The organism is Actinomadura meyerae, assembly GCF_900188445.1.
GTDB lineage: Bacteria > Actinomycetota > Actinomycetes > Streptosporangiales > Streptosporangiaceae > Spirillospora > Spirillospora meyerae.
Map to the genome: position 1 here is coordinate 1 of NZ_FZOR01000028.1, position 55,961 is coordinate 55,961.

General features: G+C 72.5%; 52 protein-coding genes and 1 pseudogene (1 of these 53 running past the window's edge). 24 read left to right on the forward strand and 29 right to left on the reverse strand.

Going from position 1 to position 55,961, the window contains the following annotated elements:
• Positions 1-221: 221 nt before the first annotated feature.
• On the forward strand, positions 222-488 hold the full coding sequence (locus tag CHF16_RS25505) for a GntR family transcriptional regulator (RefSeq protein WP_089328671.1): 267 nt from the start codon (positions 222-224) through the stop codon (positions 486-488).
• Positions 489-892: 404 nt separating this feature from the next.
• On the opposite strand, the gene CHF16_RS25510 is transcribed toward CHF16_RS25505, so the two are convergent.
• Together CHF16_RS25510 and CHF16_RS25515 are read right to left on the reverse strand one after the other, a co-directional pair.
• The gene (locus CHF16_RS25510; protein WP_089328672.1) at positions 893-1,072 is read right to left on the reverse strand and encodes a hypothetical protein; all 180 of its coding nucleotides are present in this window, start codon (positions 1,070-1,072) and stop codon (positions 893-895) included.
• A complete protein-coding gene (locus tag CHF16_RS25515) occupies positions 1,069-1,557 on the reverse strand; it encodes a hypothetical protein (protein ID WP_089328673.1) in 489 nt (162 codons plus the stop codon). The genes CHF16_RS25510 and CHF16_RS25515 overlap by 4 nt, the downstream gene beginning before the upstream one ends.
• Before the next feature lie 180 nt (positions 1,558-1,737).
• On the opposite strand from CHF16_RS25515, the gene CHF16_RS40450 reads away from it, so the two are divergent.
• Positions 1,738-1,908 carry a hypothetical protein gene (locus CHF16_RS40450; protein WP_179271696.1) on the forward strand — a complete coding sequence of 57 codons (171 nt, stop codon included), beginning with the start codon at positions 1,738-1,740 and terminating at the stop codon, positions 1,906-1,908.
• 263 nt (positions 1,909-2,171) lie between these two features.
• Here CHF16_RS40450 and CHF16_RS25520 read toward each other — a convergent pair whose 3' ends face one another.
• From CHF16_RS25520 to CHF16_RS25535, 4 genes are all read right to left on the reverse strand, one after another.
• A complete protein-coding gene (locus CHF16_RS25520; RefSeq protein ID WP_245869207.1) occupies positions 2,172-2,912 on the reverse strand; it encodes a tyrosine-type recombinase/integrase in 741 nt (246 codons plus the stop codon).
• A 209-nt stretch (positions 2,913-3,121) separates the two neighbouring features.
• A complete protein-coding gene (locus CHF16_RS25525) occupies positions 3,122-3,355 on the reverse strand; it encodes a hypothetical protein (protein WP_089328675.1) in 234 nt (77 codons plus the stop codon).
• Positions 3,356-3,539: 184 nt separating this feature from the next.
• Entirely contained in the window at positions 3,540-3,782 is a 243-nt protein-coding gene (locus tag CHF16_RS25530; protein ID WP_218826830.1) for a dihydrofolate reductase, read from the reverse strand.
• 528 nt (positions 3,783-4,310) lie between these two features.
• Entirely contained in the window at positions 4,311-4,706 is a 396-nt protein-coding gene (locus tag CHF16_RS25535; protein WP_089328677.1) for a hypothetical protein, read from the reverse strand.
• A 304-nt stretch (positions 4,707-5,010) separates the two neighbouring features.
• Between CHF16_RS25535 and CHF16_RS25540 the strand changes: the two genes are divergently transcribed.
• Positions 5,011-5,406: a DUF3592 domain-containing protein gene (locus CHF16_RS25540; protein WP_089328678.1), complete on the forward strand. Its 396-nt coding sequence runs from the start codon at positions 5,011-5,013 to the stop codon at positions 5,404-5,406.
• Between the two features lie 178 nt (positions 5,407-5,584).
• Here CHF16_RS25540 and CHF16_RS25545 read toward each other — a convergent pair whose 3' ends face one another.
• From CHF16_RS25545 to CHF16_RS25580, 8 genes are all read right to left on the reverse strand, one after another.
• The gene (locus CHF16_RS25545; RefSeq protein WP_089328679.1) at positions 5,585-7,222 is read right to left on the reverse strand and encodes an NAD(P)/FAD-dependent oxidoreductase; all 1,638 of its coding nucleotides are present in this window, start codon (positions 7,220-7,222) and stop codon (positions 5,585-5,587) included.
• 110 nt (positions 7,223-7,332) lie between these two features.
• A complete protein-coding gene (locus CHF16_RS25550; RefSeq protein ID WP_089328680.1) occupies positions 7,333-7,968 on the reverse strand; it encodes an acetate uptake transporter in 636 nt (211 codons plus the stop codon).
• A gap of 429 nt (positions 7,969-8,397) precedes the next feature.
• Entirely contained in the window at positions 8,398-9,255 is an 858-nt protein-coding gene (locus CHF16_RS25555; protein ID WP_089328681.1) for an SDR family NAD(P)-dependent oxidoreductase, read from the reverse strand.
• Positions 9,246-10,229, reverse strand: coding sequence for an alpha/beta hydrolase (locus CHF16_RS25560; RefSeq protein ID WP_089328682.1), 984 nt, complete (start codon positions 10,227-10,229; stop codon positions 9,246-9,248). The genes CHF16_RS25555 and CHF16_RS25560 overlap by 10 nt, the downstream gene beginning before the upstream one ends.
• Before the next feature lie 104 nt (positions 10,230-10,333).
• Positions 10,334-11,686 carry a sensor histidine kinase gene (locus CHF16_RS25565; protein WP_089328683.1) on the reverse strand — a complete coding sequence of 451 codons (1,353 nt, stop codon included), beginning with the start codon at positions 11,684-11,686 and terminating at the stop codon, positions 10,334-10,336.
• Positions 11,683-12,375, reverse strand: a complete 693-nt coding sequence (locus CHF16_RS25570) for a response regulator transcription factor (RefSeq protein ID WP_089328684.1) — start codon at positions 12,373-12,375, stop codon at positions 11,683-11,685. Before CHF16_RS25570 ends, CHF16_RS25565 begins: the two co-directional genes overlap by 4 nt.
• Before the next feature lie 67 nt (positions 12,376-12,442).
• Positions 12,443-12,934: a DUF5666 domain-containing protein gene (locus tag CHF16_RS25575; RefSeq protein WP_143228114.1), complete on the reverse strand. Its 492-nt coding sequence runs from the start codon at positions 12,932-12,934 to the stop codon at positions 12,443-12,445.
• 64 nt (positions 12,935-12,998) lie between these two features.
• A complete protein-coding gene (locus tag CHF16_RS25580; protein ID WP_089328686.1) occupies positions 12,999-13,592 on the reverse strand; it encodes a TetR/AcrR family transcriptional regulator in 594 nt (197 codons plus the stop codon).
• Positions 13,593-13,649: 57 nt separating this feature from the next.
• Between CHF16_RS25580 and CHF16_RS25585 the strand changes: the two genes are divergently transcribed.
• Positions 13,650-14,984 (forward strand): flavin monoamine oxidase family protein, encoded by a 1,335-nt coding sequence (locus CHF16_RS25585; protein ID WP_089328687.1) that lies wholly within the window; start codon positions 13,650-13,652, stop codon positions 14,982-14,984.
• A 68-nt stretch (positions 14,985-15,052) separates the two neighbouring features.
• Here CHF16_RS25585 and recQ read toward each other — a convergent pair whose 3' ends face one another.
• Both recQ and CHF16_RS25595 read right to left on the reverse strand, forming a co-directional pair.
• Positions 15,053-16,882: a DNA helicase RecQ gene (gene recQ / locus CHF16_RS25590; RefSeq protein WP_089328688.1), complete on the reverse strand. Its 1,830-nt coding sequence runs from the start codon at positions 16,880-16,882 to the stop codon at positions 15,053-15,055.
• A 61-nt stretch (positions 16,883-16,943) separates the two neighbouring features.
• The gene (locus tag CHF16_RS25595) at positions 16,944-17,603 is read right to left on the reverse strand and encodes an HAD family hydrolase (RefSeq protein WP_089328689.1); all 660 of its coding nucleotides are present in this window, start codon (positions 17,601-17,603) and stop codon (positions 16,944-16,946) included.
• 184 nt (positions 17,604-17,787) lie between these two features.
• On the opposite strand from CHF16_RS25595, the gene CHF16_RS40455 reads away from it, so the two are divergent.
• Together CHF16_RS40455 and CHF16_RS25605 are read left to right on the forward strand one after the other, a co-directional pair.
• Positions 17,788-18,282 (forward strand): hypothetical protein, encoded by a 495-nt coding sequence (locus CHF16_RS40455; protein WP_179271697.1) that lies wholly within the window; start codon positions 17,788-17,790, stop codon positions 18,280-18,282.
• Positions 18,283-18,375: 93 nt separating this feature from the next.
• Positions 18,376-18,753 carry a phage holin family protein gene (locus CHF16_RS25605; RefSeq protein ID WP_089328690.1) on the forward strand — a complete coding sequence of 126 codons (378 nt, stop codon included), beginning with the start codon at positions 18,376-18,378 and terminating at the stop codon, positions 18,751-18,753.
• Here the strand turns inward: CHF16_RS25605 and CHF16_RS25610 are convergent.
• The 4 genes from CHF16_RS25610 to CHF16_RS25625 all read right to left on the reverse strand — a co-directional run bounded on the left by CHF16_RS25610 (position 18,750) and on the right by CHF16_RS25625 (position 25,311).
• Entirely contained in the window at positions 18,750-21,725 is a 2,976-nt protein-coding gene (locus CHF16_RS25610) for a hypothetical protein (RefSeq protein ID WP_143228115.1), read from the reverse strand. The genes CHF16_RS25605 and CHF16_RS25610 overlap by 4 nt on opposite strands.
• A gap of 79 nt (positions 21,726-21,804) precedes the next feature.
• On the reverse strand, positions 21,805-22,707 hold the full coding sequence (locus tag CHF16_RS25615) for a cation diffusion facilitator family transporter (RefSeq protein WP_245869211.1): 903 nt from the start codon (positions 22,705-22,707) through the stop codon (positions 21,805-21,807).
• 274 nt (positions 22,708-22,981) lie between these two features.
• Positions 22,982-23,998: a hemolysin family protein gene (locus CHF16_RS25620; RefSeq protein WP_089328693.1), complete on the reverse strand. Its 1,017-nt coding sequence runs from the start codon at positions 23,996-23,998 to the stop codon at positions 22,982-22,984.
• The gene (locus tag CHF16_RS25625) at positions 23,995-25,311 is read right to left on the reverse strand and encodes a hemolysin family protein (protein ID WP_245869214.1); all 1,317 of its coding nucleotides are present in this window, start codon (positions 25,309-25,311) and stop codon (positions 23,995-23,997) included. The genes CHF16_RS25620 and CHF16_RS25625 overlap by 4 nt, the downstream gene beginning before the upstream one ends.
• A 374-nt stretch (positions 25,312-25,685) precedes the next feature.
• Between CHF16_RS25625 and CHF16_RS25630 the strand changes: the two genes are divergently transcribed.
• The 7 genes from CHF16_RS25630 (at position 25,686) to CHF16_RS25660 (ending at position 34,997) form a co-directional block, all read left to right on the forward strand.
• The gene (locus CHF16_RS25630) at positions 25,686-26,900 is read left to right on the forward strand and encodes a hypothetical protein (RefSeq protein ID WP_089328762.1); all 1,215 of its coding nucleotides are present in this window, start codon (positions 25,686-25,688) and stop codon (positions 26,898-26,900) included.
• Positions 26,897-29,392: a serine/threonine-protein kinase gene (locus CHF16_RS25635; protein WP_218826831.1), complete on the forward strand. Its 2,496-nt coding sequence runs from the start codon at positions 26,897-26,899 to the stop codon at positions 29,390-29,392. The genes CHF16_RS25630 and CHF16_RS25635 overlap by 4 nt, the downstream gene beginning before the upstream one ends.
• A 377-nt stretch (positions 29,393-29,769) precedes the next feature.
• Positions 29,770-30,567, forward strand: a complete 798-nt coding sequence (locus CHF16_RS25640; RefSeq protein ID WP_218826832.1) for a PP2C family protein-serine/threonine phosphatase — start codon at positions 29,770-29,772, stop codon at positions 30,565-30,567.
• The gene (locus CHF16_RS25645) at positions 30,564-31,868 is read left to right on the forward strand and encodes a VWA domain-containing protein (protein ID WP_089328696.1); all 1,305 of its coding nucleotides are present in this window, start codon (positions 30,564-30,566) and stop codon (positions 31,866-31,868) included. Before CHF16_RS25640 ends, CHF16_RS25645 begins: the two co-directional genes overlap by 4 nt.
• A 5-nt stretch (positions 31,869-31,873) precedes the next feature.
• Positions 31,874-32,659, forward strand: coding sequence for an FHA domain-containing protein (locus CHF16_RS25650; protein WP_089328697.1), 786 nt, complete (start codon positions 31,874-31,876; stop codon positions 32,657-32,659).
• Positions 32,656-34,149 (forward strand): hypothetical protein, encoded by a 1,494-nt coding sequence (locus CHF16_RS25655; protein ID WP_089328698.1) that lies wholly within the window; start codon positions 32,656-32,658, stop codon positions 34,147-34,149. Before CHF16_RS25650 ends, CHF16_RS25655 begins: the two co-directional genes overlap by 4 nt.
• 20 nt (positions 34,150-34,169) lie before the next feature.
• Positions 34,170-34,997 carry a glutamate ABC transporter substrate-binding protein gene (locus tag CHF16_RS25660; protein WP_089328699.1) on the forward strand — a complete coding sequence of 276 codons (828 nt, stop codon included), beginning with the start codon at positions 34,170-34,172 and terminating at the stop codon, positions 34,995-34,997.
• A gap of 33 nt (positions 34,998-35,030) precedes the next feature.
• Here the strand turns inward: CHF16_RS25660 and CHF16_RS25665 are convergent, their stop codons facing one another.
• A complete protein-coding gene (locus CHF16_RS25665) occupies positions 35,031-35,384 on the reverse strand; it encodes an STAS domain-containing protein (RefSeq protein ID WP_089328700.1) in 354 nt (117 codons plus the stop codon).
• A gap of 411 nt (positions 35,385-35,795) precedes the next feature.
• Here CHF16_RS25665 and CHF16_RS25670 point away from each other — a divergent pair, with 411 nt between their 5' ends.
• The 9 genes from CHF16_RS25670 (at position 35,796) to CHF16_RS25710 (ending at position 42,842) form a co-directional block, all read left to right on the forward strand.
• Positions 35,796-36,467, forward strand: coding sequence for a lysophospholipid acyltransferase family protein (locus tag CHF16_RS25670; RefSeq protein WP_089328701.1), 672 nt, complete (start codon positions 35,796-35,798; stop codon positions 36,465-36,467).
• A gap of 78 nt (positions 36,468-36,545) precedes the next feature.
• Positions 36,546-37,241: a hypothetical protein gene (locus CHF16_RS25675; protein ID WP_089328702.1), complete on the forward strand. Its 696-nt coding sequence runs from the start codon at positions 36,546-36,548 to the stop codon at positions 37,239-37,241.
• Between the two features lie 90 nt (positions 37,242-37,331).
• Positions 37,332-37,535: a hypothetical protein gene (locus tag CHF16_RS25680; RefSeq protein ID WP_089328703.1), complete on the forward strand. Its 204-nt coding sequence runs from the start codon at positions 37,332-37,334 to the stop codon at positions 37,533-37,535.
• Positions 37,536-37,681: 146 nt separating this feature from the next.
• Positions 37,682-39,019: an SPFH domain-containing protein gene (locus CHF16_RS25685; protein WP_089328704.1), complete on the forward strand. Its 1,338-nt coding sequence runs from the start codon at positions 37,682-37,684 to the stop codon at positions 39,017-39,019.
• A gap of 107 nt (positions 39,020-39,126) precedes the next feature.
• The gene (locus CHF16_RS25690; RefSeq protein WP_089328705.1) at positions 39,127-39,801 is read left to right on the forward strand and encodes an NUDIX hydrolase; all 675 of its coding nucleotides are present in this window, start codon (positions 39,127-39,129) and stop codon (positions 39,799-39,801) included.
• A gap of 50 nt (positions 39,802-39,851) precedes the next feature.
• Positions 39,852-40,127, forward strand: a complete 276-nt coding sequence (locus CHF16_RS25695) for a DUF6401 family natural product biosynthesis protein (protein ID WP_089328706.1) — start codon at positions 39,852-39,854, stop codon at positions 40,125-40,127.
• 39 nt (positions 40,128-40,166) lie between these two features.
• Positions 40,167-41,246 carry a histidinol-phosphate transaminase gene (gene hisC, locus CHF16_RS25700; protein WP_089328707.1) on the forward strand — a complete coding sequence of 360 codons (1,080 nt, stop codon included), beginning with the start codon at positions 40,167-40,169 and terminating at the stop codon, positions 41,244-41,246.
• 115 nt (positions 41,247-41,361) lie between these two features.
• Positions 41,362-41,841 (forward strand): MarR family winged helix-turn-helix transcriptional regulator, encoded by a 480-nt coding sequence (locus CHF16_RS25705; RefSeq protein WP_179271699.1) that lies wholly within the window; start codon positions 41,362-41,364, stop codon positions 41,839-41,841.
• A gap of 86 nt (positions 41,842-41,927) precedes the next feature.
• On the forward strand, positions 41,928-42,842 hold the full coding sequence (locus tag CHF16_RS25710; RefSeq protein WP_089328708.1) for an LLM class flavin-dependent oxidoreductase: 915 nt from the start codon (positions 41,928-41,930) through the stop codon (positions 42,840-42,842).
• 59 nt (positions 42,843-42,901) lie between these two features.
• On the opposite strand, the pseudogene CHF16_RS25715 reads toward CHF16_RS25710, so the two are convergent.
• Together CHF16_RS25715 and murA are read right to left on the reverse strand one after the other, a co-directional pair.
• A pseudogene (locus CHF16_RS25715) lies at positions 42,902-44,150 on the reverse strand (transcriptional regulator).
• Between the two features lie 856 nt (positions 44,151-45,006).
• A complete protein-coding gene (gene murA, locus CHF16_RS25720) occupies positions 45,007-46,293 on the reverse strand; it encodes a UDP-N-acetylglucosamine 1-carboxyvinyltransferase (protein WP_089328765.1) in 1,287 nt (428 codons plus the stop codon).
• Between the two features lie 276 nt (positions 46,294-46,569).
• Between murA and CHF16_RS25725 the strand changes: the two genes are divergently transcribed.
• Positions 46,570-47,613 (forward strand): suppressor of fused domain protein, encoded by a 1,044-nt coding sequence (locus CHF16_RS25725; RefSeq protein WP_089328709.1) that lies wholly within the window; start codon positions 46,570-46,572, stop codon positions 47,611-47,613.
• 49 nt (positions 47,614-47,662) lie between these two features.
• Here CHF16_RS25725 and CHF16_RS25730 read toward each other — a convergent pair whose 3' ends face one another.
• The 3 genes from CHF16_RS25730 to purD are packed head-to-tail and all read right to left on the reverse strand — an operon-like array spanning position 47,663 to position 51,047.
• On the reverse strand, positions 47,663-48,445 hold the full coding sequence (locus CHF16_RS25730; protein ID WP_089328710.1) for an MOSC domain-containing protein: 783 nt from the start codon (positions 48,443-48,445) through the stop codon (positions 47,663-47,665).
• A gap of 16 nt (positions 48,446-48,461) precedes the next feature.
• A complete protein-coding gene (purB, locus tag CHF16_RS25735) occupies positions 48,462-49,772 on the reverse strand; it encodes an adenylosuccinate lyase (protein WP_089328711.1) in 1,311 nt (436 codons plus the stop codon).
• A 15-nt stretch (positions 49,773-49,787) separates the two neighbouring features.
• Positions 49,788-51,047, reverse strand: a complete 1,260-nt coding sequence (gene purD / locus CHF16_RS25740) for a phosphoribosylamine--glycine ligase (protein ID WP_089328712.1) — start codon at positions 51,045-51,047, stop codon at positions 49,788-49,790.
• A 391-nt stretch (positions 51,048-51,438) separates the two neighbouring features.
• On the opposite strand from purD, the gene CHF16_RS25745 reads away from it, so the two are divergent.
• Positions 51,439-52,524, forward strand: a complete 1,086-nt coding sequence (locus CHF16_RS25745; RefSeq protein WP_089328713.1) for a magnesium and cobalt transport protein CorA — start codon at positions 51,439-51,441, stop codon at positions 52,522-52,524.
• Between the two features lie 48 nt (positions 52,525-52,572).
• Here the strand turns inward: CHF16_RS25745 and CHF16_RS25750 are convergent, their stop codons facing one another.
• From CHF16_RS25750 to CHF16_RS25760, 3 genes are all read right to left on the reverse strand, one after another.
• Entirely contained in the window at positions 52,573-53,397 is an 825-nt protein-coding gene (locus CHF16_RS25750; protein ID WP_089328714.1) for a glycerophosphodiester phosphodiesterase family protein, read from the reverse strand.
• 80 nt (positions 53,398-53,477) lie between these two features.
• Entirely contained in the window at positions 53,478-54,761 is a 1,284-nt protein-coding gene (locus tag CHF16_RS25755) for an adenylosuccinate synthase (RefSeq protein WP_089328715.1), read from the reverse strand.
• A gap of 119 nt (positions 54,762-54,880) precedes the next feature.
• Positions 54,881-55,961, reverse strand: partial view of a helix-turn-helix transcriptional regulator gene (locus tag CHF16_RS25760; RefSeq protein WP_218826834.1) — the 3' portion only. The gene runs 17 nt beyond the window's last position; the window shows 1,081 of its 1,098 coding nt (coding positions 18-1,098); its start codon lies beyond the right edge, outside the window; the stop codon is at positions 54,881-54,883.

Consider the following 55,961-nt stretch of genomic DNA (forward strand, 5'->3'; position numbering starts at 1 on the left):
GTCAGGCCGCCGCGCCGGTCCGCCGTCCAGGTGGGCGCCGTGTCGTGCCGCCGCACGGTCCAGCCGTCGAGCTGTGGTGTGTCCATCGGGGGTCCCTCCCGAAGTTGGTGATGTGGCGGTCACGCTACGCGGCCTCGCCACACCTGTACACCTCTTAGGACATCCTGCCACTCCGGGCCACCCCTAATGAGCATTAGCGCACGTCAAATACCGTTTACGGCATGGCGTACGAGTTCCTGGGGCCGGAACCGATCTACCGACAGATCGCCGGCATCCTGCGCTCCCGCATCGCTGATGGCACCTACCGGCCCGGCTACGCCATCCCGTCCACGTCGGCACTGTGCGAGGAGTTCGGCGTCACCCACCGGACCGTGCGCGCCGCTACCGCCATCCTGGTTGACGAGGGTCTCCTCGTCGGCGCTGTCGGCCGCGGGATGTTCGTCGCCCGGCCAGAGGACCGCCCGGCCGCCGGCGACGAGCAGGAGTGACCCGGCAACCCGCGTTGCCGCTCCGGCAAAGCCGCAGGTCAGACCACCTGAGTTGTGCTCATCCATACGCAGGTCGACGGACCAGGCAGAGCCCGGCGCGTTCCGGCTCGGGCACGCGGGCCAACTCGCGCGCCTGTCGCTCAGACGTGGGGGCCGGGAGGCCGTCGACCGTTACCGTGGTAACGGTCTGAGGGGCGGGGAGCCCGGCTGAAACCATGGTTTCAGCGAGGTCGGCCGCGCGAACGAGGCTCGTTGCGTACTGCTGCGTGAACCCCCACCGCTCCCGGCAGTAGTCCTCGAAGGTGTCGAACTCGGCCCGGTGCGCCTCCCTTTCAGGGGGTCGCAGACACGCGAACGCCCCCGCCGCGAGGACGGGGGCGTGGTTACATTTGTAACCGTCGCGGCTACTTCACCGCCCGCAGCGGGCGCTGGCGCTGAGGCTCCCGGACGGCCTCACCGAGCAGGTCCGCGAGGATCGCCGACAGACGCTCGATGCGGACTTCGGCGCGCTCCAGTCGCTCGATCAGGTCGGCGTCGCCGGTCCCCAAAATTGTGGGGACGCCTGCCGTCTGCTGGCCGCTCACGCGCCGCCCCGCTCGATCTCGACCACCAGGTCGTAGCAGCGGCAGAGCGCGGCGTGCGCGTGCTCAGCGGCCCGCAGGATCATGTCCTCGTCGGCGGTCGGGCACGCGGCCGACACGGCGCGCAGGCCGTCGACGGTCGCGTGGACGGCGCCGGTGATCCGCTCGTCGCGGGCGTCGCGGAACTCCCGCTCGATCTCGTCGGCGAGGCGGCCGGCCCGGCGCGCGATGTCCAGCCGCCGCGCCATGTCGCGCACGCCCGCGGGCTCTCCGTTCGGCCACGTCGCCGACTTCCCGGCGGTCGCGTCGTCGGGGGTGTCCACTGAACACTCCCCCTGCTCGTCGTCGTCCTGGGCGCGGTAGGCGCGGATCGCGGCGACCTCGGCCGTGACGCCGTACTTGGCGGCCAGCCGGTCGAGCGCCGCCGCGCTCTCCTCCGGGGTGACGGGCTGCTCGTCGGGGGTGGGGTCGGTAGGCTTGTTGCCCATGGCAGGAGGCCCTTCCTGTCTAGGCCCCGGCCGGTGCGCTACCACCGCGTCCGGGGCCGCCCTGTTTGCAAGCATGATGCCTGCTAGACCACAGTTTGTGGATAGCCACACGATAAGTCCGACTAGACCAGAACGCAAGAGGTCGGGCACCATTTGTGGATAGCCACACGGGAGGTGCTCATGGCGGACGACCGCCACAAGGACAAGGTCCGCGGCATCCGGATGCCTGACGGGCGGTGGGAAGCGGTAAAGGACAAGGCCAAGCGCGACGGGACCTCGGCGAACGAAGTCGTGAACGATGCCGTCGAGAAGGAGTTGCGGCGCGACGCCCGCAAGCGCAAGAAGGACTAGGGGCCAACCTCGCAGGTCACCAGGGGAGTGGCATGTAGCAACGCGTGTAGCAACGCGGCGAGGTTCGCGAGAGTCCCGTGAGGTTCACTGACGGACGTTCCCGCAGGTCACAGACTTGCACGAACCTCGGCGAACCTCTCGCCTAGGGCTACGGATCAGAAGGTTAGGGGTTCGAATCCCTTCGGGTGCGCCCAGGTCAAAGCCCCCTTGCGATCTTCCGCAAGGGGGCTTTTGCTAACGGTCTTGCTAACAGGGCATCTGATCTAGGCGGCGTCCTCCACTCGCTTGGCGAAGATCTCGGCTGCCTCCACGAGCTGCTGATTGACGACGTGTGCGTAGACCCGGAGCGTGATGGACGGGTCAGCGTGGCCGAGTCGAGCGGCCACGACGTGGACGGGGACGCCCGCCAGGAGGAGAGTCGTTGCGTGGATGTGGCGGAGGTCGTGGAGCCGAGCGTGCGCAGGGGGTTCGGCCGGTGACGTCCCGTCCTTGGGTGCGTTGTGGAGCTTGATCAGGGACGTCATGAGGGATGAGACGGTGTCGGGGTGGACGGGTTCGCCCCATCCGGTGGCGAAGACGTAGCCGTCGGTTTCTTTGTCGGCGCCCTTCCAGGACTTGCCGAGCTTGAGCTTGTCGCCGAGTTGGCGCCTGCGGTGTGCCTTGAGGACGTCGACCGTCCCGGCATCGGGGCTGACCGTGCGGGACCGGCCGCTCTTGGTCGTGCCTTCGATGCGCTCGCCGGCGATGAACGAGGCCGAGCCCTTGATATGCACGGTTGCGCCGTCGAGGTCGACATCACGCCACCGCAGGTGAAGCAGTTCCCCGCGCCGAGCACCGGAGTACGCGGCCAGGTGGTAGAAGGCGGAGAGCCGGTGAGTCTCGGCGACCTTGAGGAAGGCCCGCAGCATCGCAGGCGTCCAGATCTCACCGGGTTCGGCAGGGCGCATCCGAGGCCGCTTAGCGCGCTCGACCGGGTTGGACGGTATGACCTGGTCGACCAGCACGGCGTCACCGAACGCCTTACGAAGCACCGCGTGGACGTAGGCGACCGTCCGAGGCGAGAGCCCGGTGCCGCGCCGTCCGCCGGGGCAACCGCGCCCGGCTCTGCGCGCCGGGCATGCGGCCTGTTCCGTCCGGTCCCGCCGCGCAGCCCGGCCGAGGCCGCCCCTAGTACGACCTGTCGTTGTCGTACTAGGGGGCCCTCCGGTCTGCCTCAGACTTCGCTGCTGTCCGACATCGTGACGACGACCTTGTCCCGGTCGACCGACCTGATCGAGAACAACGGGCTGGTGGCGGTCTGGACTTCACTGGCATCCGTCCGGACCATGAGCGGGGTGCCCTCGATTTCAAACGTGATCTGGTCGGTCTCCTCGTTGACCTGCACCAGCACGAACTCGGTGCCGAGAACCACAGCGCGAGACTTGCCCTCACCGCGTTCGAAGGTCACCGTGCAGGGAGACTTCTCGCCTCCCCAAAGTTTGCGTGCGCAGTCGATGTCGGCGTCCGTGGTCGCGCCACCGCAACCAGCCGCACCCAGGACGAGCGAGAGACCCGTCAATGCCAGTACACGTCGAAGCCCGGCCCATGGAGAGGTCACAAGGAGCAAGTCTCGTCATCGTCGATCGCTCACGTCAATCGGCGGATGCCGAGTCCGGCCGATCCCAGGTCACGAAACGATGGTGCAGCCCGTTCTCCGACTCCTGCCAGGGCCCGACGGAGTCCGGTGCGCGACCCACGTCCGGCGCGTGGGTGTCCCCGTCGAACACCTCCCGGATCTCGGTGACGACGATCCGATTCGCGAACGGTAGCGCCGCCTCGTACACACCCGCGCCACCGATCACCCACAGGTCTCCGGACACCGCATCGGTGCTCACGGGGATCAAGCCAGGGGTTGGACGTGCCCGAAGCGGGGGCTTCGCAGCCTGCTTCGCAGCCCCCAGCCCCCCGCGAGCCGGAGCACTCATTCGCGCGAATCTGTCTGTCGCACCGTCTCGCCGTTCGCGCGAATGAGCACTCCGGACCGTGGTGAAGGTGCGCGGGGGAGTGCTAACGCGAGTGCTAACAACGACCCCGGACGATCTTGGACGGGTGTGGAACCGGGGGCCGACTAGGAGGGCTCCACAGCAGGTCAGAGCCCCCTTGCGGTCGTGCAAGGGGGCTTTTGCGTGCCCATGGGGGTCACGAGCGCCGATCACGCCCCGCAGAGGGCGCCTGCGTCGGCGTCAGCGAGGCTCCCGAGTGCTGCCGCAGCTCATGGGGATGCCAGTGCCCGAGGCCCGCCCGCTCACTCGCTTGCGAAGATCAGCCCGTGAGGCTGCCACAACGACGGGCAGGACGGCCCCGAGGATGCAGGCGAGCCTGCGGCGGCTGCCTACTCGCAAGAGGTGGTGCGGGACCTCGGTTCAGGCCGAGGTGCTGACTCCCACCGCCCAGACGGCGGCGATCGCCAGCAACATGACGATCATGGAGGTCACGATCCAGGTCATTGTGCCCCCGCCCACTTTCGTGGTCGGGTCCTCGACCCATCGGTAGTAATCGCGGGTGATCTGCCGTCGGATCGGGGCGAGCATCACCGGGAACATGATCATGACTGCCACGTACAGGTACAGAGTCTCGGCCAGTGTGTGGCTCTGGGCGAGACCTCGCGCGCCGACCGCGATGATGCCGATGGCCGGGAGCCAGAACTGCTTCCTCCGGTACTCCGGTATCTGGATGATCCACTGCATGGCGCCGAGATTGACGAGGGTGGCCCCCACCGCGATCAGTACCCATGCGCCGGTGGGCAGCGACAAGAACACAGGAAGCCCCTTTCAAGCCTGAACCCCATGAGCCTCAACACTCATAGGGTTCCGGCCAGTATGCCGACGAGCAGTGGCCCCCGATCGATGGCGCCCGCCGGGTTGCACCTCTGCGATGCGATGCTCTGGCTCCGCAGCCCCGCACCAGGCATCTCACGTCAGGCACCTCCCGTGTCACGCACGTCCTGAGCACCGGGTGCCATGCAAATCATGCGGGCGTGACCGGCCGTTCTTGGCCGTTCCCATACCTCGATGAGCCCTTCGCTGGCACAATCCCAAGACCTCCGGGCGATCGGGAGTGGGTATGGTCTGGGCCATTGTCGAGCGGTTCACCGGCGTAGTCTTTCTGCTCGTCGTCCTGCCGGACTACCTCAAGGGACGCCACCTGGCCCGCCACGGAGTACGCACTCGTGCCGAGGTCGGCGCGATGTATGAGCGGTACTCCCTCCGGCGGCGCGGGACGCTGCGGAAGTACGACTTGACCTTCACCACCGCCGACGGCACCAGCATCACGATCCGCCATGAACCCGACCGCGTCCTGGAGGGAGGCTGGGAGCCCATCGTCTACGACCCCAAGCACCCCAAGGATCTCCTCCTGGCCTCCGAGGTTCCCCCTAATCCCATCTACGTCTACGGCGGCATCGCCTGCACCATTTTCTTCGCGGTCTTCCCTCCGTCCGTGTTCGCGACTCTGGGGTGACCGCGATGGCCGACCTGCGGCGGCGTCCTTGAGTCGGCTGTGTGTCTAGAGGGCTCAGCATCGGACTGCTTGTGTCAGAAGCCTCATCTGGAAGGCCGCCGCGACCGATCCGGCCATCGATCCCGATGACCCGAAGAACGCCTGGGGCGAGCTGGTCACGGATCTCTGAGCGCCTGGCTCACGTGGAGAGGTACTCGTGGATGGAGCGGACGGCGGTGGCGCCCTCGCCCACCGCTGAGGCGACCCGCTTGATCGAGCCTCTCCGGATGTCTCCCGCCGCGAAGACGCCGGGGAGGCTCGTCTCCAGGGGGATGGGGTCGCGGTCGAGGGGCCAGAGGTCGCGGGCCTCCTCGTAGATCTCGCGGCCGGTGAGGACGTAGCCGCGGTCGTCGGTGGCGAGGGCGTCCGGGAGCCACCGGGTGTGGGGTTCGCCTCCGATCATGATGAAGAGCGCGGACGCTGGGACCTGTTCGGTGGTGCCCGCCGCCCGGTCGGCGAGGGTCAGGCGTTCCAGGCGGCCGCGGCCGTCGCAGCCGACGACCTCGGTGCGGGTGCGGACGATGATGTTCGGGGTCGTTTCGATGGCGCGCAGCAGGTAGGCCGACGCCGACTTCGCCAGGCTGTCGCCCCGGACGACCAGGGTGACCGTGCGGGCGTGCTTGGCGAGGTGCAGTGCGCCCTGGCCCGCGGAGTTGGCGGCGCCCACGATGAAGACGTCCTGGTCCCGCATCGCGCGGCTCTCGCCGACGGCCATGCCGTAGAAGACGCCGGCGCCGGTGAGGGCGTCCAGGCCGGGGACGTTCAGCCGCCGCCAGTCGACGCCGGTGGCGATCAGCACGGCGCGGGCGCTGACTTCGGAGCCGTCCGCCAGGCGGACGATCCGGTGGTCGCCGTGGTGTTCGAGGCCGACGGCCTGCTGGGCGAAGACGATGTGGGCGCCCATCAGCCATGCCTGCTCGCAGGTCCGCTCCATGAGGTACCCGCCGGAGACGCCGTGCGGGAAGCCCGGATAGTTCCTGATCATGGGGCTGGTTCCGGCCTGCCCGCCGGAGAAGGCCCGTTCCAGCAGGAGGGTGTCGAGGCCCTCGGACGCGGCGTACACCGCCGCCGTCAGGCCCGCCGCACCGGCTCCGACTATGGCGACGTCGCAGGCGTCCAGGTCGTTGGTGACGTTGACTCCGATCGCGGACGCGAGGTCGGGGAGTTGCGGGTCCACGAAGGTCCTGCCGTCGTAGCGGATCACCACGGGTAGCCGGGACGCTTCCAGTTCCGCTTCCCGCAGCAGGCCCCGGCCCGGTTCCTCTTCGGGCGGGTAGACGAGGCAGGGCAGGCCGAAGCTCGCCATCAGGGCGCGGAGGTGGCGGACGCGGGGGTCGTCTGCGCGGCCGACGACGCGGAACAGTTCGAAGGCCGGCTCCCGCTCCTCCGTCCACGAGGACAGGAACTCGCTCACCGCGCGGTGCATCGATTCGTCGTTCGTCCAGGGCCGTACGAGGTGGAAGTCGGCGTGGCCGAGAGCGATCGCCTGGACGGCCGGGCTGGTCGAGGTGTAGTCGCGGTCCACCATGAGGACGCGTTTGGCGGTGGGGTACCGTTCGTGGGCCTGGGACAGGATGTCGCCGCAGGCGTCGTCCACCAGGAGGAGGGCGACCTCTTGCCCCTCCCGTGCAGCTTCCTCCAGCGCGGTGCGTGCTTCCTCGGCCGAACCCGCGCCCTTGAGGGTGAACACGGCGCCCAGTCGGCGCGTCAGGTCGGCGAGCAGGACGCGCCGTGAGCCCGGGTCGTGGTCCACCACGAGGATGACCGGTGCCGTCATCTCTACCAGCGTAATGACTGGTCCAGAGCCGGTTCTCGGGCTCGGGCGCCATCAGCGGCGCACGGGCGTCCCCTTTGTCGGGTCTTGGGCCCGGTACGGGCCTCCGGTGGTCAGCGGGGGTGGGATCCGCCGCTCGGGAGGAGGTGGGTGAACATCGGGCGGCCGACGCCCAGCAGGGTGCGGCCCATCATGCCGTTGATGAGGCTGGCGGCCGAGGCGTACCAGGCGCAGACGGCGGTGAGGACGCCGATGTAGCCGCCGATCTTGATCGTGGTCTCGCTGCCGGCGAAGTTCCCGATGAACAGGATGATCTCGGTGGCCTCCAGGGCGACGAACACCGCCAGGACGGCCTGGTTGACCTGCGTGGCCCACAGCATCATGTAGGTGTTGAAGATCGCGAAGGCCAGCAGGATCCAGCCGAGGTCGTTGGTCTGCTGGTCCGGGGTTGCGCCGCCGGCGAGGAGGACGGCGTACAGCCCGAGGCCGAGCCAGAAGCCCCCGTACGAGCCGAAGAACGTCGCGCCGAACACGTTCCTGTTACGGAACTCCCACATGCCCGCCAGGATCAGGACGAGCCCGCCGTAGCTGAGGGCGTAGCCGAGCCAGGCGTCGGTGCCGTTGGTCCAGTCGGCGTTCTGGGCGGACAGCAGGAACAAGGTCACGGCGAAGGCCGCGAGGCCCAGGGGTGCGGGATCGGCGATCCCCGCCGGTGAATGCGGGGTGCGCTCGTGCTCGACGTTGGTCATGGTGCCTCCTCGGCGGACGTCGGGGAAGGCCGCACCGTCGGGAACGGGACCGGCGTCGCCCCATCGTGATCCGACCTCACCGTCAGGCGCGGTTCGGACGGCGTCAGATGCGTCCTGAAGTGCGGAGACCGTTATCTGGGAGCGGTCCCCGTTTCGGATGATAACTTCCCTCAAGCCGCCCGGTCAGGGCCCCGTTTTCAGGTTATATCCGACCTATCGCCACATACGTATGCGCCCAAAGTCGAATTGTCGGGATGTGGCGGTGTGCAGAAGCTTCTGAGGTGGCTTTCTTGGTGGCTCGCTGCCCTTCTCATGGCGGCGAAATGCCCCTCGGTCGAGGCGATCTTTGCCTCGGCCGAGGGGCATTGGAGTTGGTCGTGCTAATAATCGACAAGATGTCGAAAAGGCGTGACCTGGACGGATGGACGGTCAGTCGACGACGGCGTCGCTGTAGGTCGGCGGGTCGCCCAGCATGGCGCGGTGGGAGCGGGGCGAGCTGCCGTCGGTGTCGACGACGCCCAGTTCCGCACCGAGTTCGGCGCCGATGAGCACCTGGCCCGTCCAGCGCATCCGGTCGGGGTGCCGGGCGAGAGCGTCGATCACCCGTCCGCTGAACTCGGGGGTCTCCGCGCCCGCGGCGAACGACTGGTAGCGGTCCGGGACGCCCTCGAAGAGCGCCTTGTTCCGTTCGGTCTTGAGCAGGCCCATCCAGAGGGAGATGGCGGCGACGTTGTGGGGCTTGAAGTCCACGGCCATGTCGTGGGCCATCTTGTCCACGGCGGCCTTGCCGGCGCCGTAGGCGGGGCCGTGCATGTAGCAGCGGCCGCCGAAGGAAGAAGTGTTGACGACGAGCCCGCCATCGTCCTTGATGAGCAGCGGAGCGGCGTAGTAGCTCGCCACGTAGGCCGACCGCATCCCCACGTCGAACATGCTCTGGAGCGCCAGCGGCTTCTCCCAGAAGGGGCCCTTGCTGGCCAGCCCGTCGGGGATGGTGAACGCGTTGTTGACGAGGACGTCCAGCGTGCCCGACTCCCGCTCGACCTGCTTGAACAGGGCCTCGACCTGGGCGTCGTCGGAGTGGTCGCAGATCACCGGGACGCCGGTGCCGCCCCGCGCGGTGATCTCCTCGGCGGTGGCGAGCACCGTGCCCGGCAGGTCGGACTCGGTGCGCGTCCGCCCGGTCACGTAGACCGTCGCGCCGGTCTCCCCGAGCGCCAGCGCGATTCCCTTCCCGGCGCCGCGGCTCGCTCCGGTGACGACCGCGACGCGGTTCTCCGTCAGACCCATTCGTTCCTCCCCGCCGCGAGGAATTCCAGCATCGCCGCGGTCGTCTCGCCGGACTTCTCCATCTGCATCATGTGCCCGGCTCGTTTGATCATCCGGACCGCGCGCAGGTCGTCGTAGTGGTCGCCGAGATGGTCCAGCGGGTCGCGGCCGTGCCACGCCTCCAGGTCGACGTCCTGCTCGCTTCCGATGAAATAGAAGGGGACGGGGTTCTTCTTCCGTCCGGCATAGGGCTTCCGGTACTCCCAGGAAAGGTCCATGGCCCGGTACCAGTTCAGCCCGCCGGCGAAGCCGCTGCGGCTGTAGTCGGCGACGTAGAACTCCAGTTCCGTTTCCGACAGCCATGGCCAGGGGAGGGGCGGCGTCTCCGGAAGGGCGTCGATATAGGTCGTCCCGGGCGGCTTCCGCCAGACGTCGAGGTAGTGGTAGTCGCTGGAGAGCGCGTAAAAAAGCTTGCGCAGGAATTCGCGGGGCGCGGCGTCGAGGTCCCGGGCGGCGGCACCGGGGTCGGCGGTGAAGTAGTGGATGTGGTTGAAGTGCCTGCGGCCCTGCCGCGCGGCGATCTCCAGCGGCGGCTCGTCCGACGGCGTGATGAACGGGTTCTCCAGCCCGATGATCGCCGCGATGCGCTCGGGGTGGTGGTAGGCGAGGTCGTAGGCGGCGTAGAGGCCGAAGTCGAGGCCGCTGAACACCGCCTTCTCCGCGCCGAGGTGGTCGAGGAGGCCGGTCACGTCGGCGACGACCCGGTCCGGGACGTACTCGCGGTGGTCGGACGGCCCGCTGGTCTGCCCCATGCCGCGCATGTCGGGCGCGACGACGCGGAACCCCGCGTCGGCGATCGGGCCGATCTGGTGCCGCCAGCTGAACCAGGTGTGCGGGAAGCCGTGCAGCAGGACGACGAGCGGTCCGGTGCCCTGTTCGACGTAGTGGACGTCGAGGCCGTTGATCTTCGCGTACCGATGACTCCAGCCGGCCATGCTGCGGTTCCTTTGGCTCCGGGGCGGGACGGACCCCTGCGGGACGGACCCTCCGACGACCGACTGTGCTGGACGCCACCGCCCCCGACACCCGGATGTCCCGCTCAGTGGGAGCGCGGGCCGTCCGGCATGGGCAGCGTGACGCGGACGGTCGTGCCGGCGCCGGGCGCGGAGCGGAGTTCGGCGCGCCCGCCGTGCGCGGCGGCGATGGCGGCGACGATGGGGAGGCCGAGGCCGGTCCCGGACGTCCCGCGGCCCGCGCGGTGGAAGCGTTCGAAGGCGCGGGCGGCGTCCTCCGCCGACATGCCCGGCCCCTCGTCCGCCACCTCGATCAGGCCCGGGGCCAGGCGGACGGTCGTGGGCGTCCCAGGGGGTGTGTGGGCGCGGACGTTGGCCAGGAGGTTCGCCAGTACCTGCCGTATGCGCGCCTCGTCCACGGTCGCGACCAGGGTTTCCGGGGCGTCGAGCGTGATGGGACGGTCGGGTTCGGCGGCGGTCGCGTCCGCCACGGCGTCCCGCGCCAGGGCCGCGAGGTCGGCCGGGACGGGCTGGAGGGACGCGTCGCGGTCCAGCCTGGCCAGCTCCAGCAGGTCGGTGACCAGGTCGTTCATGCGGCGGGCCTCGCCCTCGATGCGGCGCATCGCGTCCGGCAGCTCGTCGGGGCCGAGGGCGCCGTGCCGGTACAGCTCCGCGTAGCCCTGGATGGTGGTCAGCGGGGTGCGCAGCTCGTGGGACGCGTCGGCGGCGAACTCGCGGACCCGGGCCTCGGACCGGCTGCGCGCCCAGAACGCCTGCTCGATCCGCTCCAGCATGACGTTGATCGCGGCGGCGAGCCGGGCGGTCTCGGTGCGGTCGCCGGGGCCCGGCATGCGGGCCCGCAGGTCGCCGCCAACGGTGATGGCGTGCGCCGTGGCGGCCATCCGGTCGAGCGGCAGCAGGCCGCGGCCGATGAGCCACCGGCCGAGCACGATCAGCGCGGCGAGCAGCAGCGCGGCCGTCGCGACCTCCGACAGCACCAGGTTCCGCACCGCCGAGTGGATCTCGGCGAGCGGCGCCGCGACCACGACGATGCCGTTGCGCCACGGCCGCGCGACGGCCCGCAGCCCCGGCAGCGAGAACGGTTCGAGGTCGCGGGCGCGGGCGGCCAGCTCGTCCATGCCGAGCTTCTCGATCGCGGTCACGGCCGACGCCGGGTCCGGGGCGTCGCCGCTGAGGACCCGCACCTGCCCCGGCGGCCGGACGGCCAGCACCACGAACTGCGCGGGAGCCGCCCCCTCCCCGGGCAGGCCGGGGCGCAGCAGCCGGGTGACGGCGCGGTCGCGGGTGGACTGGAGCTGCTCGTCCACCCGGTGCATCAGGTAGCCGTTCAGGACGAGCGCGCTCACCGCGCCCATGATCGCGAGCCCGGCCGTCGTGACGGCGAGGAGGCCGGTGAGCAGCCGGGCGTTGAGCGTCATGGCCGCAGCGAGTAGCCGATGCCGCGCCGGGTGTGGATCAGCGGCCCGCCGAGCGGGTCGAGCTTGCGGCGCAGGTAGCTGATGTAGGTCTCGACGACCTGCGGGTTGCCGTGGTCCCAGCCCCACACGCCGGCGAGGAGCTGCCCGCGCGACAGGACGGCGCCCGCGTTGCGCATCAGGTAGGCGAGCAGGCGGAACTCGGTCGGCGACAGGTCGACGTCGACGCCGCCGCGGCGGACCGTCCACTGCTCCTCGTCGAGTTCGAGGTCGGCCACCCGCAGGACGGTGCCCGTGTCGGCGGGGGCGGCGGCGGGCGGGGCCGTCCGGCGCAGGACGGCCCGCACCCGCGCGATCAGCGCCTCGATCGAGAACGGCTTGGTGACGTAGTCGTCGCCGCCGAGGGTGAGGCCGGTGACGGTGTCGGACGGCGTGTCCTTCGCGGTCAGAAAGATCACCGGGACCTGGTCGCCGTCCGCGCGGAGCCGCCGGCACACCTCGAAGCCGTCGGTGCCGGGGAGCATGACGTCCAGCAGCACGAGGTCGGGACGCTCCCGGCGGGCCGCGCGCAGCGCCTCCTCGCCGGTGGCGGCGGTGGCGGTCGCGAAGCCGTGGAAGCGCAGCGCGACCTCGATGAGGTCGCGGATGTTGGCCTCGTCGTCCACGACGAGCACCCGCCGGCTCTCGCTCATCGCCCCCTCATTCGCTTCGCTCGCGGACGGACCCTTCGTCCGAAGGTACCGCCCGCCGCCCGCGGCGCTAGCGGTGCCGGGGGACGCGGATCAGGCGGGCGGTGCGGGTGTTCCCCGAGCGTTCGCCGGCGACGAGCACCTCGTCTCCGGCGGCCAGGGACTTGAGCTCGGCCTTCTCGCGGTCCTTGCGGACGCGCGTGTCGCCGTTGGCCGCCCACGTCCAGGAGACGCCGTCCTCGCTCTTGACGGTGACCCCGGTGGACGACACCGACGTGATCTTGCCGTGCTGCCAGGCCGTGACGCGGAAGCCGTCCTTGCCCTTGACGGTGGCCTCGCCGTGGACGCCGCGGAAGCCGCGCGCCTGCCGGAACGGGCGGCCTTCACCGGGGCGCCGCATGCCGGGGTGCCGCATGCCGGGGCGAGCCGGGTGCGCGCTGGGCGACGCGCTGGGGGAGGCGGACGGCGCGGGATCGGCGGCGAAGGCCGGGGCCGCGACGTACAGGCCGAGCCCGAGGAGGCCGGCGGCGCCGGCTCCGGCCGCGATGCTCATGGGTTTCATGAGGCCATGCAATCGGGGCCGCCTGGCAGTAGACCTCCGGGCAACCTGGGAGAAACCTGAGAGTTCACCGAATGCCGTTCAGCATGTCGCCGATCAGGTGGACGGCCTGCTCGCGGGCCCGCTCCGGGTCGTCCGCGTCCGCGATGGACAGGGCCAGCTCGGTGAGTGCGCCGTAGAAGGCGGCCGAGGCGAGGCCGACGCGGTGCCGGCCCGCCGCGCCGAGGAGCGCGTCGAGGCCGTCGGTCAGCAGGGTGCCGAGGTAGCGCTGGTCGAGCTCGCGCCACCGCCGCCAGCCGAGCGCGATGGGGCCCTGGAGCAGCACGATCTCGCGGTACTCGGGGTCCGAGCAGATCTCCAGGAACGCCCGGATCCCGGCGGAGGCCCGCTCCCACGCGTCGTCGCCGCCGGTCGCGGCCATGGCGGCGGTGATGCGGTCGGCGGCCTGGGCCTCCAGGTCCTCGAAGACGGCCTCGAACAGGCCCTGCTTGCCGGCGAAGTGGTGGTAGAGGGCGCCGCGGGTGAGGCCGGCGGCGCGGACGAGCTCCTCGGCGGAGACGGCGGCGAAGCCGCGCTCGGCGAAGAACCGGCGGCCGGTGCCGAGCAGCGCGGCGCGCGTGCTCTCGACGTACCGCTCGCGCCGGGTCTTGACAGGCTCCATGCGGCATGTATAACACATGCAAGATGTATGTCAGATGCGTCATGCATGGGAGCGGACATGGCGGACATCGTGGTGATCGGGGCCGGTGTGGCGGGGCTCGTCGCCGCGCGCGACCTCGTCCGGGACGGGCATGACGTCGCCGTCCTGGAGGCCCGCGACCGGGTCGGCGGGCGGCTGCTCAACGGCGAGCTGCCCGGCGGGGAACCGATCGAGGTCGGCGGCCAGTGGGTCGGGCCGGGCCAGGACAGGGTCCTCGCCCTACTCCGCGACCTCGGCCTGCCCACCTACCCGACGTACGACGAGGGGCGGCACATCGCCGAACTCGGCAGGACGCGCGGCGAGTACACCGGCCGCATCCCCCGGCTGTCGCCGCTGACGCTCGCCGACATCGCGCAGGCCCAGTTGCGGGTCGCCCGCCTGGTGCGCGGCATCCCGGCGGACGAGCCCTGGGCGGCCCGGCGCGCGGCGACGCTGGACGGGCAGACCTTCGAGACGTGGATCCGCCGGAACATGCGCACGAGCGGGGGCCGTGCGTTCATGCGGCTGATCACGCAGGCGGTCTTCTCGGCCGAGCCGGGCGACATGTCGGCGCTGTGGGCGGGCTTCTACATGGCGTCCGCCGGAGGGCTCGACCCGCTGATCGACACGACCGGCGGCGCCCAGCAGGACCGGGTCTCCGGCGGCTCGCAGCGGATCGCCCTCGCGCTGGCGGACGAACTGGGCGACCGCGTCGCGCTCGACTCCCCGGTGACGGCGGTCGAGTGGACGGACGGCTCGGTCCGCGTCCGCGCGGCGGGCCGCGAGATCCGGGCCCGCCGCGCGATCATCGCGGTGCCGCCGCCGCTCGCCGCCCGCATCGCCTTCAGCCCCGGCCTGCCGGGCGACCGCGACCAGCTCGTCCAGCGCATGCCGATGGGGCGGGTCATCAAGGTGAACGTCGCCTACGACGAGCCGTTCTGGCGCGCGGACGGGTTCAGCGGCCAGGTCACCAGCGACCGCCGTCCGTTCGGCATCACGTTCGACAACACGCCGGAGGGCGGGGCGCCGGGCGTCCTCGTCGGCTTCCTCGAAGGGCGGCACGCCGACATCGCCGCCCGGCTGCCCGCCGGGGAGCGCCGCGCCCAGGTCATCGCCGACCTCGCCGCCTACTTCGGCCCGCGCGCCCGCGACCCGATCGCCTACATCGAACGGGACTGGGCGGAGGAGGAGTACTCCCGGGGCTGCTACGGCGCGTTCGCCACCCCCGGCACCCTGACCCGCTACGGCCCGTCCCTGCGCCGCCCGGTCGGGCCCCTGCACTGGGCGGGCACGGAGACGGCCACCCGCTGGGCCGGCTACATCGACGGCGCCGTCGAATCGGGCCACCGCGCCGCCCGCGAAGCCGCCGCCTGAGCGCAGGCGGACCTACTCGGGCGGACCTACTCAGGTGGACCCGCTCGGGTGGACCCGCTCGGGTGGGCCTACTCGGGTGCGGCGAGGGTCTCCAGGACCTGCTCGCCGTACTTGGCGAGCTTGTTCTCGCCGACGCCGTTCACCCGGCCCAGTTCGGCGAGGGAGGACGGCAGCGCGGTGGCGATCTCGCGCAGGGTGGCGTCGTGGAAGATGACGTAGGCGGGGACGCCCTGCTCCTTCGCCGTCGCGGCGCGCCAGGCGCGGAGGCGTTCGAAGACCGGCACGGCCTCCTCGGGCAGGTCGATCGGGGCCTTCGCGGCCTTGGCGGTCTTCGCCGCCTTCGTCGCGGCGCGTTCGGGTTCGCGGCGCATCATCACCTTGCGCTCGCCGCGCAGGACGTCGCCGCTGGCGTCGGTCTGGACGAGGGTGCCGTGGTCGCTCTCGACGGCGACCAGGCCCTGCGCGAGGAGCTGCCGGATCACGCCGCGCCACTCGGCCTCGCGCAGGTCGGCGCCGACGCCGAAGGGCTTCAGCGAGTCGTGGTCGAACTGGATGACCTTGGCGCTCTTCTTGCCGAGCAGGATGTCGATGATGTGGCCGGCGCCGAACTTCTGGCGCCGCTCGCGGTCGAGGCGCACGATCACCGACAGGACCTTCTGGGCGGCGACGGTCGCGTCCCAGGTCTCGGGCGGGTTCAGGCAGGTGTCGCAGTTGCCGCAGGGCTCGCCGGACTGGCCGAAGTAGTCGAGCAGCCGGACGCGGCGGCACTCGACCGTCTCGCAGAGGGCGAGCATGGCGTCGAGGTGCTGGGCCTGCCGGCGCCGGTGGGCGGCGTCGCCCTCGCCGCCGTCGATCATCTTGCGCAGGTTCACGACGTCCTGGAGGCCGTAGGCGAGCCACGCGGTGGACGGCAGGCCGTCGCGCCCGGCGCGGCCGGTCTCCTGGTAGTAGCCCTCGACGGACTTCGGCAGGTCGAGGTGGGCGACGAAGCGGACGTCGGGCTTGTCGATGCCCATGCCGAACGCGATCGTCGCGACGATGACGAGGCCGTCCTCGCGCAGGAAGCGCGCCTGGTTCGCGGCGCGGGTCCGCGCGTCGAGGCCCGCGTGGTACGGCAGGGCCTCGATGCCGTTCTCGGTGAGGAACGCGGCGTGCTTCTCGACCGAGTTGCGGGACAGGCAGTAGACGATGCCCGCGTCGCCCTTGTGCTCGGTCTGGAGGAGGCGCAGGAGCTGCCGCTTGGCGTCGGTCTTCGGCTCGATCCGGTACTGGATGTTCGGGCGGTCGAAGCTGGCGACGAAGTGCCGGGCGTCCTCCAGCCGGAGCCGGGCCGCGATCTCCCGGCGGGTGGCCTCGGTCGCGGTGGCGGTGAGGGCGATGCGCGGGACGTCGGGCCAGCGCTCGTGCAGGCCGGACAGCATCAGGTAGTCGGGCCGGAAGTCGTGCCCCCACTGCGACACGCAGTGCGCCTCGTCGATCGCGAAGAGCGAGACGTCGCCGCGGTCGAGGAGCTCGACGGTGGCGCCGAGGCGCAGCCGCTCGGGCGCCAGGTACAGCAGGTCGAGCTCGCCCGCGGCGAACTCGGCCTCGACGACGCGGCGCTCGTCGATGTCCTGGGTGGAGTTCAGGAAGCCCGCCCGGACGCCGGCGGTGCGCAGCGCGTCCACCTGGTCCTGCATGAGGGCGATGAGCGGAGAGATCACGACGCCGGTGCCCTTCCGGACCAGCGCGGGGATCTGGTAGCACAGCGACTTCCCGCCGCCGGTCGGCATCAGGACGAGCGCGTCACCGCCGCCCACGACATGGTCGATGATCTCCCGCTGGCCGTCCCGGAACGCGTCGTAGCCGAACACGCGCCGCAGCGTCTCGAGCGTCTCCGGGATCTCGGGAGGAGTCATCCGGCCATACTATGAACCGCCGCCGACACCCGCTGCCCGAACCGCTACCTGTGGATAACGGCTACTTGTGGATGGCCTCCAGCAGGTCGGGGGTGACCTCGTCCAGGTCGGACGCGACGTGCGCGGCGAGGGCCAGGGCGTCCTCGGCGACCGGGTGCGCGGGGCGCGGGAGCGCGACGACCGTCATCCCGGCGGCGTGGGCCGAGCGGATCCCGTTGCTGGAGTCCTCGATGGCGGCGCAGTTCTCCGGCGGGACGTCCAGCCGGGCGGCGACGGTGAGGTAGCCGTCGGGCTCGGGCTTGCCGTTCTCGACCTCCTCGGTCGACAGGGTCGTGCGGAACTGGCCCTCGACGCCGAGCTTTCCCAGCACAAGGTCGATCAGCGCGCGCGGGGCCGAACTGGCGAGGCCCAGCGGACGGTACTGGGCGAGCCTGCGGACGGCCTCCTCGGCGCCAGGCAGCAGTGGCAGCCCCTCGTCGTAACGCTGGGACATCTGGTCGATCACCTCGTAGGCGACCTCCTCGGCGGTGACGCCGTCCACCAGGTCGGTGGCGATGTAGGACGCCCACTCCTCGGTGCTCATGCCCATCAGCCGCTCCTGGGTGTCGGGCAGCCAGCGCCCGCCGTGCGCGTCGACGTAGCCGCGGCGCACCTCCTCCCACAGCGGCTCCGAGTCGATCAGGACCCCGTCCAGGTCGAACACGATGGCCTGCAAGGGCATGGCTCCTCCACGGGGATCTCGTCGCGATGACACGTCCACTACCCGGTACGGTTCCGCGGAACCCCGGCGCTCCCGAGGGTGGGCGTAACGGATTTATGCCGCGAATGCGACATGGTCCCGTTTCAATCTGGCATCGTGGTGATCCTCCGTCCCCCTCCGGAGTCACTGCAGAGGAGATCTGCTCATGGTGTTCATCGGTTTTCTCCTGGTCGCGGCCGCCATCGGCGTCGGTGCCGGCGTCGTCCTGGACAACACCGACGCGGCCGACCTCACCGTCTTCGGCCAGAGCGTGCCCGGCGTGAGCAGCCAATGGCAGGTGTTCCTGGCCGGCGCGGGCGTGGCCATCGTCTTCTTCATGGGCATGATGCTCACCTGCAGCGGCGTGGCCCGCCGCATCCGCGACCGCCGGGACCTGCGCGACCTGCGCGAGGAGCACCAGGAGTCGCTGACCACGCTGGAGATGGAGAAGCGCCGCCTGGAGCGCGAGCTCGCCCAGGTCCGGCAGGGCGGCGGCCGGCGCGGCGCGCGGGGGGCGCAGGCCCCGCAGGCCCCGCAGGCCCCGCAGCCGCCGCACCCCGCGGGGCCCGAGCCCGCCGCCACCGCGCCCGGCGGCGTCCGCGTCGCGGGCGGCCGGCCGCGCATCCGCGCCACCTCCCCGTTCTTCGAGCGGAACGACTGAGGACGCGCTAATACCTGGTGATGACCGGGCCGCCCGCCCGAATCGTCACCGGGAGGGATGCCGTGCGCGGCACGTCCCGGGGATGATCGTGGTGTGCGAATCCTCTTCAAGGTGGGCATCACCGCGGTCGCCCTGTGGGCCGCCACGGTCCTGATCACCGGCATCTCGCTCGGCGACCAGACGACCGGACGGCGCGTCCTCACCCTCGTCGCGGTGGCCGTGATCTTCGGCCTGGTCAACGCCATCCTCAAACCGATCATCAAGACGCTCGGCTGCGCGTTCTACATCCTCACGCTCGGGCTGATCGGCCTCGTCGTGAACGCCCTGCTGCTCCTGCTGACGAGCGAGGTCGCGCAGCGCCTCGACCTGCCCTTCCACGTGGACGGCTTCTGGCCCGCGTTCTGGGGCGCGATCGTCGTCGGCGTGGTCGGCTGGCTGCTGCACCTCTTCGTCCCGGACGACGACGACTAACCCACCGGGGGCCCCTCCGCCGCACCCTCCGTGGCGACCGCGGCGCGCTCGAACGCGCTGAGCGCGGGCCATCCGGGCGGCCCGCCCGCGTACTCGCGGTACTCCGGCGGGCGCGATCCGGGGGCGCCGACCAGCACCCAGCGGCGCGCCCGGACGGCCCCGATGAGGAACTCGGCGTCGGTGAGCGCGCCCGCGTCCGCGGCGATCAGCGCGTCGAACTCCTGGCCGGGCGCGGTGAGCGCGGCGCCGAGCGGCGTCCCCACGACGACGTCGGCGGTGCGGAGCAGGACCTCGCCGTCCGCCGCCCGCGTGCCCTCCAGATAGCCGGTGAGCTGCTCGATCCGGGCCATCGCCCGCCGCTGGTGCGCCGGGACGGCGTCCGGGTCCTCGCGCGGATCGGCGCCGCAGATCTCCGCGACGTTCTGCCGCGTCCGGGCCTCCGCCTGCGCGACCGTCTCCAGGTCGGCGGCGCGGACCGACATCTCCTCGGCGGCCTCCGTGCCGCGCCGGTCGAGCAGCGCCTCCGTCTCCGCCGCCCGCATGTTCGCGGCCTCCGCGTCCCTCCGCGCGCGCGCCGCCGCCGCGAGGGCCGCCTCGCGGGACGTGCGCGCCGCGGTCGCCCGGCCCTCGATCTCCCGCGCGACCTGCTGCGCGGCCCGCGCGCGCACGCCCGCCTCCGTCGCGCGCTCCACGGCCTCCGACGCCCGCCGCGCGTGCTCCTGGTGCTCCGCCCCGGCCTTCTCCCGCTCTCCCGCCAGCCAGGTCAGCTCGGTGCCGAGCCGCTGCTGGGACTCCTGCGCGTGCTTCAGCCGCGCCCCGCCCTCGGACACGAACGACGCCAGCCCCCGGCGCACCCGCTCGGCGTGCTCGGCGACGTCCTTGGCCTCCCGCGCCCGCCTGGCCGCCTCGTCCGCCTCCCTGGCCCGCGCCTTGACCTCGGCGCGCAGGCTCTTCAGGTCGGACGGCGGCGACGCCACATGCAGCTTCTGGGTCAGCGTCATCTTCCGCCGGACCGCCGCCAGCGCCGACTCCGCCGACACCAGCCGGTAGTAGGCGGCATGGCCCTCGGCGGCGGCGTCCGCGTCCGCCGCCGTCAGCCGGTGCGCCTCCTCCGCCGCCGCCGGGAGCGCCTCGCGCGCCCGCGCCAGCTCGTCGGTGAGGGACGCCTCCGCCTGCCGTGCCGCCTGCAACTCGGCCTGCGCCGTCTTCGCCCGCTCGTCCAGTTGCACGCACCGCGCGTAGGACGCCTCGGCCGTGCGCGTCATGGCGGTCGCCTCGTCCGCCGCCTGGTCGGCCTCCGCCTGGAGCCGGTCCGCCTCCGCGCGCGGCTCCACCAGCTCGGCCTCGGCCTCCTGCTGGACGGTTTCGAGCCGCTCCGCCTCGGCCTCGGCCTCCACCGCGGCCTGCTCGGCGTTCACGGCCGCCGCCCGCGCCTCCTCGATGGCGTCCCGCAGCGCGGCCTGCTCGACCTCCAGCTCCTCGGCGCGCCGCAGATTCTCCGCCTCGACGGCCCGCAGCGCCGCCGCGTCGCGGGGCCACTGCTCCAGCCACAGCAGCCCGCGCCGCAGCATCCGGACCTCGGTCTCCCAAGCCTGCCGCCACGCCTCCCCGACCGGCCGCAGCGCCGCCACCCGCACCCGCGACTCCGGCGCGGAGGGCCCTTCCTCCTCCTGCGGGGCGGCGGGCGCGCTTTCGGCGTCCTCGTCCTCGCTCTCGTCCTCGGACGGTGGCCCGGTGTCCACGACGGTCGCGTCGGCGTCCTCGCCCGGTAGCACGGGCAGTGCCTCGACACGGGTGATGTCGGACGCGCTCTCGCCCCGGCCCGGTTCGTCCGGCAGGGAGGGCAACGGTTCCGCCCGGGTGACGGTGGAGGCGCTGTCGGCCTGGCTCGCTTCGTCCGGCTCCGGGGAGAGAGAGGGGAGCGGTTCGGCGCGCGTGGTGGCGGACGCACTGTCGGCGGGCGCGGATGGCCCGCGCAATGGCTTGAACTCGACCGTCCCGTGCGAGCCCGAATCACGCACCGGGGGGTGCACGGCCTCGGGCTCTAGGAGGGGCGGCTGCTCGGGTTCCGCCGCGTCCTCGACGGGCGGCAGGGCCTTGGTCTGGACGGACTGCGCCTCCGCCGTCTCCGGGCGTGTCTCGATCAGCAGCGCGAAGACCTCGGGGTCGTCCTCCAAGGTCCGCAGCAGCCCGGCGGCCTGCTCCGGCGTGGGCGCGATGAGGAGGGCGCGCTCGTCCGCCGCCGTGAGCTCCTTGATCGCCTTGCGCACGGCCGCGGGCTCGCCGCCCGGCTGCACGTGGACGAGGCGCAGCGCCCCGGTCTCCTCCAGCGACGCCGGCGCGACCAGGAAGCGGGCGAGCACCTCCCAGTCACCCGCGAGCTGCCCGTCCCGCAATGCCCGCAATGCTGCGATATGCGGCGCCCAGCCCACGGGAGGGACGTCTTCGGGCACCTCCCTAAGCCCCGCTTCGAGCCGCTCGTAGAACTCGGTCAGCGGGCCGTACACGCTCTCGACCAGCTCGGCGCCGCCCCAGTCGGCCACGTCCGTGCCCAGCGCCGGCGTGGAACCCGCACCGTCGAGCGGCACGGTCTCCAAGGCGGACCGGACGTCCACGTCGGGCTCGTCCTCGGGCTCCTCAGCTTCGTCTTCCGGCTCCTCAGCTTCGTCTTCCGGCGCCTCGGGTTCTTCTTGCGGAGGCTCGGGTTCCTCTTCGGCCGCCTCGGCTTCCTCTTCGGGCGTGGCGTCAGCGTCCTCTACCGGTGCCTCTTCGGCGGGCGGGAGGTCGTCGTCGTCCGTGTCCTCGGACGACGGGTCGTCCGTCTCAAGGTCGGCGGGCGGTGCGTACTCGGCGGTGGGGAGGTCGCTGGGCGGCACATAACCGGGAGACGGTTCGCTGGGGGCGGATGGGTCGGCCGGTGCGTTCGTCGGATGCCGCTCGTCCGGATCGTTGGCCTCTGCCGGCTGTTTCACGACTTCATCCCGTCCCAGATCGACCTTCCGGGGCCCCTTTTCCCCTCCTGCGGAGGACTAACGTCTCACAGGTCAAGGATCAGCGGTGACCCGCCAGGGCGGCGTGATGATCTTCACCGGGGCGGGGGTCGGGGTCGGGATGGACGACGGCGCCCGACAGCCGCGGCAGCGCGTGCAGCAGGCTGTGCTCGGCGTCCACGGCCACCTTGTGGGCCCGGACGACCGTGCAGGCGGCGTCCACGACGACGTCGCACTCGGCGCGCAGGTTGTGGCCGATCCAGCGGAGGCGGACGTCGCCCACGGCGAGGACGCCGGGGGTCGCGGCGAGGGCGGCCTCGGCGCGGTCGACGAGGTCCGGGTCCACGGCGTCCATTAGGCGGCGCCATACTTCGCGGGCCGTCTGCCACAGGACGAACGAGATCGCGCCCGTGATGAGCAGGCCCACCACAGGGTCGGCCCATGGAGCGCCCAGGGCGATGCCTCCAGCCCCCAGGAGGACGGCCAGGGAAGCGAAGCCGTCAGTGCGTGCGTGCAGGCCGTCCGCGACGAGGGCGGCCGAGCCTATGCGGCGCCCCACACGGATGCGGTAGCGGGCCACGATCTCGTTGCCCAGGAAGCCGACCAGGGCCGCGCCGACAACGGCGGGCAGATGGTCCACAGGCTGTGGATGGGCCAGCCGGTCAACGGCCGCGAAGCCCGCGAGGGCACACGACGCGGCGATGGCCAGCACGATGACGACCCCGGCGAGGTCTTCCGCACGCCCGTAGCCGTAGGTGTAGCGGCGCGTGGGCGGGCGCCTGCCGAGCAGGAACGCGATCCCCAGCGGGACGGCCGTCAGCGCGTCCGCCGCGTTGTGGAGGGTGTCGCCCAGCAGCGCCACCGAGCCGGTGAGCGCGACCACCGCCGCTTGGAGGACGGTGGTCGCGCCCAGGCCCGCGAGGGAGATCCACAGGGCGCGCATGCCCTGCGCGCTCGCCTCCATCGCCGAGTCCACCTTGTCGGCCGCCTCGTGGGAGTGCGGACGCAGACCGTGCCCGTGGCCATGCCCGCGCCCGTGACGGTGCCCATGACCGTGACGGTGCCCATGACCGTGGCCGTGACCGTGGTTCCTCATGGGTCCACGATGAACCACGAATCCCGTTGCAGCACCTCGACAACTGCGCTGTCGTCGCAGGTACACGGCCTGTGCCGGTGCGGGCCCGTCGTCGGTGCGGGCCCGTCGTCAGTGCGGGCCAGTTGTCAGTGCGGGCCAGTTGTCAGTGCGGGTTGGTCGCCAGTAGCTCCGCCAGGAGGTCGTCCAGCGTGACGATGCCCGCGAACTCGCCGCGCTCGTCGTTCACCACGGCGAGCTGGGCGTGGTCGCGGCGCATGCGGCTGACCGCGTCCAGGACGGTCGCCTCCGCCGTCAGGACGGGCGCCGGGTGCGCCAACTCGCCGGCGCGGCGGTCCCCGTCCGGTTCGGTGATGGCGGCCCGGACGTGCACGATGCCGGTCATCGCCCCGTCCCCGGACCGGACGAGCAGCCGGTTGTGGCCGCTCGCGGTGGCGGTCCGGCGGATCTGCGCGATGGTCGCGTCCGCGCCGATCGTCGTGACGGACGTGGCGGGCACGACGAGCCGCCCGACGGTCGCCTCCCGCGCGGAGATGGCGCGGCGGAGCAACTCGTGGTCGTGCCGCCCGATGAGGCCGAGGCGGCGGGACTCGCCGACCAGGTGGCTGAGCCGGGCCGGGTCGGTGTGGCTGTCCAGCTCGTCCTTCGGCGTGACGCGGAACAGCCGCAGCAGCCCGTTCGTCACCGCGTTCAGCGACGACAGGATCGGCCGCGACACCTTCGCGAACGCGCGGAACGGCAGCGCCAGGATCAGCGCGGAGCGCTCCGGGTGCGCGATCGCCCACGACTTCGGCGCCATCTCCCCGACGACCATGTGCAGGAACGTCACCACGGCGAGCGCGGTGCCGAGCGCGATGGCCGTCACGCCCGCTTCGGGGACGCCGAGGGCGTGCAGCGGCGGTTCGAGGACGTGCTCGAACGCCGGCTCGGTGACGATCGCGAGGCCGAGGGAGCACATCGTGATGCCGAACTGCGCGCCGGCGAGCATCAGCGACAGCTCCCGCACGCCCGCGACCGCGGCGACGGCGGGGCGGCTGCCCTTGGCGGCGGCGCGCTCCAGCTGCGGCCGGTTGGCGGCGACGAGCGCGAACTCGGCCGCCACGAAGAAGCCGTTCCCGAGCAGCAGCAGGACGGTGACCAGCAGCGACGGCAGCAGGCTCATGACACCTCCACCGACGGCGAGCGCGGCGCCGGGACCGCCGCCGGGGCCGTCCTGATCAGGATCTTCTCGGCGACGCGGCGGGCCAGGCTGACGACCTCCAGCTCGACCGAGCCGGAGTCGAGGGCGACGGTCAGCCGGTCGCCGGCGCGCGGCAGGCGGCGCAGCTCCGCCATGACGAGCCCGCCGATGGTGTCGTAGGCGTCGCCCTCCGGCAGGCCGAGCCCGGTGAGGCGGCCGACCTCGTCGATGCGCATGCCGGCGTCGACGAGCCAGGACCCGTCCGGCCCGGACGTCGGGACGACCTCGAACCCGTCGGTCTCGTCGGTGATCTCGCCGACGAGCTCCTCGGCGACGTCCTCGAAGGTGAGGATGCCGGCGAGGCCGCCGTACTCGTCCACGACGCAGGCGAACTCCTGCCGGGACTCGCGCATGTGCTCGATCACCCCGTACAGCGGCTGGCTGCCGGGCACGAGCAGCGCAGGCCGGGCGATCTCGCCGACCGGGGTGGCGGGGTCGAGGGTGTCGTCGGCGACCTCGCGGACGCCCGCGACGCCGACGACGTCGTCGACCTCCGTCCCGTACACGGGGTAGGCGCTGTGCCCGGTCTCCCGGATCAGCTCCACCAGCTCGGCGACGGGCGCCGTCGACGGCAGCGCGCGGACCTGCGGGCGCGGCACCATGACCTCGTCCGCCGTCAGGTCGCCGAAGGACAGCGCGCGGTCGAGGAGGCCGGACAGGTCGGCGGGCAGGTGCCCGGTACTGCTGGACCTGCCGATGATGTCGCCGAGCTCCTCCAGCGTCGCTCCGCTGTGCAGCTCCTCCACGGGCTCGACGCCCACGGCGCGCAGCAGCCGCTCCGCGGCACGGTCGAACAGCCGGATGACCGGGCCGGCGACCGTCAGGTACACGAGGGTGGACGAGGCGAGCGCGCGCGCGAGCGACTCCGCCCGAGCCAGGGCGAGATTCTTGGGGAACAGCTCGCCGAGGAGCATCTGGATGAGCGTCGCCAGGACGAAGCCCGTGGCGAGCGCGATCGCGCCGGTCGCGCCCGCGGGGACGCCCAGCACCTCCAGCAGCGGCTGTATCAGCTCCGCGAGCGCGGGCTTGGCGATGAAGCCGACGACCAGGGTCGTCATCGTGATGCCGAGCTGCGCGCCCGACAGCATGAACGACACCCGGCCGATGACCTTCAGCGCCCTCTTGGCGGACGTGTCGCCGCTCTCGGCGGCCTGCTCCAGGGTCGCGCGGTCCGCGGCGACGTAGGCGAACTCCTGGGCCACGAAATACCCGGTGGCTGCGGTGAGAAGGATCACCGCGAAGACTCCCAGTGCCGCGCTCAGCATGGGGCACCAGGTCTATGACTGGGGTCCGACACTGCGGACTCACCACTCCTCTCGTAGACGGACTACCTGTCGTAACGTCACTTCGTTCAACGACGTTCCCGGTCCAAAGGGTACGGCTCGGCGCCCGCGCGCGCCGTGCGCGTGTACACGGCTTGCCCCGCGGGCATGGGCGAAAGCACCTTGTCTGGGTTAGTGTCACGGATCACACTTGTATGCGAGCGAACGTCCGATAGTGGTCCGGTCCGTGCTCCCAGACCGGTGCCGCAGAGGGCATGCTCGGGGGGACCGGAGAAGCGAACGCGGGGCAGACGTTGGACCAGAGCGGGGCCGGGGCCGCCGCGCCCATGAGCCGTGAAGGCGTCGACCATGCCCTCCGCACGCTGCGCGACGAGCGCGAACGCATCTCCGCGTCCCTGGTGGAACTCGACCGCCACCCCGGCGTCCGGCTGCTGACGGGCGCCCGGCTCACCGGCGAGACCTGGCGCCGCTGGGAGGACGCGCAGGCCCGCCTGACGACGCTGTGGCGGCTCTTCGACGCCTACCAGACCGTCCTGGACGGGGCGTGCGAGCTGCGCGCCCGGTCGCCCCGCCCGGACGCGGAGACGCTGACGGAGCTGTCGGAGCTGCTGTCGGGCCGCTCGGTCGAGGTGCCGGGCGGGGAGATCCCGCTGGAGCACCGCACGCTGCTCGGACCGCAGGAGGAGCGCATCACCTTGGACGAGGCGGTCGCGATGATGTCGGACGCGTACGAGTTCGTCGCGGGCGAGGTCGCCGCCGCCGACGCGGCCTGGACGGCGCTGCTGGTCCCCCTGGAGGAGGCCGAGGAGAGCTGGCGGGAGGCGACCCGCCTCGCGCACATGCTGGACGGCACCCGCCACCCCGAGCTGGACCGGGTCGGCCGGGAGCTGACCGCGCTCGGCCGCCTGGTGCGCACCGACCCGCTGTCGCTCGTCCGCGACGGCCGCCCGGACACGGCCCGCCTCGACCGCGTCCGCACCGTGCTGAGGGCGCTCGGCGACGAGCTCGCCGGGGTCGCCCGGATGCGCGACGAGTACGCCGACCTCGTCGCCCGGATCACGGCCGTGATCGAGGAGACCGAGGACACCGAGCGGCGGGCCCTGGAGACCTACGCGACCGTCCTCGCCAAGATCCACTCGCCGAACCTGCCGGCGCCGCCGCAGGGCCTCGGCACCGCCCTGCGCGACCGGCTCGCCGCGCTGGAGCGGCTCCGCGAGGCGGGCCGCTGGGTGGAGATGGCGGGCCGCTTCGCCGAGCTGGAGCGCGCCGCCGAGGACGCGCTGGAACGGGCGCGCGGGGAGTTGCGTCTGAGTGCCGGCCTGCTGGACCGGCGCGGCGAGCTGCGCGGCCGCCTGGAGGCGTACCGCGCCAAGGCCGCCCGGCTCGGGCTGGCGGAGGACGAGCGGCTCACCGACCTGTACGGGGAGGTCCGCGAGGTGCTGTGGACCGCCCCCTGCGACCTGCGCCGCGCGACGGCGCTGCTGGTCGAGTACCAGCGGGCCATCAGGGCGAGCGAGACCGAGACGGGGACGCGGCGATGAACCGATGCACCCAGCCCGGCTGCACGGGCGAGGTGGACGCGGACGGCTTCTGCGACGTCTGCGGCATGGCCCCCGCGCCGCCCGCCGAAGCCCCGCCCCTGCCGCCGACCCCGGCCACCCCGCTCACCCCGGAGCCCGCGAGCTCCACACCCGCCTCCACGCCCGCCGGGTACTCGCGTGCGGCGCCGGCGCGGGTGCCGGTCGCCGCCGTCACCACGCAGACGCCGCTCGCGCCGCCGACGAGCAGGGAGCCGCACCCGTCCGCGCCGAGCGGCACGGCCGGGGGCACGGCCGGGGGCACGGCCGGGGGCACGGCCGGGGGCACGGCCGGGGGCACGGCCGGGGGCACGGCCGGCGGCTCGGCGGCGGGGTCCGGCCGTGGGACGGTCGGGTCCGGCCGGACGGCCTCGCGCGGCGGCACCCGCGGCACCGGCTCCAGCGGCTCGGCGCGGCGCGGGATGCTCGGCGCCGGGCTCGTCGAGGTGCCGCCCGTCCCGGCCCGCGACCCCGCCTCGGCGATCATGGAGAACCCGGAGGTGCCGGAGAACCGGCGCTTCTGCAGCCGCTGCGACGAGAAGGTCGGCCGCAGCCGCAACGGGCGGCCCGGCCGCACGGAGGGGTTCTGCCGCAGCTGCGGGCACCCGTTCTCGTTCACCCCGAAGCTGCGCGCGGGCGAGATGGTCGGCGGGCAGTACGAGGTGCTCGGCTGCCTCGCGCACGGCGGCCTCGGCTGGGTGTACCTGGCCCGCGACCACAACGTCAGCGAGCGCTGGGTCGTGCTGAAGGGCCTGCTCGACACCGGGGACGCCGACTCGCTCGTCGCCGCGACCGCCGAGCGCGCGTTCCTCGCCGAGGTCGAGCACCCCAACATCGTCAAGATCTACAACTTCGTCCAGCACGGCGACTCCGGCTACATCGTGATGGAGTACGTCGGCGGGCGCTCGCTGAAGGACATCCTGCTCAGCATCCGCGACGAGCACGGCGACCAGGCGTCGCTGCCGCTCGGCCAGGTGATCGCGTACGGGCTGGAGGTGCTGAGCGCCCTCGGCTACCTGCACGGCGTCGGGCTGCTGTACTGCGACTTCAAGCCGGACAACGCGATCCAGTCCGAGGAGCAGCTCAAGCTGATCGACCTCGGCGGGGTCCGCCGCGCGTTCGACGTGGACAGCCCCATCTTCGGGACGCCCGGCTACCAGGCCCCCGAGATCGGCACGCAGGGCCCGTCGGTCACCTCCGACCTCTACACGGTGGGCCGGACGCTCGCCGTCCTCAGCTTCCCGTTCCGCGGCTACACCGGACGGCACCTGCGCAGCCTGCCGCCCCGCCACGAGGTCCCGCTCTTCCAGCGGCACGAGTCCTACCACCGGCTGCTGCGCCGCGCCACGCACCCCGACCCGGCCCGCCGCTTCCAGAGCGCCGCCGAGATGGCCGAGCAGCTCACCGGCGTGCTGCGCGAGGTGCTGGCCGCCGAGGACGGGCGGCCCCGCCCCGCGCCGTCGCCGCTGTTCGGGCCCGAGCAGGCCACGGCCGGCGCCGAGATCGTCACCGCCCTGGACGGGGAGCCGGCGGCCATCCTGCCGCCGCTGGAGCCGCGGGCCGCCGCCGCGGCGCTGCCCGTCCCGCTGGTGTCGCCCGCCGACCCGGCCGCCGCGTTCCTGTCCGGGCTGACCGCCCGCGACCCGGCCGAGCTGGCCGCCGCGCTCGCCTCCGCGCCGGTCGCGTCCCGCGAGGTGCGGCTCGCGCTGGTGCGCGTCCGCATCGAGCTGGGCGACCTCGACGCCGCCTCCCGGCTGCTGGAGGAGATCGCCGCCGAGGCCCCCGACGACTGGCGCGTCGACTGGTACCGGGGCGTCCGCGCCCTCGCCTCGGGGCAGGGCGGCGAGGCCGCCGCCGTGTTCAACGACCTGTACGACCTGGCCCCCGGCGAGCAGGCGCCGAAGCTGGCGCTCGCCTTCTGCTACGAGACCGCCGGAGACATGCGCAGCGCCGGCCACTACCACCAGACGGTGTGGCGCACCGACCCCACCCACGTCAGCGCCGCGTTCGGGCTGGCCCGCACGATCCTCGCCGCCGGCGACCGGGCCGCGGCCGAGCGCGTCCTGGACTCGGTCCCCCGCATCTCCAGCCACTACCTGGCCGCGCAGCTCGCCGCCGTCGCCACGGTCGTGCGGGGCCGCAGCCCCGGCGAGCTGAACGCCGCCGTCCTGATCGAGGCGGGCCGCCGCCTGGCCTCGCTGCGCCTGGACACCGAGCGGGCCGCCGCGTTCACCGCCGAGGTCCTGTCGGCCGCCCTCGCCTGGCTCCGCGCGGGCCGCGCCCCGATCCCGGCCGGCGTCCGGCAGCGGATCCTCGGCACCGACATGACCGAGCCCGCCCTGCGCGCCAAGCTGGAGGAGACCTACCGCGTCCTCGCCAAGCTCGCCGACGACGCCGGGCACCGGCACGCGATGGTGAAACGCGCCAATGCCGTCCGCCCGAGGACGCTCTTCTGACCATGAACGCCGACCAGCGCACCCCCGCCGCGCCGTGTTCCGCCTGCGGCGAGCCCGCCCACACCCGAGACCGCTACTGCGAACGTTGCGGCACCCCCACCCTCCCCCCACGTCCCGCCTGGACGACCCCACCCACCGCACCCGTCGCCCCCGCCCGGCGACCCGCGCTGACGCCGGATGTCGTGCCCATGCGAGGCGCTGCGCCCACGCGGGGTGTCACGCCGACGCCGGACCTTGCGCCTGCCCCGGTAGGCATGCCCGCGCCCGGTGTCGTGTCTTCTGCCGGGGTCGGTGGGGGTGTTGCGCATTGTGCTGTGAAGTGCGTGGATTGTGGTGGGACGGAAGTCGGGGCGGACGGGTTCTGCGGGCGGTGCGGGTTGCGGCAGCCGAGTGGGCGGGAGCACGTCGAGGTCGGGCTCGGGGCGGCCGGAGCGGCGGTGAGCGACGTCGGGCTGCGGCGGCGGCGGAACGAGGACGCGGTCGCGCTGGCCGAGCTGCCGGGCGGGGCCTGCGCAGTGGTGTGCGACGGGGTCGCGACGGCGCCCGGGTCTGAGGAGGCCGCGCGGCGGGCCGCGGACGCGGCGGCGGCCGTGCTGTCCGGACGCGTGGCGGCGGGGATGGACCCGCGTGCCGCGACGCGGGCGGCGGTGGAGCGGGCCGCCGCGGTCGTGGCGGGGCTCGGCGGGGAGCCCGGATCCTCGCCCGCCTGCACGTTCGTGTCCGCCGTCGTCGACCCGTCCGGTGTCACGGTCGGATGGGTCGGGGACAGCCGGGCGTACTGGCTGTCGGCCGCGGGGTCGTGCGTCCTGACGCGGGACGACTCGTGGGCCGAGGCCATGGTCGAGCAGGGCGCGATGTCCGCCGAGGAGGCGCGGGCCGACGCGCGGGCGCACCAGATCACGGCGTGGCTGGGCGCGGACGCCGGTCCCGTCGAGCCGCACGTGGCGGCGTTCCGCCCGGTGGCGCCGGGGCTGGTCGTGGTGTGCAGCGACGGGCTGTGGAACCACCTGCCGGAAGCCGCCCGCCTGGCGGCGGTCGCGCTGGGCGGGGACGGCCCGGCCGGTGCGGCGCGGCGGCTGCTGCGGGCGGCGCTGGACGCGGGCGGGCACGACAACGTGACGGTGGCGGTGCTGCCCGGCCCGCCGCCGGGAGCCGGGAGAGAGCGGGGCAGATGAGCGGGTTTCCGGAGTTCACCGTCCGTGTGGACCAGAACGCCTACCTTCCGGCGGGCGGGCGGGAGATGCACGCGATCGTGACGGTGGAGGCGCGCTCGTCCGGCGGCGGCAGCGGCGGGGGTGGTGGCGGCGCCCCGGCGGCGGAGGTCATCATCATCGACACGTCCGGGTCGATGTCGTACCGGGGGAAGATGGCGGCGGCGAAGCGCGCCGCGCGGGCCGCGGTGAACGTGCTGCGGGACGGCGTGCACTTCGCGGTCGTCGCGGGCGCGAACCGGCCGCGGATGGTCTACCCGCAGGGGGAGCGGCTGATCGCGGCGGACGAGGCGTCCCGGCGCAGCGCGGTGAACGCGATCGGGCGGCTGGAGGCGGCCGGCGGGACGGCGATCGGGTCGTGGCTGCGGCTCGCGGAGCGGCTGTTCGCCGAGCACGGCGACGCCGTCCGGCACGCGATCCTGCTGACGGACGGCAAGAACCAGCACGAGTCGGAGGAGGAGCTCGACGCGGCGCTGCGGGCGTGCTCCGGGCGCTTCCTGTGCGACGCGCGCGGCGTCGGGACCGACTGGGAGGTCGCCGAGCTGCGCAAGATCACTTCGGCGCTGCTGGGCGGGTTCCTGGACGTCCCCGACCCCGCCGACCTGGAGGCCGACTTCCTGGCGATGACGCGGGCCGCGATGGGCAAGGAGGTCGCGGACGTCACGATGCGCGTCTGGACGCCGCAGCAGGCGCGGCTCCAGTTCGTGAAGCAGATGGTCCCGGCCGTGGAGGACCTGACCGGCCGCCGGGTGGACTCGGGCGCGCAGACGGGCGACTACCCGCTCGGCGCGTGGGGGACCGAGTCCCGCGAGTACCACCTGTGCGTCGAGGTGCCGCCCGGCGACGTCGGGCGGCAGATGCGCGCGGCCGGGGTGAGGCTCCTCGCGGGCGACCGGGTGCTCGGGTCCGGGAACGTCCTCGCCGAGTGGACCGACGACGAGGCCCGCTCGACCTCGATCAACCGGCGGGTCGCGATCCACACCGGGCAGTCCGAGCTCGCCGAGGCGATCCAGGAGGGCCTGGAGGCGCGGCGCCGCGGCGACGAGGACACCGCGACCGCCCGGCTCGGCCGCGCGGTCGTGCTGGCGCGGGAGGTCGGCAACGAGCAGATCTCCGGCCTGCTGGAGCGGGTCGTGGACGTGGTCGACGAGGCGTCCGGCACGGTCCGGCTGAAGCGGGACGTGGCGAAGGCCGATGAGATGTCGCTCGACACCCGTTCCGTCCGGACCGTCGTCACCCGGCCCTCCGACGAGTCGGGAGGCTGAGGCCGATGCCCGTCTGCCCTAACGGGCACGCGTCCGCGGACGCCGAGTACTGCGACGTGTGCGGCGACGCCATGGGCGGCCCGCCCCGCCCCGCGCCCACCCCGCCTAGCCCTGAGCCCGCTTCGCCTCGCGCCGAGTCAGCCTCGCCCCGCGCCGAGTCAGCCTCGCCCCGCGCCGAGCCCGCCGCCCAGGAGCCGGACAAGCCGCCGGTGTGCCCGCACTGCGGGACGCCCCGCTCGGGACGCTTCTGCGAGGCCGACGGCTACGACTTCGACACCGGCACCCTCTACACCGTCGAGCTGGCGATCGACCGCGCGGCGCGGGCGGTGCCGCTGGTGCCGCAGCCGCGCACCGGCAGCGCCCCGGCCGCGACGCCCGGCCCGGTCGCGCTGATCACGGCGGACCGCGCCTACTTCGACACGGTCGTCGCCGAGATGGGGCCGGACGCGGCGGGCCTCACCTTCCCGCCGTACTGCCCGGAGCGCCGCGTCCCGCTGAGCGGCGGGCAGGTCAGGATCGGGCGGCGCAGCGTCTCCCGCGGGCTCCTCCCCGAGATCGACCTGGGCACGCCCCCCGAGGACCCCGGCGTGTCGCATCTGCACGCCGTCCTGCTGGCGCAGCCGGACGGCTCCTGGAACCTCGTCGACCCCGGTTCGACGAACGGCACCACCGTGAACGGCGGGACCGAGCCGATCCCGGTGAACGTGCCGGTGCCGATGGGCGACGGCGACCGCATCCATGTGGGCGCCTGGACGACCATCACGCTGTCCCTGCAGGAGGGCCCGCCATGACGATGAGTCCCGCGCGGCCGGCGGCCCCGGCGCCCCCCGCCGACACGAGACCGCAGCGCGGCGGGCGCCTCCGGGCGTTCTTCCGGGGCGGCTGGACGCGCACGATCCCCGGCCGCATCCGCGCGCACGCCGCACTGTGCCTCGCCGCGCTCGTCGCGCTGCTGGCCGTCCTCGCCGTCGCGATCGGGAACGCGCGCGACTCCGTCGAGACGATCGGGCGCGACGCGGGCCCGCAGGTCGTCGCGACGGGCACGCTGTACTTCGCGCTCAGCGACATGGACGCGCAGGTGTCGAACATCCTGCTGATCGGCCGCGAGCACAACCTCGGCATCGGCTACGACGCGTCGCTGCGGACCTACGAGAAGCGCCGCGCGGACGCCCACGCCGCGGCCGTCCAGGCCGCGCAGCTCGCCGGGCGCGACCCCGCGCTCAAGACGACCGTCCAGGAGGTGCTGGACGGCCTCGGCCGCTACGAGTGGCTGGTCGGCCGGGCGATGCAGCTCGACGCCCAGTCGAACCACGCGCCCGGGGAGCTGCCGCAGCAGGTGATCGACGCCTACCGCGAGGCGTCCGACCTGATGAAGCTGCAACTGCTGCCCAAGGCGTACAACATCACCCTCGACAGCGGCGCGCACGTCCGGCAGTCGTACGAGACGAAGCGGTCGGCGGTGCTCGCGGGCCGCACCTGGGTCGCCGCCACCGGGCTCCTCCTGCTGCTGCTCCTGGTCGCGACGCAGCTTTACCTGGCGCGGACGTTCCGCCGCGTCCTGAACCCGGCGCTGGTGCTGGCGACGCTCGGCACGATCGTCCTCACCGCCGTCGGCGCGGGCCTGCTCACGGCACACGCGGGCCACATCAGGAAGGCCAAGGAGGACGGGTTCGACTCGATCCTCCAGCTGTCGCGCGCGCGGGCGATCAGCCACAGCGCGTTCGCCGACGAGAGCCGCTACCTGCTCGACCCCGGCCGCGCCGACACCTACGAGCAGACCTACCTCGACAAGTCCCTCTCGGTCCTCTACCCGGACATCGGCGACAAGCCGGTGAACCTGGAGAACTACTACGCGGGCCTGGAGCAGAAGGTCGCCCCGTACAAGCCGGGGCAGGGCGCCGTCCCGTTCCTCGGCTTCTTCGGGGACGAGGCCCGCACGGCGGGCAAGGGCCGCGAGGCGGACACGCTGGCGAAGACGCTGGCGGCGTACCGGGTCGTCCAGCGCAACGACGCGGAGATGCGGCGGCTCGCGGCGTCCGGGAACCGCGCCGGGGCCATCGACCTGCGGATGGGCCGCACGTCCAACGCCATCCGCGACTTCGGCGCCTACGACGCGGCGCTCGGCGAGCTGACCGCCGTCCACCAGGACGCCTTCGACGAGGCGATCGAGGACGCCGGCGGCGGGCTGCGCGGCTGGAACGCGGTCCCGCCCGCGGGCACCGCCGCCATCGCCCTGCTGGTGCTCGCGGGGATCCGTCCCCGGCTGGCCGAGTTCCGCTGACCGGAGGAGAGCAGCAGACCATGCGCGCCACCACCATTACCCGGGCCGCGGCCGCCGCCGCCCTGGCCGCCGCGGTCCTCGCGGGCTGCGGCCTCGGCGGCACCGAGAAGAAGTCCCTGGCCGGGAAGGACTCGCTGGTCATCGGCGTGAAGGAGGACCAGCCCGCGCTCGGCGTCAAGCGCCCGGACGGGACGTACGAGGGTTTCGACGTCGACGTCGCCACCTACATCGCGGGACGGCTCGGCGTCCCGAAGAGCCGCATCACGTGGCGGACGACGAACTCGTCCGTCCGCGAGGAGGCGCTCGCCAAGGGCACCGTCGACATGATCGTCGCGACCTACTCGATCACCCCGAAGCGCAAGATGAAGGTCACCTTCGGCGGGCCCTACTACGTCGCCCACCAGGACACCTTCGTCCGCGCCGACGCCGCCTCGATCCGCGACGTCCGCGACCTGAAGGACAAGCGGATCTGCGAGGTCCGCGGCTCCAACTCCTGGCGCCGCGTCATCGAGGAGCGCAAGGTCGCCGCCAAGCCGGTCACCGTGGACACCTACGGCGCCTGCATGGACGCCCTCGCCGCCGGCCGGCTCGACGCCGTGTCGACCGACGACCTGATCCTCGCCGGGTTCGCGGCCGGCCGTCCCGGACGCATGATCAACGCGCCGTTCACCGACGAGAAGTACGGCGTCGGGCTGCGGAAGGGCGACCTGAAGGGCTGCGAGGAGGTCAACCGGGCCATCACCGCGATGTACCAGGACGGCACCGCCGAGCGCCTGCTCACCAAGTGGTTCGGCAAGTCCGGGCTGAAGCTGACGACGAGCGTCCCCCAGTTCGAGGGCTGCACCTGACCCGCGCCGCGCTCCGCCGTCCCGTCCGGGACGTCACTGCGTGGTGGTCGAGGGGAACGAGACGATCGCCTCGCGCAGCGTGTCGAAGATCGGGATGAACTTGTCGATCCCGGTGATGCGGAAGACCCGGGCGACGCGCGGCGGCAGCGCCACCAGCGCGATGTGCGCGTCGCGGTCCATGGCGCGGCGGTTGGCGGCGACGAGCGCGTTGAGGCCCGTCGAGTCGCAGAAGGTCACCTCGCGCATGTCGACGACCATCGGCTCGCCGGTGTCGACGACCTCGAAGAGGGTCTCCTCGAAGCGCGCCCGGGACACCACGTCGATGTCGCCCTTGACGCGGACGACCGTGGCGCGGTCGTCGCGCATCAGGCTGATGTCGAAGTCCATGGTCACCTCACGCCCCACTCGGGTGGTACCCCGGCCATCCCAGGTGACTCCTCAGGATCGCGCACCCGTGCCCGCATTCCAAGCCTCCACCGGGAATGGGGACCGGGCCCGCCGCCCGCGTCCCGGACCGTAACGCCGTACGGACGCTCCTGCGTGTCCCAGGTCCCGACTCTACCCGACGTGCCGTCCGCCGCGTCCGGATGCGTCCGGGGTCATCCGGGAAACGGAGGCAATAACTTACTCAAGAGAAACTTACTGGATGGTAAGAATGGTCCGCCAATCCCTCGCGCAGCCCGCTTGACCTGGGCTTTGGCCATTTCTTACCCGTCCGGCGGCGGGAAAGACGGACACTGGCCCGGGGGCGGATCGGCGCAGAGGTTACAGTGGCGGTGGCGAAATTCGGGAGGCTTGGTGTTCTACACGTTCATGACTCGGGTCGTGCGCCCGATCCTCTGGCTGCTATTCCGGCCCCGGGTGATCGGCGGCGAGAACGTGCCGAGCTACGGGCCGCTCATCGTGGCGAGCAACCACCTGTCGTTCATCGACAGCTTCATCATCCCGCTCGCGGTGCCGCGCCCGGTGACCTACATCGCCAAGGCCGACTACTTCGAGGGCGGCGGGCTGAAGAAGGGGTTCGTCCGCTGGTTCCTCACCAACCTCGGGCACGTCCCGGTCCGCCGCGGCGCCCGCCGTGCCGCGATGGGCGCGCTGGAGCAGGCCGCCGAGGTCCTCGACAACGCCGGCGCGTTCGCGATCTACCCGGAGGGTACCCGCTCCCCGGACGGCCGCCTGTACCGCGGCCGGACGGGCGTCGGCTGGCTCGTCCTGGAGTCCGGCGCCCGCGTCCTGCCGGTCGCCCTGGAGGGCACCGAGAAGATCCAGCCCATCGGCGCCGCGTTCCCGCGCGTCTTCGGGCCCCGGCCCACCGTGCGGATCGGCCCGCCGATGGACTTCTCCCACTACCGCGACCTGCCGCCCGCCAAGGCCCGCCGCGCCATCACCGACGAGATCGTCGAGACCATCCAGAAGATGTCCGGCCAGGACTACGCCGGCGAGTACAACGACCGGGCCGAGCAGACCTGACGGCCGAACAGGGCCGAACAGACCTGACACCGCGTGTCGGCGGCGGAGCCGGACGGGTTCGGACCGTAATGTCGCGGGATGGGGCAGAGAAGTCTGGCGATCATGCTGGCCGGGGTGTCCGCCGCCGCGGCCGCGTGCGGGAGCGGCGGCGAGCGTGCGCGGGAGGTCGGCGGCACCGTGCGGGCCGAGGTCGCGGGCATCGGGTTCACCTCCGACCAGCTCGCGCAGGCGCTGCTCGGCGAGGCCCCCGGCTACCGGCGGGCCGGTGAGCCCGACTCCGGCGAGTACGGGTCGCTGAAGGCGATCCAGAACGCCGCCCGGCTCCAGCGCGAGGCCACCCTGGACAAGCCCCGGTGCGGGACGGCGCGTCCCGGCGGCACCGTGGCGAGCGACGTCCCGGCCGCGCTGGTCTCCTTCACCGGCACCGCCGGGCAGACCGCCACCGAGACGCTGATGGGCATGTCCGCCGCCGACGCCGAGAAGCAGGTCAACGCGCGCGTCCCGCCCGGCTGCCTGCGGTTCCGCACGAAGGTCGGCTCGCAGTGGGCCGAGCACCGCGTGGTGGAGACGCCGAAGGGCGAGATCGGGGAGGGTTCGCGCACCGTCGGGGTCACCACGACCGGCGCCGGCGCCCGCGCCCGCACCTGGTACGTGGTGTTCCGCGGCCGCCACTACCTCGCCACCCTCTCGGTCTTCGGCCCGAACGCCACCCGGCAGGACGCCGAGCGGCTCGCCCGCGAGGCGCACGAGCAGGCCGAGCGCGTCCTGCCCTGAGGCGCGCGGCTCGCCGTCGGCCGGGCCGAGCGGATACGGTTCGCCTTACACGGGGCGGACGCCCCGGGCTCGTTCCCAGCGGGGGTGTGCTTGATCGGTAAGGAGGGCCGGGTCACCGGCCGGATCGGTCCGGGGCTCGTCGGCGAGGTGATGATCCCCATTCGCGGCGGGGTCGAGGCGTTCTACGCGCACCCCGTGGACCCGCGCGAGGAGATCGGCGTCGGGGCGATCGTCGTGGTGGTCGAGTACCACCCGCCCCGGACGGTGTACGTGGCACCCGCCCTGCCGCAGTGACCGCCCTGCCGCGGTGACCGCCCTGCCGCGGTGGCCCGAAACGGCCACCCGCCTGGGAGAACCGAATCCGCGGCGCGCGCGTCTGAGGTAAAACGCGGACGGGCGGCCCCCCACCCGCCGCACCCGCTATCTGAAGAGGAGGCCGCATGCCCGTGCTCGCCGTGGCGATCGGGGTCGTCGTCGCCATCATCGTGTTGATCATCTTGTTCAAGATGGTCTGGCGGGTCGCCGAGCCGAACGAGGCTCTGATCATTTCCGGGCTCGGCGCCAAGTCCAAGCCGATCGACGGCGTGGACAGCCTCGGATTCAAGATCGTGACCGGCAAGGGGACGTCCGTCCTGCCCGGCTTCCAGGTGGCCCGGCGGCTGCGCCTGGACAGCCGCGCCGCCAACCTCGAGGTGAACTGCGTGACGCAGCAGGGCATCCCGGTCAAGGTGCGCGGCGTCGTGATCTACAAGGTCGGCGACGACTTCGTGTCGATCGCCAACGCGGCGCGGCGCTTCCTCGAGCAGCAGGGGTCCATGGACGGTGCGATCCACGAGCTGTTCACCGGCCACCTGCGCTCCATCATCGGCAACCTGACGGTCGAGGACCTCATCCTCAACCGGGAGCGGCTCACCAGCGAGACGCGCAGCTCCGCCGCCGACGAGATGAGCAAGCTGGGCCTGGTCGTCGACTCCCTGCAGATCCAGGAGATCGACGACGAGACGGGCTACATCACCAACCTGGGCCGCCCGCACGCCGCGAAGGTCGCCGCCGCGGCCCGCATCGCCGAGGCCGAGCGCAACCAGGAGGCCACCGAGCGGGAGCAGGAGACCGAGCGGCAGAACGCCGCGGTCATCCGCGACACCGAGATCAAGAAGGCCGAGTACGAGGGCCAGGTCCAGCAGGCCGCGCAGCAGGCCCGGCAGGAGGTCATCCTCAAGGAGACCCGCAACGCCGAGCTGGAGGCCGAGCGCACCGAGAAGCGGCTGGAGAGCGAGGTCCGCAAGCCGGCCGACGCCCGCGCGTACGAGCAGGTGAAGCTGGCCGAGGCCGAGCGCGAGGAGCGCATCGCCCAGGCGCAGGCCGCCGCGACGGAGATCCAGCTCCGCGCGCAGCGCGAGGCGGAGGCCACCCGCATCCTCGGTGAGGCCGAGGCGGACGCGACCCGGCAGAAGGGGCTCGCCGAGGCCGAGGCGATCAAGGCCCGCGCCGAGGCGCTGGCGAAGAACACCGACGCCGTCATCGCCCAGCAGCTCGCCGAGCAGTGGCCGCAGATCGTCGAGGCCGGCGCGGGCGTGTTCGGCAACGTCGACAACATGGTCGTGCTGAACGGCGCCGAGGGCATCGAGGACATGCTCGCCAAGGCGCTCACGCTCGGCGGCACCGGCCTGGGCGTGGCGCGGCAGCTGCTCGCCAACCTCAACGGCCAGCCCGCGGCCAACGGCCACAACGGACCGGCGCCGGCCGTCTCGGCCGTCGAGGTCCCCGACGAAGACTGAAACCCGCACAACGCAGAAGGCCCGGCCTCCCGCCGGGCCTTCTCGCGTTGGGCTCCCGGCCCGTAACCGGCAGATTGTGGGGCCGCCCCCCCAATAGACTCCCAACCATGTCCGTGCCGCGGCTCGCCGTCACCGTCGATCTTGTCGTGCTCACCGTGCGGGAGCAGCGCCTGTGCGCGCTGATGTGGCGGCGCGACCGGGCGCCCTACGACGGGGCGTGGTCGCTGCCGGGCGGTTTCATCCAGCTCGACGAGGACCTGCCGGTCGCCGCGTCCCGGCTGATGGCGGAGCGGGCCGGGCTCGCGGACGTGCGCATCCACCTGGAGCAGCTCGCCACCTACGGCTACCCCGACCGCGACCCCCGGCAGCGGGTCGTGAGCGTCGCCTACCTGGGGCTGGCGCCCGACCTGCCCGCGTCCAGCCGGGCCCAGGTGCTGTGGACGGCCGTGGACGACCTCCTCCACCACGACCAGGCCGCGTTCGACCACCGGCGCATCCTGTGCGACGGGATGGAGCGGGCGCGGGCGAAGCTGGAGTACACCTCGCTCGCCGCGGCGTTCTGCCCGCCCGAGTTCACCGTGGCGGAGCTGCGCCGCGTCTACGAGATCGTGTGGGGCACCAGCCTCGACCCGCGGAACTTCCACCGGAAGGTCACCGGCGCCGACCGGTTCCTCATCCCGACCGACCGCACCACGACCCGCGACGGCGGCCGCCCCGCCCGGCTGTACCGGCGCGGCGACGCCCGGCAGCTCCGCCCGCCGATGCTGCGTCCGGGGGTTTGACCTGGGGCGACGTCGCACGCACCGGGCGGCGGTTGCTATTTTCGGCCTCTATGAACGGTGACGAAGCGCTCGGCCTGCTCGTCCGCGACATCGGGGACGCCGGTGTCGAGGAGATGGCCGGCTCCCCGGGCCTCGCGGCCGCCGTCGACCAGCACGTGGCCGCGCTCCGCGACGAGCTGGGCGCCCCCGGCCCGGACGAGCTGATGGGGTACCTGACGGAGTTCGCGGAGGACGCCTTCAACCGGGGCTGGTGGCCGCACGACCCCGGCGACTGGGAGTTCGTTCGGATCGTGGCCGTTTGCTGGATGATGAGGGACGCTGCGTAGGCTGAGGGGCATCACCCCTGTGCAATCTGGAGGACAACGGTGTCCGAGGCAACCACTCCGCGCTTCCGCTCCGTCCTCGACCGGTTCGTGGCTTACAAGCCCGGCAAGGTCGTGGTGTCGCCCGAGGGCCGCTCGTACAAGCTGTCGTCCAACGAGTCGCCGCACGGCCCGCTGCCGTCGGTCGTGGACGCGATCGCCGAGGCGGCGCGGAACGTCAACCGCTACCCCGACAACAACGCGACCGCGCTGACCGAGGAGATCGCGGCGTTCTGCGGCGTCCCCGCCGACCATGTCGCGGTCGGCTGCGGCTCGGTCGGGATGACGCAGATGATGCTGGAGGCCGTCGCCGAGCCGGGCGCCGAGGTCGTCTACGCGTGGCGGTCGTTCGAGGCGTACCCGCTGCTCGTGTCGCTGTCGGGCGCGACGGGCGTCCAGGTGCCGCTGAAGGACGAGACCCACCACCTGGAGGCGATGGCCGACGCGATCACCGAGCACACCCGGCTGATCTTCGTCTGCAATCCGAACAACCCGACCGGTACGGTCGTGCGGCGCGCCGAGCTGGAGGCGTTCCTCGACCGCGTCCCCGCCGACTGCCTGGTGGTGCTGGACGAGGCGTACCGGGAGTACATCCGCGACGACGAGGTGCCGGACGGCCTCACGCTGCGCGGCGACCGCCCGAACCTCGCCGTCCTCCGCACGTTCTCCAAGGCGTACGGGCTCGCGGGCCTGCGCATCGGCTACCTCGTCGCGCACCCGGAGGTGGCGGGCGCGATCCGCAAGACGTTCCTGCCGTTCAGCGTGAACTCCGTCGCCCAGGCCGCCGGCGTCGCGTCGCTGAGGGCTACCGAGGAGCTGATGGAGCGGGTCGAGGGCACGGTGAAGGAGCGCGACCGCGTCCGCAGCGCCCTGCTCGCCGACGGCTGGACGGTCCCGCCGACCGAGGCGAACTTCGTCTGGCTGCGCCTCGGCGACCGGACCATGGAGTTCTCCGCCGCCTGCGACGCCCAGGGCGTGAGCGTCCGCCCGTTCGACGGCGAGGGCGCCCGGGTCTCCATCGGCTCGCCGGAGGAGAACGACGCCTTCCTGGCCGTCGCCAAGGCGTTCCCGCACCGCAACTAGCGACGCACGGCCGCCGCCCCCGCATCGGAGGGCGGCGGCGTTCGCGCGTGCGGACCGGGCGTCCGCGTAGTTCGTTGCGCGAATTATAGAGGCCGCTCGGTGTTACTCTTGCCCTGTGGCTGAGCAGGGTGATGGGCGGATCGGGGTCGTGGCCGCGCTCGTGCGGTCCTCGTTCCTGGTGAATGCGGTGTACGCCGAGTCGGGCCGGGAGTACGGGCTGACTCCGCAGCAGGGGCAGCTGCTCTGCGTGCTGATGTCGCGCTCGTACGGCATGAGCGAGCTGGGTGCGATGCTGCGGCTGGCGAAGTCGAGCCTCACCGGTCTCGTGGACCGCACGGAGCGGAACGGGCTGGTCAGGCGGGAGGCCGACCCGCGGGACACGCGGGCGGTGCGGGTCGCGCTGACCGAGCGCGGCGCGAAGCTGGTCGAGGAGTTCTACGCCGAGACCTGCCGTCGGATCGACGAGCTGCCGGCGGGCCTCAGCGCGCGGGAGCGCGAGACGCTCGCCCGCCTGCTGGGGCGGGTCGTCCTCGACAACGAGGCCCCGCTGGTCTTCAAGGAACCGGACGAAGGGGTCGCCGGCCGCCCGAGCTGATGCCGTTCCAGCGCTCGCGGGCTTGTTGTTCGTAGGGCGAACTGTTACGGTTCGTACTACGAACTCAAGCTCGCGGAAGGCGTGGCATGAACGCACAGGACGTTGTCTTCGGTTTCGGCGCGCACAGCACCTTCGGTGATCAGCCCGAGCTGCTGAGCCTGGTCGAGCGGGCGGACCGGGACGGGCTGGACCTGTTCTCGCTGTCCGACCACCCCTACCTCGGCGAGCGGCTCGACGCGTACGCGACGGTCGGGTTCCTGCTCGGGCGGACGGAGCGCATCGCGGGCTTCGCCAACGTGACGAACCTGCCGACCCGTCCCGCGCCCATGCTGGCGCGGACGGTGACGTCGCTGGCGTCGCTGTCCGGCGGTCGCGTCGTCGTCGGCATGGGTGCCGGCGGCCTGTGGGACCGGATCGCCGACATGGGGGTGCCGAAGCTCTCCCCGGCGGACGCCGTGGACGCCTTCGAGGAGGCGATCACGCTGGTCAAGAAGCTGTCGGGCGGCGGTCCGCCGGTCACCTTCGAGGGGCGCCACTACCGTGTTGACCGGATCGCCCCGGCCCCGGCCGCCGCACCGCCGGTGTGGACCGGGTCCGTCGGCCGCAAGTCGCTGGCCGCGACCGGACGGGTGGCCGACGGCTGGCTCCCCGGGCACGCGGCCGACTGGCTCAGCGAGCGGTACCGGACGTCCCGCCCGGTCATCGACGAGGCGGCCGCGGCGGTGGGCCGCGATCCGCGCGAGGTCCGCACGGTCTTCAACTTCCCCGGACGCATCACCGACCGCCCGCTGCCCGCCACCCGGGACGGCGGCGGCCGCTGGATCGGCGGCTCGGCCGAGCAGTGGGCCGAGGAACTGACCGGCGTGGTGCTGGAGCACGGCGCGTCCGGCTTCATGCTCTTCTCCCCGGACGGCGGTACGTCGGACGCGGTGTCCCTCGGGCGCTGGGGCGCCGAGATCGTCCCAGCGGTCCGGGAAGCGATCGCCAAGGAGAGAGGCTGAGCGGTCTGGTGCGGTGAGGGCTGATGGACGGCGGGGTCACGTTCCATCAGCCCGCACCGTCACGTCGTCTTGGCGGGGCCCAGCTTCTCCACGATCAGGCGGTAGAGCTGGCGGGGACGGCCCGGCTGCGGGGTGCGGTTCGGGGGGGAGCGGCCAGGCCAGGCCCTCCTCCACGAGGGTGCGCAGGAGGCGGCGGGCCGTGCGCGGAGTGACGCCGAGCATCTTGCCCGCGTTCTCCGCGTCCACGATGAGGGGCTGCTCCTGGTCGCCGAGCTTGTCGGCCAGGCGGGCCAGGATCTCCAGACCTTTCGGCTTCGCCTGCGGCTGGGCGCGCGGGGGCGTCCGAGGCGCGGGCACCAGGGCGCGGCCGTCGCGGTCCAAGGCGAAGCCCTGGGCGCGCTGGGAGCTCTGGGAACGGGCCAAGGCGGCGCGGGCGTGGTTCTCCGCTTCGTGGGCGGTGCGGCCCATGCCGATGCCGACCTCGATGGCGAGGCCGAGTTCCTCACGGACGCGCTCAACGAAGGGCGGCGTGCGGAAGCCCTCGGTGGACGTCGTCACGGAGCCGCGCGTGGCGATGACCAGGTAGCTGTGGTCGTCCAGCGGCCAGACCGACGCGTTCATGCGGTGCGCCTCCTGGAGCAGGACGCGGTGCAGCGCGAGCTTCAGCTCGTCCCGCCAGTAGCGGGGAGTGACGCGGCGGGGCGTCTCGCGGAGCGTCGGGACGTCGACCAGGACGACGACGAGCTGCGACTCCTCCAGGCGGTGGTGCGCGCCGAGGAGCGCGGCCGTCTGGAGCGAGCTGCGGATCGCGGCGCCCGTGGGGCGGACCCGGATGGTCGGGACGCCCGCCATCTCCATGCGCTCGGCCGTCGCGTGCACGCAGGTCATCGCGACGGTGGTGGCGCCGCGCCGCCACAGGCGCTCGTGGAACGCGGCGAGCGTGCCGGGACCGGCGGCCTCCTCGCGCAGGTGCACCTGCTCGGTGCCGAGGCTGATCTCGGAGTACGCCTCCTCGACCTCGGCGCGGCCCAGCACGTCGATGCTGACCCGGGCGGGGTCGAAGCGCTCGTCGAGGGCCGCCCGCAGCAGGGCGCCCTGGAGGGCGGCGCCGTTCAGCGGGACGTACGTGGCGGGCATGGTGAGCACGCCGGCCTTGCGCGCGAAGTCGTAGGGGACGGGGCTGGCGAACAGGCAGACGTCGACGCCCGACCCCAGCCGCACGACCTTGTCGGCCGCCTCCTGCTCGTCCCGGTACGCGGCGGCCACCAGCCGGCTCGGTACCGGGGTGGGGCCGTGGCCCATCAGCATGACCCGTTCCACGAGGTCGTGGGGGCCCACGACGCCGATCGTGAGATCGGGAGTGACCGACCCCGTGCGTGCCGCCGTCATCGATGATCGCTCGCTTCCGATCCGTCCTCTCGGCGGGGGCGCCGCCCCGGCCAGCTGTCCGCGCACGTCTCGCCCAACGGTTGACTCATGGCTTGTCGCCCCTGCCTTCTGACCCCAGCACCGCGTTCCGTGCGATTCGCCTTCCCGTCCGGCCCCACCCGCCGCAAAGGCGGACGGGCCCGTCCCGTGGGCCCCGCCCCCCAGCGGACGGGGGCCCTCTGCCTGGCAGATCGGGTCAAGGCGACGAGATGTGACGCCCAGACGCGAAATCGAATCAAGAGTGCGGCGAAAAAGTAACCTACGCGACCCCCTGGTCAGTAATTTGTCACCATTCGGGCAGCCTCGATCCAGCATCTTCGGATGTCCGAAGTTGAAAAACAAGACCCGAAAACATGGCGGAGGGCCCCTCCTGACGCTCTCATGTACAGGAGGGACCCCTGCGGTACCGGTTTGGTTTACCCGTGGGCCGAAATACGGACGTGTCGATGTCGACGGCAGTCGAAAGACGCGTGATCCGTCCAGCCGGTCCCGATGATCATCCGCGCCGCTTTATCACCGGGTGACGAACCGGCCGGATTCAGCGCTCTCCTGGAAAGTCTTCCCAGGTCAGAACGCTGATCCGGTGGCCGGTGCGGTCGGCTGCGGCAGCGGTGCGTAGTCGCCCGGTAACTCTTGGCTCCGGAAATTCCGGAACCGGCGTTACACGTGCCGTCAGGTGCGGACCCGGAGTTGGTCAGGGCGAGGGCCACATTCGGCCGTTTCCGGGCCCGGCGGGCTAGCCCTCCTCGCGGACGATCTCCGCGCCGAGCTGGGACAGCCGCTCGGCGGTGTGCGCGTGCCCGCGGTCCAGGTAGTAGGCGGAGGTGATCGTCGTCTCGCCCTCGGCGGCGAGGCCCGCGAGCACGAGCGCGCTGCCGCAGCGCAGGTCGTGCGCCTCGACCTCGGCGCCGCGCAGCGGGCGCGGGCCGTTGACCTTCGCGCGGTTGCCGTCCACCTCGATGTCGGCGCCCATCTTGCGCAGCTCGTCGGCCAGCTTGAACCGGCCGTCGAAGATCCGCTCGTAGATGTAGGACGGGCCCTCGGCCAGGCAGGACAGCGCCATGATCGGCGACTGGAGGTCGGTGGCGAAGCCCGGGTACTCGTCGGTGATGACGTTGATCGGGCGCAGCGTCCGGTCGCGGCGCACCTGCAGGACGGCGCCCTGCTGGTGGAACTCGACGCCCATCTGCTCCAGCTTGTCGGCGGCGACGCCGAGGTGCTCCAGCGTCGCGCCGACGAGGCTCAGCTCGCCGCCGGTGATCGCGGCGGCCATCACGAACACGCCGGCGTCGATCCGGTCGGGCATCACGGTGTGCTCGACGGCGGTCAGCTCGTCCACGCCCTCGACCGTGATGAACCCGGTGCCGCCGCCGCTGATCTTGGCGCCCATCGCCTGCAGGATCGCGATGTTGTCGAGCACCTCGGGCTCCAGCGCCGCGTTCTTGATCAGCGTGGTGCCGTGCGCCAGCGCCGCCGCCATGATCAGGTTCTCGGTGCCGGTGTGCGAGGGGGTGTCGCAGTAGAGCGTTCCGCCGCGCAGGTCGCCCGCCTTGATGTGGATGATGCCGTCGCCGTTGTCGGCCACCTGCTCGGTGACGGTGGCGCCCATCCGCTTGAAGCCGTTGTAGTGGAAGTCGAGGTTGCGGCTGCCGAGGTTGCAGCCGCCGACGCCCTCGATGACCGCCTCGCCGAGGCGGTGCAGCAGCGCGGGGACGAACAGGAACGAGCCGCGGAACCGGGAGGCGATGTCCGCGGGCAGGACGGGGCTGCTCAGCGACGAGGCGTCGATGACCAGGGTGCGCTCGGTCTCGTGCAGCTCGGCCTTGGCTCCCACGGCGCGGGCCAGCTCCACCGCCCGCCGCACGTCCTCGATGATCGGGACGTTGCGCAGCACGGTCCGTCCCTTGGCGGCCATCAGCGAGGCACCGATCATCGGCAGGACGGCGTTCTTCGCCCCCTGGATGAAGACCGTGCCGTGCAGCTGCCGGCCGCCGCGCACGCGGTAGCGAACCTCGTGGCCCATGCTCATGCCGCCTAACTCCTTCTCGGGTGCGGGTAGGTGCCTGCCATCAAGTGGGAGCACGAGGGCCGAGCGCGCCGAACGGTGTCCCCCCTCTGCGCCAACGCGACCCCAGTAAACCACCGGCTCGGACATGTGCCGTCCGGCCCGCGCCACCCTGGCGCCAGTCTGCTAGGTGAGACCTCCGCGACACGCCAAAAGTTCGCACTCCCCCAGGAAATTTCCCAAGGTGAGCCTAGGGGCGGCGGATCACCGCAGGGACGGTTATCGTGATCATCCATGGACGAATCGCCCGGCTGGGACGCCATCGACGCCGCCCTCCGCCCGCTCTACGGCGACACCCGGCCGTACCATCTCGGCACGATCCACAAATGGTCGCTGGGCGGCCCCGATCCGCTCGACGGGATCAGCGTCTACGCCCGCACGGAGCCCGTCCCGCACTGGCATTTCGTGTCCTACGGGATGACCGAGCTGTACGACAAGAAGTCGGAGAACCCCGACGAGTCGGGCTGGGGGTTCGAGTTCACGTTCCGGCTCGCCCGCGACCCCGCCGAGGAGACCCCGCCGGTGTGGGCGGCGAACCTGCTGCAGAACCTCGGCCGGTACGTGTTCACGTCCGGCAACTGGTTCGAGGCGGGCCACCACATGAACGTCAACGGGCCGATCGCCGCCTCCCGCGAGGACTCGGAGATCCGCGCGGTGACGTTCGTCCGGGACCCGGAGCTGGGCGAGATCTCCACCCCGCACGGCCGCGTCGAGTTCCTCCAGGTCGTCGGGCTGGCGCTGGACGAGTACGAGGCGCTGCGCCGGTGGAACGCCGAGGCCGTGATGGGCGTGCTCGCCCCGAGCCTGCCGCTCTTCGTGACCGACATCGACCGCCGGTCGCTGCTCGCCGACCCGGAGATCGCCCGTGCCGTCGAGGAGGGCATCGCGCGGGACGGCTCCAGCGGCGGGATGCTGTACGTGTCCACGGCGACCTGGGAGCGCGACGGCGCATCGACGACCCTGCGGCTCGGCGCGCTCCAGGCCCCGGCGATCGCCGACTCGCTGCGCGGACGCCTCCCGTTCGGGCGCGAACTGATCCTGCGCACCGAGGACGCGGCGCTCGCGTTCCTGCCCGCCGACGCCTTCTCCGTCGCGGAGCCCGCCGAGGGCGTCCTGGAGGTGCACGTGCCCCCGGCCGCGCTGGACGACCTCACCGCCGCGATGCCGGCCGCGGCGGGCCGGACCGCGGTCGCCGCGCTCCCCGGGCTCACCGTCGAGATCGTCCCTACCGCGATGAAGGACCGCTACGGCGAGGAGACGGGCGAGGTCGTCGGCTGAGGTGGTCGGCTGAGGCCGCCGGCTGAGGGCCGGGCCTCAGGCAGAGCCCTCAGCGGGCTTCGACGACCTCGACCTCGTCGCCGACCGTGAGCGTGCCCAGGGAGCGCGGTACGGCGTTGTAGCCGAACAGGATGCCGCGTTCCGCGGTGCGGTAGGTCGCGAGCGTCCGCAGCGGCTCACGGCCGCGCTCCCCGGTCTCCTGGTCGGTCGTCGTGATGAGGCACCGGTTGCACGGCTTGACCATCTCGATGACGGCCTCGCCCACGCGCAGCAAGCGCACGTCGTCCTCGCCGTAGGGGCCGAGGCCCTCCACGACGAGGCTCGGACGGAACCGGTTCATCGGGAGGGGCTCGTCCAGGCGCGTGTTGAGGTCGTCCAGTGACTCCTGGGAGATGACCAGCAGCGGATACCCGTCGGCGAACATGACCTCACCCCCGCCCCTGGACGTCTCCCTGCGGCCGGTGAAGCGCACGAGGCGGCACTCCGCGCCGAGGAACTCCGCGAACCAGGTCGCGGCCTCGTCGCCCTGGTCGATGCCCTGGCAGTCCTTGCGCTGGATGCGGACGTCCAGCACCTCCCCGTCGTCCGCGGCCTTGTGGACGAGCGGTGCCGCGTTCGGAGCGCCCACCGTCAGGACCTCGCCGTCATAGGACGGGCTCAGCAGCGCCATCCGCGCGAACTCCCGCTGCGACAGGAAGCGGCCGCCGGGGTCGACGAGCATGAACTCGCGGTCGAACGGCAGCCCGCGCGCGGTCAGCTCGGCGCTGCGCAGCGCGGTGCCGCCGCCGCTCTTGAGCGGGTAGGCGTTCAGCTCCGTCAGGGTCCCCTTCAAGGCCCCCTCCTTGGTCTCAGCTCAGTGCGGCGAGCCGGTCGAAGACCGGGCCGAGACGCTCGACGAAGCGCTCCGGGCGGCAGACCTCGTCCAGGCGCTTCTCGTCCAGCGCCAGGCCCGCCTCCGCGGCGTGCTTGCGGAGCGTCTCGCGGAACGGCGTCCCCGTCTCCCAGGTCTCCATGGCGGCCTTCTGGACGAGCGGGTACGCCTGGTCGTCCCGCGACATACCCGCCTCGACCAGTTCCAGCAGCACGGTCGAGGTGTAGATCAGGCCGCCGGTCGACTCCAGGTTCTCCTTCATCCGCGCCTCGTCCACCACGAGCCCGGACATCAGCCGGTTCGTGAGGTTCAGTATGTAGTCGAGCGCGATGGACGCGTCCGGCAGCGCGATCCGCTCGGTGGAGGAGTGCGAGATGTCGCGCTCGTGCCACAGCGGGATGCCCTCCAGCACCGGGACGATCTGCCCGCGCACGATCCGGGCCATCCCGGCGAGCCGCTCGGAGATGATCGGGTTCTTCTTGTGCGGCATCGCCGACGAGCCCTTCTGGCCCTTGCCGAACGGCTCCCACAGCTCGCGGACCTCGGTGCGCTGCCCGTGCCGCACCTCCAGCGCGATCGCCTCGCACACCGTCGCCATGATCGCCAGCGCGGACACCCACTCGCTGATGCCGTCGCGCATGACGACCTGCGTCGACACGTCCGCCGGCCGCAGGCCGAGCCTGCGCGCCACGTGCAGCTCGATCGCGGGGTCGATGTTGGAGTACGTGCCGACCGCGCCCGAGATCGCCATCACGCCGACGGCCTCGCGGGCCCGGCGCAGCCGGTCGCGCGAGCGCGCCATCGCGAACGCGAAGTCGGCGACGCGGTGGCCCCACACGTCGGGCTCGCCGTGGATGCCGTGCGTCCGGCCGACGCGCAGCGTGCCCCTGTGCGCCAGCGCGTGGTCGCGCAGCGTCGCGACGAGGGTGTCGGCCTTGGCGAGCAGGATGTCGGTGGCCTCGACGAGCTGCAGCGCGAGCGCCGTGTCGAGCAGGTCGGACGACGTCATGCCGAAGTGGACGTACCGGGCGGCCTCGCGGGGCTCGGTGTTGTCCGCCCACGCCGACAGGAAGGCGATCACGTCATGCTGCGTGACCGCCTCGATCGCGTGCACCGCCTCCGGGGTCGGCGGCGGCGCCTTCCGCACGGGCTCGACCACCTCCGGCGGGATGGTGCCGGCCTCGGCGTGGGCCTCGACGACGAGGACCTCCACCTGGCACCACAGCTCGTACTTGTGCGCGTCGCTCCAGACGCGCCCCATCTCCGGAAGTGTGTACCGCTCGATCACCCGACGATTGTCCCATTACCCAGGGACGACGTCGTCCGCGGCCTTCAGTGCGATGTCGGAGCGGTGGTGGGAGCCGCGCAGCGAGATCTTGGAGACGGCCGCGTAGGCGGTCGCGCGGGCCGCGGCGAGGTCGGGGCCGGTGCCCACCACGTTCAGCACGCGGCCGCCGTTGGCGACCAGGCGGCCCTCGCCGCCGAGCTTCGTGCCCGCGTGCAGGATGTAGGCGCCGTCGACCGCGGCGGCCTCGTCCAGGCCGGTGATCTCGTCGCCCTTCACGGGGGCGGACGGGTAGCCCTCGGCGGCGACCACGACCGTGACGGCCGAGCCCGGGTGCCATTCGGGACGGAACTCCGGGTCGAGCCCGCCGATCGCGCACGCCTGGAGCAGCGTGGCGAGCGGGGTGGCGAGCCGGTCCAGGACGACCTGGGTCTCCGGGTCGCCGAAGCGCGCGTTGAACTCCACGACCCGCACGCCCTTGGACGTCAGCGCCAGCCCCGCGTACAGGGTCCCCACGTAGGGGATCTCGCGGCGGCGCATCTCGTCCACGGCGGGCTGGACGACCGTGGCCATGACCTCGTCCACGAGGTCGGGGGAGACCCAGGGCAGCGGCGTGTAGGCGCCCATCCCGCCCGTGTTGGGGCCCTCGTCGCCGTCGTAGGCGCGCTTGAAGTCCTGGGCGGGGAGCAGCGGGACGGCGTGCTGCCCGTCGCACAGCGCGAACAGGGAGACCTCGGGGCCGTCCAGGAACTCCTCGATCACCACGCGCTCGCAGGCGGAGGCGTGCCGGGCCGCGGCGCCGCGGTCGTCGGTGACGACGACGCCCTTGCCCGCGGCGAGGCCGTCGTCCTTCACGACGTAGGGCGGGCCGAACGCGTCGAGGGCCTCCTCGACCTGCGCGTCGGTGTCGCAGACGCGCGCCTCGGCGGTCGGCACCCCGGCCGCCGCCATGATCTCCTTCGCGAACGCCTTGGACGCCTCGATGCGGGCGGCGGCGCGGTCCGGGCCGAAGCAGGGGATGCCGCGCGTGCGCAGCGCGTCGCCCACGCCGGCGACGAGCACCGCCTCGGGGCCGATGACGACGAGCTCGGCCCGGAGCCGCTCGGCCAGTTCCGTCACCGCCGTCGGGTCGCACGGGTCGAGCTGGTGGTTGTCCGCGATCTCGGCCGTGCCCGGGTTGCCCGGGGCGCAGTGGAGGGCGGTGACGGTGGGGTCGCGGTGCAGGGCGCGGGCGAGCGCATGCTCGCGGCCACCCGATCCAAGGACGAGTACTCGCACGTCACGCGAGCTTACAGATCCGGGCGCGCGCGGGGAGGGCGGGCATAAGACCCGGCGCCACGGGCGTTGTGGTGGATGCGGTGCCGGGAGGCGTGAGGCGACCGTCACACCCGGGCCGCGTGAACCTCTCCGTAACGGGCAGCGTCCTAAATGTCGGCTGGTAAGCTTCCACGGGCTTGACCGCCCGCTGTCGAGGTGTGTGAAAGGAGGTGGTCGGGATGAGTCCTGGTGATACTTGCAGTTCGCCGGAAAACCCTCACAGTCCGCACAGGACTGTTCTTCCGTCCGCCTCCGTCTGGCGCCCGGCCATCGCCTTCGCGCGCTCCCTTCGCTGACAAGCCTGGGTTGAGCGCGCGCTGCGCGCGTGTGGCCGGCGGGTTAGGAGCACCTCATGGCCATGACACGAGTCCGCCCAGGCCGCGCGCTGTTCAAGACGCGCGGCCGCCCCAGCGGCGTGCAGGCTCCGCACCGCGATTCGGCCGTCATCGACTGGGCGGCCTACATCGACGGCCACCGGGTCTGCACCGACACCGTCGCCGACGCCGTCCGCCTGATCCGCGACGGCCGGCTGACCCCCGACGGCGACAGCGCCGGTTTCGTGTGGGTCGGCCTCCATGAGCCGTCCGCGACCGAGCTGGCCGAGATCGCCGAGGTCTTCGGCCTGCACCCGCTCGCCGTCGAGGACGCCATCCACGCCCACCAGCGGCCGAAGCTGGAGCGCTACGACGACGTGCACTTCGTCGTCATGAAGACCGTCGGCTACGTCCCGAGCGAGCCCGGCGGCGCCGAGGTCGTCGTCACCGGCGAGATCATGCTCTTCTGCGGCCCCGACTTCGTGGTGACCGTCCGGCACGGCGTCCACGGCGAGCTCGGCGCCGTCCGCCGCGACCTGGAGCGCGACCCGGCCCGGCTCGCCCTCGGCCCGGCCGCCGTCCTGCACGCCGTCGCCGACCGCGTCGTGGACGGCTACGTCAGCGTCGCCGACGCCGTCATGGAGGACATCGACGAGGTAGAGGAAGCCGTCTTCTCGCCGGAGCGCACCGACGAGTCGCGGCGCATCTACCGGCTCAAGCGCGAGGTCATCCAGCTCAAGCGCGCGGTGGGGCCGCTGGCCGGGCCGCTGCGCAACCTCTCCGGGCGGCGGTTCGTCCCGGCCGAGATAAGGGAGTACCTGCGCGACGTCGAGGACCACCTCACCCGCGTCCGCGAGCAGGTCGAGTCCTACGACGAGCTGCTGAACCCGATCCTCCACGCGCACATGACCCAGGTCACCGTCGCCGACAACAAGGACATGCGCAAGATCTCCGCCTGGGGCGCCATCTTCATGGTCCCCACCGCCATCGCGGGGGTCTACGGGATGAACTTCACGTTCATGCCCGAGACCCAGTGGCGCTACGGCTACCCGATGATCCTCGGCATCATCGGCCTGGCCTGCATGTCCCTCTACCGGGGCTTCCGCCGCAACGGCTGGCTCTAGGGCCGCCCCCAAGGCCCTAGGGCCAACTCCAAGGCCGGAACAGCCTGCCTAGACGGCCGCCAGGACCTCCTGGAGCCGGTCCGGGTAGTCGGTGACGATGGCGTCGACGCCGTACTCGATGAAGCGGGCCATGTCGTCTGGGGCGTTGACCGTCCAGACGATGACCGGCAGAGCCAGCGCGTGGGCCTGCTCCACCAGTTCGGGCGTGGTGATGACGTCCTCAGGCGAGACGGCGGTCGCACCGGCCGCGAGAGCGGCGGCCACCGGATCCGCAGGGGACAGACCCGCCAGCCACGCCGTGCCCTGGACGAGGGTCTTGCGCTCCATCAGCGCCACACGGCCCAGTTCCGGGTAGTGGCTGCGGGCCTCGGCCAGGATCCGCCAGTCGAAGGCCAGAAGCCGGGCACGGCCGGCCATGCCCGTGGACCTCAGCACGTCCACCACGGCGGCGGTGAAAAGTTCGACCTCTTCGTCCGTCCACGTGGGGTCGGTCTTCAGTTCCACGGACAGGGCCGTCTCCGACGGGGCGAGCAGCAGGCACGCCTCCGCCAGCGTGGGGATGACCGTGCCGGGCATCCCCAGATGCGTGCCCGCGTCCACCGTGCGGAGCTGCGCCAGCGTCAGCTCACGGATCGGCTTGCCCACGTAGGGGAAGTCGGGGTCGTCGGGCTGGGCGGGGTCGCCGTCCACCAGGTTGCGCGACGACAGGACCTGGTCGTGGTTCAGGACGGCCACGCCGTCCGCTGACAGGCCCACGTCCAGCTCGATGGCGTCCACGCCCAGGTCGAGGGCGTGCACGAAACCGGGAAGGGTGTTCTCCGGACGGAGGCCGCGCGCGCCCCGGTGCCCGTGCACCTCGACGGTTGAAATCACCGATCGCACGCTACCGGCGGCGGCTGAACGCGGGGTGAAGAATGCCGGACAAGGGAGCGACGCCGCACAAGGGAGCGACGTCAGACAAGGGAGCGGAGCGCGAGCGTCTGGTCGCGGCCGGGGCCGACGCCGATGGCGGAGATCTGGGCGCCGGACATCTCCTCCAGGGCCCGGACGTAGGCCTGGGCGTTGGCCGGCAGGTCCTCGAACTTCTTCGCGCCGGTGATGTCCTCCTGCCAGCCGTCCAGGTACTCCAGGATGGGCTTGGCGTGGTGGAACTCGGTCTGGGTGGTGGGCAGCTCGTCGACCCGCTCGCCGTCCACGTCGTAGGCGACGCACACCGGGACCCGCTCCAGCCCGGACAGCACGTCCAGCTTCGTCAGGAAGTAGTCGGTGATGCCGTTGACGCGGGTCGCGTACCGGGCGATGACCGCGTCGAACCAGCCGCAGCGGCGGTCGCGGCCCGTGGTGACGCCGTACTCGCCGCCGGTCTTGCGCAGGTACTCGCCCTGCTCGTCCAGCAGCTCGGTGGGGAACGGCCCGGAGCCGACACGGGTCGTGTACGCCTTCAGGATGCCGATCACCCGGGTGATCTTCGTGGGGCCGACGCCGGAGCCCGCGCACGCGCCGCCCGCCGTCGGGCTGGACGACGTCACGAACGGGTAGGTGCCGTGGTCGATGTCGAGCAGCGTGCCCTGCGCGCCCTCCAGCAGGACGACCTTGCCGTCGTCCAGGGCCTTGTTCAGCACGAGCGTGGTGTCGGCGACGAACGGCTTCAGCCGCTCCCCGTAGGTCACGTACTCCTGGACGATCGGGCCCGTGTCGATGCGGCGCCGGTTGTAGACCTTCGTCAGCACCTGGTTCTTCTCGCGCAGCGCCAGGTCGAGCTTCTGCGTGAGGATGTTCGGGTCGAACAGGTCCTGGACGCGGATGCCCATCCGGTTGATCTTGTCGGCGTAGGTCGGGCCGATGCCGCGCCCGGTCGTGCCGATCCGGGCCTTGCCGAGGTACCGCTCGGTGACCTTGTCGAGGGCGCGGTGGTGCGGCATGATCAGGTGCGCGTTCGCCGAGATCAGCAGCCGCTCGCAGGAGATGCCGCGCTCGCGCAGCCCGTCGATCTCCTGGAGCAGGACGGCCGGGTCGATCACCACCCCGTTGCCGATCACCGGGACGACGTCCGGCGACAGGACACCGGACGGCAGCAGGTGCAGCGCGTAGCTCTTGTCGCCGATGACCACCGTGTGGCCCGCGTTGTTGCCGCCCTGGTAGCGGACGACGTAGTCGACGTCCCCACCGAGCAGGTCTGTTGCCTTGCCCTTGCCCTCATCTCCCCACTGGGCACCGACAAGAACGATGGCAGGCATGCCACTTTTCCTTCCCACGACGAAGGCCCCGGTCGCCGCAAGCGCGAAGGGGCCTCTTGCGATCAAAGCGTACCCGCACCTGCGCCGCAAGGAAACCGGAGCCGGATCCGCCCCGCTGGTCAGCGGCCGGTGCGGCGGGGCCAGTAGTTCTCCGCGAACAGCTTCGCGACCAGCTCGCCGCGGCTCGACACGCCCGTCTTGGCGAAGACCGCCTTGATGTGGTCGCGGACGGTGTGCGGGGAGATGACCAGTTCGGCGGCGATGTCGCCGGTCGCCAGCCCGCGCGCCAGCAGCTGGGTGATCTCCAGCTCGCGGGCGGACAGCCCGTACGCCTCCGCGATGACCGGCGCCATGTCGGAGCCGGTGGCGGGCTGGACGACCACGGCGGTGGGGCCGGGCGCGCCGCCGGGGCCGCCGTCCAGGCAGGAGGCGTGGACGGCGAGCCACTGGCCGTCGCGGGTGCGGATCCGGATGCGGGCCGCGCCGCGGTCGTGCCCGGCGGCGACGGCGCGGGCCTGCGCGGCCGTCCCGGCGAGCCACACCGGCAGGGGCGGGCCCAGCGGGGACGGGACGGTCGGGCCGTCCGGGAGGCGGCCGAGGTGGTGGCGGGCCTCGGCGTTGATCGAGATGGGCGTCCCGGCCGCGTCGAAAAGGATGAGCCCAGGGTCCTGCGGGGCGGCGGGCCCCGCCGCCGGGACCGGCCGGGCCAGCTCCCGCAGGCGGTCGGCCAGCGGTGCCGACAGCCCGGCGACCAGGGAGATCTCGGCCGGGCCGAAGGGCTCGCGGCCCTTCTCGCGGAACAGGCTGACGACGCCCCAGGGCCGCCCGCCGGTGCGCAGGACGGCGCGCAGCTCGTCCCCCACGCCCCGGCGCCCGAGGAGCCTGCGGAACTGGGCGCTGCGCGCGGGCAGCCCGCCGGTGGCCGCCGCGAGCCCGGCGGCGGGGACGGCGGCGCGGGCCAGCTCGCGGTACGGCAGCACCGTCTCCTCCAGGAGCGCGCACTCCCAGTAGGCGAAGCAGTCCTCGCCGCGCCCGAGGTTCTCCACCCGCATCGGCGCGGTGACGAGTCCGGTCTCGGGATCGGTGGCCGACCAGGCCGCCGCCTGGAAGCCGACGAGCCGGCCGAGCCGCGCCGAGGCGGCCGCGAAGAGGCCCGCCGCGTCCCGCGCCCGTGCGGCCCCGTCGAGCAGGGCCCGCCGC

Excerpts from the sequence above, each read along its gene's own strand:
- CHF16_RS25505 (WP_089328671.1), top strand. The coding sequence starts at position 222 with ATGGCGTACGAGTTCCTGGGGCCGGAACCGATCTACCGACAGATCGCC.
- CHF16_RS25515 (WP_089328673.1), bottom strand. The coding sequence starts at position 1,557 with ATGGGCAACAAGCCTACCGACCCCACCCCCGACGAGCAGCCCGTCACC.
- CHF16_RS40450 (WP_179271696.1), top strand. The coding sequence starts at position 1,738 with ATGGCGGACGACCGCCACAAGGACAAGGTCCGCGGCATCCGGATGCCT.
- CHF16_RS25540 (WP_089328678.1), top strand. The coding sequence starts at position 5,011 with ATGGTCTGGGCCATTGTCGAGCGGTTCACCGGCGTAGTCTTTCTGCTC.
- CHF16_RS25545 (WP_089328679.1), bottom strand. The coding sequence starts at position 7,222 with ATGACGGCACCGGTCATCCTCGTGGTGGACCACGACCCGGGCTCACGG.
- CHF16_RS25550 (WP_089328680.1), bottom strand. The coding sequence starts at position 7,968 with ATGACCAACGTCGAGCACGAGCGCACCCCGCATTCACCGGCGGGGATC.
- CHF16_RS25555 (WP_089328681.1), bottom strand. The coding sequence starts at position 9,255 with ATGGGTCTGACGGAGAACCGCGTCGCGGTCGTCACCGGAGCGAGCCGC.
- CHF16_RS25560 (WP_089328682.1), bottom strand. The coding sequence starts at position 10,229 with ATGGCCGGCTGGAGTCATCGGTACGCGAAGATCAACGGCCTCGACGTC.
- CHF16_RS25565 (WP_089328683.1), bottom strand. The coding sequence starts at position 11,686 with ATGACGCTCAACGCCCGGCTGCTCACCGGCCTCCTCGCCGTCACGACG.
- CHF16_RS25570 (WP_089328684.1), bottom strand. The coding sequence starts at position 12,375 with ATGAGCGAGAGCCGGCGGGTGCTCGTCGTGGACGACGAGGCCAACATC.
- CHF16_RS25575 (WP_143228114.1), bottom strand. The coding sequence starts at position 12,934 with ATGAAACCCATGAGCATCGCGGCCGGAGCCGGCGCCGCCGGCCTCCTC.
- CHF16_RS25580 (WP_089328686.1), bottom strand. The coding sequence starts at position 13,592 with ATGGAGCCTGTCAAGACCCGGCGCGAGCGGTACGTCGAGAGCACGCGC.
- CHF16_RS25585 (WP_089328687.1), top strand. The coding sequence starts at position 13,650 with ATGGCGGACATCGTGGTGATCGGGGCCGGTGTGGCGGGGCTCGTCGCC.
- recQ (WP_089328688.1), bottom strand. The coding sequence starts at position 16,882 with ATGACTCCTCCCGAGATCCCGGAGACGCTCGAGACGCTGCGGCGCGTG.
- CHF16_RS25595 (WP_089328689.1), bottom strand. The coding sequence starts at position 17,603 with ATGCCCTTGCAGGCCATCGTGTTCGACCTGGACGGGGTCCTGATCGAC.
- CHF16_RS40455 (WP_179271697.1), top strand. The coding sequence starts at position 17,788 with ATGGTGTTCATCGGTTTTCTCCTGGTCGCGGCCGCCATCGGCGTCGGT.
- CHF16_RS25615 (WP_245869211.1), bottom strand. The coding sequence starts at position 22,707 with ATGGAGGCGAGCGCGCAGGGCATGCGCGCCCTGTGGATCTCCCTCGCG.
- CHF16_RS25620 (WP_089328693.1), bottom strand. The coding sequence starts at position 23,998 with ATGAGCCTGCTGCCGTCGCTGCTGGTCACCGTCCTGCTGCTGCTCGGG.
- CHF16_RS25630 (WP_089328762.1), top strand. The coding sequence starts at position 25,686 with ATGAGCCGTGAAGGCGTCGACCATGCCCTCCGCACGCTGCGCGACGAG.
- CHF16_RS25635 (WP_218826831.1), top strand. The coding sequence starts at position 26,897 with ATGAACCGATGCACCCAGCCCGGCTGCACGGGCGAGGTGGACGCGGAC.
- CHF16_RS25645 (WP_089328696.1), top strand. The coding sequence starts at position 30,564 with ATGAGCGGGTTTCCGGAGTTCACCGTCCGTGTGGACCAGAACGCCTAC.
- CHF16_RS25650 (WP_089328697.1), top strand. The coding sequence starts at position 31,874 with ATGCCCGTCTGCCCTAACGGGCACGCGTCCGCGGACGCCGAGTACTGC.
- CHF16_RS25655 (WP_089328698.1), top strand. The coding sequence starts at position 32,656 with ATGACGATGAGTCCCGCGCGGCCGGCGGCCCCGGCGCCCCCCGCCGAC.
- CHF16_RS25660 (WP_089328699.1), top strand. The coding sequence starts at position 34,170 with ATGCGCGCCACCACCATTACCCGGGCCGCGGCCGCCGCCGCCCTGGCC.
- CHF16_RS25665 (WP_089328700.1), bottom strand. The coding sequence starts at position 35,384 with ATGGACTTCGACATCAGCCTGATGCGCGACGACCGCGCCACGGTCGTC.
- CHF16_RS25675 (WP_089328702.1), top strand. The coding sequence starts at position 36,546 with ATGGGGCAGAGAAGTCTGGCGATCATGCTGGCCGGGGTGTCCGCCGCC.
- CHF16_RS25685 (WP_089328704.1), top strand. The coding sequence starts at position 37,682 with ATGCCCGTGCTCGCCGTGGCGATCGGGGTCGTCGTCGCCATCATCGTG.
- CHF16_RS25690 (WP_089328705.1), top strand. The coding sequence starts at position 39,127 with ATGTCCGTGCCGCGGCTCGCCGTCACCGTCGATCTTGTCGTGCTCACC.
- CHF16_RS25695 (WP_089328706.1), top strand. The coding sequence starts at position 39,852 with ATGAACGGTGACGAAGCGCTCGGCCTGCTCGTCCGCGACATCGGGGAC.
- CHF16_RS25710 (WP_089328708.1), top strand. The coding sequence starts at position 41,928 with ATGAACGCACAGGACGTTGTCTTCGGTTTCGGCGCGCACAGCACCTTC.
- murA (WP_089328765.1), bottom strand. The coding sequence starts at position 46,293 with ATGGGCCACGAGGTTCGCTACCGCGTGCGCGGCGGCCGGCAGCTGCAC.
- CHF16_RS25725 (WP_089328709.1), top strand. The coding sequence starts at position 46,570 with ATGGACGAATCGCCCGGCTGGGACGCCATCGACGCCGCCCTCCGCCCG.
- CHF16_RS25745 (WP_089328713.1), top strand. The coding sequence starts at position 51,439 with ATGGCCATGACACGAGTCCGCCCAGGCCGCGCGCTGTTCAAGACGCGC.
- CHF16_RS25755 (WP_089328715.1), bottom strand. The coding sequence starts at position 54,761 with ATGCCTGCCATCGTTCTTGTCGGTGCCCAGTGGGGAGATGAGGGCAAG.